A 57671-nucleotide genomic window follows, 5' to 3' on the forward strand; every position below is an offset into this window, starting at 1 on the left:
CTTTTTTGAAAAATTTTATAAGATTAGGCTTCATGTAAGCCAATTTATGCAGCGGATCAACAAGCATCCGTTGCAGACCATTGATCGTCTGCTTGTTCGGTTATGATATTAATTGCGGTCTATATAGCCACATATTTTCTTCATCGTACCCGTTAACTATTCCTCTTACTTTATGTCCTGGATAAAGATTATCTGGTCTTGTGCTATCTCTACATTTATTATAATCTGCCAAACCGATTACATCTTCCGTAATGCTAAAAATTACTCCCTGGGGATAAAATATTTCAATTGAGCCCTCAACTACCGATCCAACAGGAAAATTCTCTTTTGTTAACTTCCATTTATTAAATAATTCTTTACTATATTCATTCCATATATCGTAAAATTGCTCTTTGCTAACTTCTGCCGCTCCATGCTTAATAACTTCATTTGCAATTATTGGCGCATCAGATAAATAATAATGATATTTTGCGTCTTTTCGATTGGACGCTATGTAATTCTTTGGCAATAGCGCTATTTGTTTTTTCGCATAATCATCTTCGGTTTCTACATAAACAGTGCCACCAATATATTCATTATCATCCCATCTAAAATAGCGTTTCAATGCTTTAGACCTCCACTAATGTCCTTGAGTCAAAGACGAGTATCGTCCTTAAATGTATTTAGACTTCAGCATTCTATCGTCACTTCAATAATATCAAGCTTGCCTCCCCCTGGCATCTAGCCATTATAATAAAAACAGCGACAAGTCCTGGTCTAGAAAAGCCCCGGATTGCCGCTGTTTGGCTGCGTTACATTTGTTCCAGCATGTTCATCAGAATGGTTACGGCTTGCGCTCGTGTAGCTTGAACATCCGGATTGAACCTGTTGTCGCCTGTGCCTTTAATGACTCCACGCTGTCTCAGCGCCTCAGTAGCAGCCTTTGCCCATGCCGGAATGCTTGAGTCGTCTGCAAAACCGGTCGCTAAGTTCGATTCGGCGTCAGTAAGATGAAGCACTCCGGCGATCATCATCGCCATCTCTGCACGTGAGATCGGAGCATCCGGACGGAAGGATCCATCAGCATAGCCATGGACAATTCCCGCTTCTACCGCTTGGGAGACCGCGTTACGTGCCCATACCGGCACCTTCTCTTTATCCGTAAACGTCAAGTTTGTACCTTCAGATTGCAAATCCAGCGCATTCATAAGCATGACAGCGAACTCGGAGCGAGTGACCAGTCGGTTTGGCTTAAACGTGTTGTCCGGATAGCCGTTTACGATACTGGCCAGCACCGCCTGTCGAATGCTCTCTTCCGCCCAGTGCCCGGAGGTATCACTGAAATCGGCCGACGCGCCTGCTTCCTCGGGGACAGCGAGTACGGCAAATTTGGTGAAGTGGCCGACTTCTACGGAAATTTTATTGCCATCTACGATACCTCCAACCTTCATCCAAACCTTTTTTGCCTCGTCATAATAGAATACGGCTACGTTTTGTTTGTCCTTTACGATTGACACATCGAATGTAAAGGTTAATGTAATCGGGTTGATGAAATCCTTTGTGAAGTTTTTCAAAATCTCGTAGACGGGGCTCAGCAAAATCTCTTTGTCAGTAATCAGTTTACTCGTGTCCAGCACTTTCTCAACCGTTACCCGTAATGACTGGTCCGTCGCATTCGCTGGAATGGAGATTGTGATAGCACCTTCGAGACTCACCTGCCCAGGCTGGCCGACTACAAGCGTCAGTGATCCGTTTTCCGAAATGACCATCGGATTAGATGGTGCCGTGTACGTCGGTGGCGGGATCAGCGTCCATTTCGCATAAAGCGTCGTGTCCGCCGTTACCGTATCCGTTGCAAAGTCCCAGGCGGTGAGCCCACCTGCATCTTTGTACCAGCCCTCAAACGTGTATCCGACTCGGGTCGGCGCAGCGGGCTCGCTAACTTTCGCACCTGTGTTAAGGCCTGTCGCGGCGGGAACCGCGCTACCTCCCTGCGAATTGAACGCCACCGTGTACGTCGGCGGAGGCGGGATCAGCGCCCATTTCGCGTAAAGCGTCGTGTCCGCCGTCACCGTATCTATCGCAAAGTCCCAGGCGGTGAGCCCGCCCGCATCCTTATACCAGCCCTCGAACGCGTATCCCACACGCGTCGGCGCAGCCGGCTCGCTAACTTTCGCACCAGCGATCAAACCCGTCTCAGGAGTAACCGCGCTACCTCCCTGCGAATTGAACGCCACCGTGTACGTCGGCGGAGGCGGGATCAGCGCCCATTTCGCGTAAAGCGTCGTGTCCGCCGTCACCGTATCTATCGCAAAGTCCCAAGAGGTGAGCCCGCCCGCATCTTTGTACCAGCCCTCAAAAGTATATCCATCTCGTGTCGGCGCTGTCGGCTCGCTAACTTTCGCGCCTGCGCTCAAGCCCGTCTCAGGAGTAACCGCGCTACCTTCCTGCGAATTGAACGTCACCGTGTATGTCGGCGGCGGCGGAATCAGCGCCCATTTCGCATACAACGTCGTGTCTGCCGTCACTGTATCCGTCCCATAATCCCAAGCAGTAACGCCTCCCGCATCCTTATACCAGCCCTCAAACGTGTATCCATCTCGCGTTGGCGCAGCCGGTTCGCTAACTTTCGCACCAGCACTAAGGCCTGTCGCAGAAGTCACCGCGCTGCCTCCCTGCGAATCGAACGTCATCGTGTACGTCGGCGGAGGCGGGATTAACGTCCATTTCGCATACAACGTCGTGTCCACCGTCACCGTATCTATCGCAAAGTCCCAAGTGGTGAGCCCGCCCGCATCTTTGTACCAACCCTCAAACGTGTATCCATCTCGCGTTGGCGCAGCCGGTTCGCTAACTTTCGCACCAGCACTAAGGCCTGTCGCAGAAGCAACCGCGCTGCCTCCCTGCGAATCGAACGTCAACGTGTACGTCGGCGGAGGCGGAATCAGCACCCATTTCGCGTAAAGCGTCGTGTCCGCTGTCACCGTATCTATCGCAAAGTCCCAGGCGGTGAGCCCGCCCGCATCTCTGTACCAACCCTCAAACGTGTATCCATCTCGCGTTGGCGCAGCCGGTTCGCTAACTTTCGCACCAGCACTAAGGCCTGTCGCAGAAGCAACCGCGCTGCCTCCCTGCGAATCGAACGTCAACGTGTACGTCGGCGGAGGCGGGATTAACGTCCATTTCGCATACAACGTCGTGTCCACCGTCACCGTATCTATCGCAAAGTCCCAAGTGGTGAGCCCACCCGCTTCCTTGTACCAGCCTTCAAATGTGAACCCCACTCGCGTTGGCGCAGCCGGTTCGCTAGCTTTCTCACCAGCACTAAGGCCTGTCGCAGAAGCAACCGCGCTGCCTCCCTGCGAATCGAACGTCAACGTGTACGTCGGCGGAGGCGGGATTAACGTCCATTTCGCATACAACGTCGTGTCCACCGTCACCGTATCTATCGCAAAGTCCCAAGTGGTTAGCCCGCCCGCATCCTTATACCAGCCCTCGAACGTGTATCCCACACGCGTTGGCGCAACCGGCTCGCTAACTTTCGCACCAGCGCTCAGGCCTGTCGCAGAAGCAACCGCGCTGCCTCCCTGCGAATCGAACGTCACCTTGTACGTCGATAGCGGATTGGACTGATAGATACTGCCACTCTGTCCCGTAACGACATATCCACCGTCAGCGTCGGCCACGACGCCAAACAGCCAGTCAGAAGTCCCTAACTCCCTCATTGTCCAAGTCGTCCCGTCATTGGAAGCGAGCACGGTTCCGTTTCTTGCTACCGCCAGAAAGGTGCCGTTGTCGTAGGTTACGCCGTTAATAAAGTCGAAGAAGTTAGAAGTCTGCTCTGCCCAGGTTACGCCATCGCTTGAAGTGATAATCGTCCCAAAGCTGCCAACCGCGACATAACGCCCATTACCGTATGCAGCATCCATCAGCGTCGGAGAGGGACTTCCCCCGTACGAGCGATTCGTCCAGTTGATCCCATCCGTCGACATCAATATGGTTCCCGTACGTCCTACCGCAATAAAGGTATCTGTGCCGTTAAAAGAAATTCCATACAGGTCAACCGATGTATTCGAAGCTTGGGCTGTCCAAGTGTTTCCGTCCGGGGAAGTGAGAATCGTTCCGCTCAACCCGACCGCAACATAAAGCCCATTGCCGTAATCGACCGCCTGGAGACTATTCCCTGTGCCTGAGCTGCCTGCGCTCCAACTGATCCCATCGCTTGATGTCAGGGTTGCTCCATTGTAGCCGACAATAACGAATTTTCCATTTCCATAAGCAGTGCCGTATAACATGAAAGGCGTGGTCGTATTGTCGCTCGCCCAGAGCGCCCCGTCCAGAGACGACAGGATCGTTCCGGCTGCGCCGACCGCGATGAACCACCCGTTTCCGTACGCAACTTTGTTCAAGTCATTTATCGTGCCTGACATCCGGTTTGTCCAGTCGACGCCGTTTTCCGATAGCAATAAAGTACCGGCAGCGCCAAACGCCACATACTTGCCAAGTCCGTAGGCCGCGCTCTCCAACGTAGTGGTTACATGCGAGACGCGACCGGTCCAGTTAATGCCGTTACTGGAGGTGACAAGCGTCCCGTCTAGCCCAGTTGCCATGAACAAGCCGTTCGCAAAGGAAATTCCGTAAAAATGTTTCGACGTATTCGTATTTCGAAAAGTCCAATTGTTGCCGTCGACAGAGCTGAATAACGTTCCAGAGAAGCCAACAGCGACGAAAACGCCGCTGCCATAGCTGACTCCCGTCAGAAATCCGCCGATACCCGAAGGGTTTACAGACCAATCGATGCCATTGCTCGAAGCCACAACGGTGTCGGACGCTCCGACCGCCACCAGTTTGCCATTTCCAAAGCTCACGCCGTTGAGATGGTTGGACGTACCGGATGTTCGGCTCGTCCAGGTCGTCCCGTCCTCGGAAGTCAATATGTTGCCGTAGTTACCGACAGCAACGAACAGGCTGCCCGTGTAGACGATATCGTTTAGATGCTCTTCTGTAAGCTCGGATTCGAGATTCGTCCAGTTTTCCCCGTTGCTAGAGGTCAAGATCGTGCCATACTGCCCTACCGCAACATACAAGCCATCTCCAAAAGCGACACTATTGAGCATCACCGTGGCGTCCGACGCACGCCGGGTCCAGCTTTCTCCGTTATTAGAGGTTAAAATCGTGCCGCTAGCGCCTACCGCCACGAACTTCCCATCGTGAAATATGACATCGTTCATATCGCTCTTCGTAGGCAGTGGGCTACGTTGCGTCCAACTATCAGGTGCGGCCGCCGATCCCGTCGATGGAATTATGCCGGCCAGCAGAACGAGAGCAATCAGCATGCTTAGCATACGCCTCATTATCATCTTGGATGCTCCTAACCAATATAGTTTTAGGCTATCAATTTTTTAGTTTATCAGCCTAAGATAGAGCTTTTCTTAATAGAATCTTAAAGGAAATAGTCCCACACCTTCGCTATCTAAATATGAACGAACTAAAAAATGCTGCCGGAAAACCAGCAGCATCTGCATTCAGGATTATTCTGAAAAGCAACAACAGTTGTCCTCTAAGGAAGGCATTACTTTAGCATTTTTTGACCCATCCCTGTAGTATACGAAAGTTCACATAGGGCGGCCAGAACTTACTGAATGCCTTCGTACACATGAATGATTTGTTGAAAATCCCTCATGAAATGATTCCGATACTCGTTCGCTTGATCAACATGATCTATACCAAGTTGGGAAAGGGCGACCGCTCCGGGGATACCCAGGACAAACTCGAGTTTATGTTTATCCATATTTCGATTAAACTTCAGTTTCATAGGAAGGATCACGCCAACGCTTTTTGTTTCCTTACGAATCAAATCAACCGCAAGCCGGTTGGGGGTACAATCCAGTTCAGCAATCACGCGCAGCACTCTATCTTTTGGAGTCAGACACATATGGATTATTATTTAAGACCCTTGATACTGTCGACGCTGACACGCCTGCACGTTTTGCAACTTCGTTAATGTTTGCCACATTGGATTCTCCTATGTCTGTATTACGCCTAGTCTTTCATAATAGAACTAGCGTTCCTCGTGAAGAGTGCAACAAACATTGCGGCAAGAGCCCACTAAAACAAAAAAACCGCTTAGGATAGGCGGTCATCTAACGTGAGCAGCTCTTCGACTTCTCTGTCAAAGCCTGCACTAATATAAAATTGGATTAGATCCAAATTAGAGTAACGGTCCAACTCCTTTTTAAAGGCTTGGCCGTATCTTTGGCGAATCCGCCCCCCGATTTCATGGAGAAAAAGTCCGATCATCTTATCCTCGAAAAGCGTGTCACCGCTATTTTTTAGGCGCAATGCAGACGCCTCAGCCGTTGCCATGCCCAATCGAATATTTTTGACGAGCCCCATAAGCTCCGCTTGATCCTTGTGTTTAATGCTCACGTCCCTACTCCTCTGCCTTGCAAATTTTTGCGAATTTTCATTATAGACGATCATTGCTTAGTTGGCAAAGGAAGCAGTCGCCGACCGATTCTAGTAGCGGGAGACGAAGGTAAGGCCGAGGAGGCACAATGGCCAGCGGCTCCAGATTAACGGCATGTGAAAATCCATATGCTTAAAAAACATACGGATTTACTGCTTCAAAATCATTTTGAATCAAAGGTCCACGTTCTCTTAACATGCTCATAGTCTTGCCGGCTACCGTGATACTAGTTCTCCTATCGATTCTCGTTAACGCAATGATGCTTAATCGAAGTTAACCTAACCATTCTTTAAATTCATTAACTCTCCAGTCGTCTTTTTTAATTAGCTTTTCATCTGCCAAAACAACTTCGATGCATGTGTAATTAATTGCTTTCCTTCCAATTGAATATCTTCTTGAAAGTCGGTCAACACACCATCACACACAAAAGCTAGCGTAGCCGCTGAATACCATCCCACCCTGAACGCAAAACTATCCTCAGCACTTATGTAAGAGATAATTGAGATCCCCCCGGTAGTCTTCAATGACTGCAGGCAGTTATATTCCGTTCAAATGTTCGAATTCAAAAAAGGCAGCCCATGATGGGTTGCCTTTTCTGTTTAATTCTTTATTACCAGGTAATCCATCCGCTTGTTCGTTGATATTTACGTAGAAATTCGTATTTTTCATTGCGCAATAATGATTTCATTTGATTTCTATATCTTCGATAATCCTGTTTTCTTGCTGCTTTGTTTTCTTTGTGAAAATGTATAGTCTGCATACCTTTACGGAATTCTTTAAGCTTCTCTCTTCTTGGGTCTTTATGTTTTCTATTAATTCCCCAATCATTTTGTTGCAATCTTCATCCCCATTGTGTCGGGTTAAATTTGGCTGTATAGGCCATGACTTCGACACAACTAATAGAAGAAGACCTTGGGATTGAACATTTAATCGCCCCTGGTTTCATTTTTCCCGATAGCTCAACACCATTGGGTTAAAGAAGAAACGGATTAACGAACTTTTCTGTTTTAATAATTTCTTCGGGCTTTCCGTCAGTAGTTGCTACTTCGATAATTTCTCCAGCTATATTAGTCATATATTTTCTTTTCACTTTGTAGATCGAGCCTTCGTATTCTATATATTTTGTATGATCGAGAGCGACAGGAGATGTTACAGATATGGACTGTTTCTGATTGGGCAATTTTAAGTTGTAACCAATACTCACCCGAATACACCCCCAATTATACTGACATTTCTCCCTTAACAGATATCACTTATATGAATGAACTAAACTACCAGTTACTTCAATATAAACAATAGAAACGACAATCGATCGTCTGGCCGGCTACCATTGATGTTCATTCAATTTATATCGTCTCACAGTTAGTTAAATGACTAAAGGTTTCCGTTAGAGACTTCCAACAGCCAAAACTCAGTCATTTCAACAATCTTGCTAATATCTCTTGAGCGAAATTCTGACAATGGTGGATTCCAAAAAAGAGTATTCGCATCTACTAAAACAAGAATATACTCACCATTGGGATTAAACGCTGGACGCCAACTAAGATCCAATATTCGTTTCCTAAAAGAGTTTTTAAATTGAAAAATATCCTCATTAAAATCCCACTTGTACTTATAGTCATCATCGATAAATAAATCGGGGTTTGCTTCTGTAAACTGGTTAAATGATATTAGCCATCCCGAGGGTATCCTTAAAGGAACTAAAGGGGGACCGATATGAACACCTCTTTTCATTTAATTAACGTTCCCTATTAGATCAATCTATATAGCCATTCTTTGAACCATTCATTGGGGAGCTTTATTTTCGATTTATCGCCTTGACGTTGCTCCAATCTCGTTAAATAATTATCACTTGTCATACTTGACGATTGTTCCGTTTGCAACCCTCTCCTCCAGAAGGCGAAGAACATGGCTTGCTATCTCGTCTGTTGTATTTAATAATTTCTCTTCAGAAGCACGCTTAAAGAACGATGTCATCTCAAACTCATCTTCAGACTTACTTCTAGCAATTTGTTGCATAGAGGTTTCAACCATACCTGGGTCGATTGCGATTACCTCAACGGGGTTGTTACTTTGCTTCTGTTCCAACCCAATACATTCTGTCAACATATTTAAACCGGATTTTGCAGAACTATACGCTGCCATTCCTGCTACTGGATATTTTCCGGATCCAGATGTTATATTAACGACTTTCCTTCGCATTGGATATCCCATGGTTCTTCTGATGAAAGCTGAGATAATGATGGCCGGGGCGATCAAACCTACGGAAATATTTAACTCAATCTCTTCAGGTGTGCATTTATCAATTGGTCTTAGGGGTTCGACCAACGCTGCGTTGTTAATTAAGTAAACCGCGTCGAATGTGTTTGTAGCTGCAGCAGATAAGGAGCGATCAACTGCCTCTTCTATGTAAGAAAAATTAGCAAGATCAATCGTAATATGATTATATTCTCTATATTGTTCTAATAGATCGCAACTATTACGCGAAAAACCGAAAACGGTATGCCCCAAAGCGAGGAGACGAGTTGCCAATGCTAAACCAATCCCGCGAGACGTACCCGTAATAATATATAAGTTTCTAATACTATCACCCCAACCGAATCTATTGCATTCATTGTGCTATCCTGCGTATGTATAACCGATGGCTGGTCGTTGCTGAAAAATCGTTCTCTGTTACTTCAAGATCGTTTGTTTTTTAAAAGAACTATTCACTAACTAATCTACATTTTTGACAGCAATATTTCTTTAATCCACTCTCTTTATCCCATGTTTCTCCGCAAGAAGGGCAGACCTTTTTCTTTCGGGAATACTGACGATACAGATTATAATAAAAAGGTTTACCTGTTGCTTGTTCTAAAAGAGTGCAGATTTTTCTGCCCATAATAGATAGCTCCGAAGCAGGATTAGACATTTGTTTATATGCACCACGCTCATTAATACCTTCATAAAACAAGCGATCACAAGCATTAAATGCTTTTTGCCAAGAAAGGACTGAGAAATATTCGTCTTCCTCGTTGATCTTTGGAAGTTTATACAAGGGGATCGTTTTTTTGCAATCGCCACAAGAGACGGGGGATACGTGATGCCACATTTCCGTGTACAAAATGTATGATGAAGGACTTTGGCAAGTACATGATGGTTCAAAATCAGTGGATTTTCCCACGTTGATATTAGTTGGAACACTTGATGATAGTTGAATCAGATTATTAAGAAACTCATTTACATATCTATTATTAAATACGCTATTGAGGGAATTTATTTCAGGAGTCAACACATAATTAATGAATTTTCCGTCCTCAAAAACGGTGACATTTCCATGTGATAATATTTGTCCGTTTTTTTGAAGAGCAGCTATATACCAATTCTGTTCTTCTATAAACTTTTCATGTTCATCATTTTGTTGTTCTGTATTCGGAAAAGTTACTATTTTATAAAGAAACACCCAGTTCACCTCCAAAGCAAATTCATAGCTTATCATTTACACATGACATATCCGTTGCTTCCACTTTACAATCTTCCTGACATGTATTTTCCAGTCTCAATTTTCTTCTTGTTGCTTGAACAACCATAACCTTCTTGTCGAACGCCCTTTCTACAGCGTAGCACACAATTCCCGTATGCCCATCGTTAAACTGCTGCCCTTTATCTTAACAGCCTGCCCGATCTTGCCTGCAGACTATATAATCGAACAATTGGTTCCGATACTTTCTGCCGCTTCTGCTGCTTTCTCACAATTAGGCGAATCCTCAATTGCGACTCCATTTATAAGTTAATAAGCTAATCTAGTATTAATACCTAGCCTTTTGGCTTCAGTTAAATAATTCAAAAATTACTCTTGAAATGAAGTTTGTTAATTCTCAATTTGATAATCAGCCAAAAATATAACCGCCTTTGCAGGCGGTTATATACGCTGTTAATCCAATTAAGAACGCTTATTCATAACTAGCGTCATGCAAGTTATAAAGCAAACCCCACCAAGGCCTAATAGAATGCTTCCACTCCACTTAATTTGTTCTATAAACCCTTGCAACATAATATTGTACTGGCTTGTATCCATACTCCCCTGCATTTTCTCTCTCATATATTCGCTCACTTTTTCAGTGCCCCATAAAACAGAGTTATTTAATTGTATATAACCTACGATTATTACGACTACCGAAACAGCTAGTAAAAAATTCACAACGACTTTATTGGATACGTTCAACTTTAAAACACCATCCTCCATAAAATGGATTTTAACCCATGCATCAGTGTGTACGAGTTGAAGGTTAGAAAAGTTGCGCTAAACTGGCCCGCTACTTCAATGAACAAAAGCAACCTAACTCACGTCCATAAGGACGATTCAAACACTTACTTGCGGGAGCAAAAGCCGATATGCCATGGACTTGCATAAACGCACAGCAAAGCCGATGGCGCTCATCGCTGCCATCGGCTTTGCTTTCTGGTAAGTTTACTCGACGTCCTTCGTAAAAGTATTGCTGGCCAACTTTCGGAACAGGTCTCGAAAGACCGCGTTGCGATCCGCGAACTGCGCGACTTTAACGAAGTGTCGGTAGGGATCGGCCGACCAGCGAAAATCCTCGCTAATGTGGGGGCTCGGCGCAAGGGCGCTCGGAAGCCAGTTCTCGTTCACCAGCCACGCGATTGCCGCGATGTCCCAGATCACCCTGGAGTAACCGAAATGGTCCGTCGAGCAATTCAAGAACGTCTCGTACAGGTACTCGCCGATCTCCCCACAGGGCAGTACATAATCCCTAAGTTCAGATAACGTCGTGACGAGATGAGATGAAACGCCTGCAACGGGAAGCAGCACTAAAGGGACGCCGCTATCCATAAGGACACGCGAAGCGTGCAAGTCCTGGAAGAGATTGAACTCCTTCGTATCCGGCCAATGAAGCGCATGGCCGCCAAGCCAGACGACGACGATCTTGCTGGCGATGGACGGCTCCATCAAAATCGCGGACGCCACGTTCGTGATGGCTCCGATCGCGACGACGTAGAGCGGATCGTCGTCCGGCGAAGCCAGCGCCCGCTGGACCAAATCCTCCGAAGCTTCGCTGACGACCGGCGTACTCGCGTCAGGAAGATACGTTGTTGACCCGCGGTATACCGGAATACGTCCTTCCGTCCCCATTAGCTTCGATATTTTGAGCAGCTCTTGATAGCTTTTCTCCATTCCGTCAGCGGGACCTTCGGATAGTTCGTTATAGAAAGGAGCTGCGTAGAACGCTTCGACGTCCACAGCCTCAGGCGACAATAACGCATAGACGATCGCGAATTGGTCGTCGATCTCGTTGAACGTATCCGTATCCATCACGATACGTACGCGTCGTTTGGGATGCTGCAAGCGGCTTAACCGGAGCTCTTGGCTCAATTGTTCGTATTTCATCTGGATTTCTCTCCTTCTCCCTCTCTATTAACCCTTTAAGGAACCGACCATAATGCCGGTTACGAAGTATCGTTGCATGAACGGATAGACGAACAAAATCGGTATCGTGCTGATGATGATCGCCGCCATGCGAACCGTCGTCACGCTGAACGCCCGCCGGGCTTGCGGGGGTATGAATTGACTGTTCGCCGAGATCATATCGGATTCTTTGATCAGCTTCATCAGGTAGAGCTGAAGCGTCATCAGCTTCTCGTTATTCGTGAATAACATGGCATCGTAAAATTCGTTCCAATGCCAGACGCCGTTCCACATCGCGACAGTCGCCAGGACGGGCATGGAGAGCGGAAGCGCAAGCTTGGCAAACATGCCGAAATCGCCGGCTCCGTCAAGAGATGCCGATTCAAGCATCTCCTCCGGCAGCTCGCGGAAAAAACTCTGCATGATGATCATGTTGAATACGGAAAACATTGTCGGGATTACGAATACCCAGAACGTATTCAGCAAATGAAGAAATTTTAGAACGAGGAAATAGGGGATAAGCCCCCCGCCGAAAAACATCGTAAACAGGAAAATCCAGGAATAGACACTCCGGCCAACCAACTTTTTCCTGGACATCGCATAGGCGACCATCGCCGTAAACAGCACGGAAGCTACCGTTCCGATGACAGTCCGCAGGGTCGTGATCATGAAACCCGTATAAAGCCTTTCGTCCTCAAACACGATCTTATAGCTCGCCAGACTGAATTGGCGGGGGAAAAAATACACGCCGCCGCGCATATAGTCATTGCCATCGTTCAATGATCCGGCAAGCACGTATATCATCGGATAAACGGCAAGCATACAAAACAGACTCAAAAAAACGTAATTGAAAATGGAGAAAGCATCCCACTTCTTTATCCCGATCACGGTGAAACCTCCTTTGCTTTAAAAGATGCCTCGTCCCGTCACTTTTTTGCTGATCAGATGGCTTGTAACGAGAAGTACGAGCGCGATGACGGATTTGAATACCCCGACGGCGGTCGTATACGAATAGCGCATCTGCGTGAGACCCATCTTGAACACATACGTATCGATCACTTCGCTGCCGTCCAGGTTCATGTTGTTCTGAAACACCCAGATCTGATCAAAAGACGAATTCAGCAACCCGCTGATCGTGAGCAGCAAAAAGACGATGATCGTCCCGGTGATGGATGGGATGGTGATGTGGCGGATCTTATGGAAACGGCCGGCACCGTCAATCGTTGCGGCTTCGTAAAGCGAAGTATCGATGGTCGTAATCGCCGCCAAATAAATGATCGATCCCCAGCCCAGACCTTTCAATAGTGACGAGATGACGACGATCCCCCAGAACTTGTGCGGATCCCCCAAATAATCGATATTGTTTTGAATGAGCCCAAGCGCTTTAAGCGCCGGATTCAAGACGCCGCTGTCTTGCGAAAGCAGATTGAGCACGATGCCGCCGAATACGATCCAAGATAGAAAGTGCGGAAAATAACTGAGCGACTGCACGATCTTTTTGAATCGCGTGTGGAAAACTTCATTGATCAAAATTGCGAATATAATCGGCGCTGGAAAATTAATCAAGAGTTGGATTAAGTTCAGGAACAACGTGTTCCACAAAATATCCTTGAATTGATAATCGTTAAAGAAATTCAGGAAATTATCGAAGCCAACCCACGGCGAGGCAAAGATATCCTTCGTCAAATTGTAGGAGTAATCCATCTTCTTGAAAGCCATCGTAATGCCAGCCATTGGCAAGTAGGCAAAGATCACGATGAACACGACGCCACCGAGCACCATCATTTGCAATTGCCACTGCGATAGCATCCTCCGCGCGATGCCGGGTTTCGAGGCATTCATCTGCTATCATCCTTTCGGAGCGCACATGGAGCAGGCTGCCGCTCTTCGGCAGCCTGCCTTGCTTGCCATCCTTAGTCGTTCGTACTGTCGGTCGGATAACCGTTTTTCATGCCCAAAATTTCTTTCGTTTTTTGGTAGCCTTCATTTTGGAATTCGTACCACTTCTCCCAGCCCATCTTTTTCAGCTGGGCAAGCGATTCGTCGTAATTTTTCTTTAGATCCGCCTCGGACTTGGATGTAATCATGCGTACCAGTTGTTTGTTCCAATAGGTCGTAAATTCTAATTCCTTTTGCCTCATTTCGTTCCACCGCGAATCGCCGGAATCGATGCGATTGGTGTTCGCCATCAGATTAAAGCTGTACTTCTCGAGCGGTTTTTTCAGCTCCTGGACATACTTTTCTTCCGGATCTGTCTGCGGCGGAATCAGGTCCTTGACTGTCAGCCAGTTGGCCATCAGGTTAAAGCCCATCCCCCATTTAGGAGCCGCCTTTCCTGTTTTGTTGAGATCCAGATATTCCTGCGTCGGCGCAAACAGGCCGTCGGACGTCTTCGTATACGTCTCGCCTTCCCAACCGAATTGAATCATATACTGGCCTTCGTCGCTGTTCAGGAACTGCAGCATTTTCGTAATCCGGTCCGCGTACTTCGTATTTTTGCCGACCATCGTGAAGAGCCAGCCCATGCCGCGAATGTCTTGGAGCACGGGCTCTTCGCCTTCGTAGTTTTTCAAGACGAATGTCTCGTATTGCGCTTTATGATCCGCCTGGAACAACGTTCTCATCGGTCCGTTCGTGTTCGAGAAGTCCTGCGGTGCGGTCATCATGGAGAATACGCGGCCGCTTGCCACCTTCTCGTTAATTGCGTCGCGGGTATCCGTGAAATTGTCCTTCGAGATCAGTCCGCGATTGTTGGCCTCGTTCAGGAATTTCAGCGCTTCATAGTAATGCGGCTGGAAACGAACATCCACCCAATTCCCGTCTTTGTCCTCATACGACGTGTTGAAGTATTGAATCAGCCAGTTGATTGATTGACCTATGCCGTCGTATAGCTGCAGCGGGATCAGCGGCTTGCCGTCGTAGGTCTTCACTTCGTTTTTGACGCGCTCGAGTACGGACAGAAACTGCTCGGGCGAAGTGACGTCCGGACGGCCCAGTTGGTCGTAAATGTCTTTGCGCAGCGTGAATCCGCCGTTCGGCTCAAGCTTTTGCCCAGGCTTCAGCTGCTCACTCGAATAGGCGTAGTTCGGGAGCCCGTAATTTTTGCCGTCCGGCGCTTTGTACCAATTCCAGACGTCGTTGTAAATCTCGTCCCGAAAGGACGGCGCGTACTTCGGGATCAGATCGTCAAGCGGCTGCACTAGACCAGCCTGAATCAGCGGCTTCTGCGAGTTGTTCCACCCTTCAACGGTAACCAGGTCGGGCACGTCCGCCGAAGCAATCATCGAAGCAAGCTTCTGACCATCGTCCGTAGCCGGTGTCTGGAACTCGATATTCAAGCCGAATTTGTCGCGGATGAATTGTGAGAACTTGTCCGTGCCCCACTCCCCCGGATATTTCCACCACGAGAGGTTGACGTACCACTTGATCGTCACCGGATCCAGCTTGGCGTCTTCGCTAGAATTTTCGGACGTGCTGCCGGATGGAGATAAAGAAGTTGATCCGCTTGCCGAAGCGTTTGGCGAAGTATTCGCATTATTAGCGTTTTCGGCACAGGCGGATAGGGACACCAAGGCCAGTGCGGCACTTACGGTGAGGTTCAGCCATTTTTTCTTTTTCATTTTTTTTGACCTCCCGGATGAGATGCGATTAGCGGTTGCTTGTTGCTTGAACCCCAATGTTGGTGTACGATGAACTTGAATTGGATTTCAAAGGCGACTGACTTGTGCGGGCGCTCCTTCGATTCGCTACAATCGAGGGCGTCATTCATGCACACAGTGAGTTGCTTTTTTTACGGCTGTTTTTGCGGCCATCACTCCTTCCACGAACTCATTTTCTCAGAAAGCAACTCCAGCGTGCAAAATGATGTTGGAGTATGGGATGCATTCGCCCGTTCGAACGACCGCGACAGAATTCGAAGCCAATTTCTTTAACTCGGCATGTGCGATTCCTTCATGCGATGCATCGGGGAACAACGCCTTAACCTCGCCGATCAACGCGGCGCAATGGTCTTCGGATTCGAGGGCGAAGGTGATCTTCTCCACTTCAAGTTCGCGCGCCATTTCCGAGATCGTCTCGACGATGCCGGGACTTCCTTGGCGCAGCGCCAAGTCGATGCGAACCACGTTCCTCGGAATGGGATACCCGCTGTCGCAAACGACGATGAGATCCGTATGACCCATAGAAGCAACGACGCTGGACAAATCGCTGTTCAAAATACCCGTTTTTTTCACAGTATCGTCACCTCGTCTCTGTAGGGCATTCCATGCTGCGCTCCAAATCGGGTGACCGATAGCGCTGCGGCCCTGACCGCGAACGACGCACTATCTCCAATCGGCCACCCGTTTGCGATACCGTAGCCTAATGCGGCGTTCAATGCATCGCCTGCTCCTGTCGTGTCGACCACCTTCACGCTTGGCGCCTTGATCGTCCGAATGCCATCCTTATCGGCAGCCGCGATCCCCTTTTCTCCCCTGGTCACGACCAATGTATGGCCGTACCGGCGCTGCCAGCTGCTCATAGCTTGGAAAAGCATCTCTTCCGATTCGATATCCGTGCCGCTGAGCGCTTCGAACTCCGTCTCGTTTGGCGTCAGATAGTCCGCCAGGCGAAGCACATATTCTGGTAGAGGGCGGGCAGGTGCCGGATTGAGCACGATTTTCACCCCGGCCTCACGCGCGATCTCCATAGCCCGAATGACCGATTCCAGCGGAATCTCCAGCTGCACGAGCAGCAGACCCGATTGCCGGATCCGCTCGGCATGCTCATCGATCCAGTCCGGCGTGCAGCGCTCGTTCGCTCCAGGAACGACCACGATGCAATTGTCCTCTTGCGTGCGCAGGATCGATGCGACGCCGGTTGGAAAGTCTTCCATGAAGGCTGCACCCTCCATATCGATTGCTTCTTGCGCAAGAGAATCGGCGATTTCCCTTCCGAACCGATCGTTGCCTAACGCGCCGATCATGACCGTGGCCGCTCCCAGCCGTGCACAGCCGACCGCTTGATTCGCCCCTTTGCCGCCGGGCGCATACTGAATTCGTTCTCCTGCTATAGTCTCCCCTAATCGAGGCAGCCGATCTAATGACACGACCATATCCATGTTAAAACTTCCTACGACGGCAATGACCGGTTTCTTGCTCATATTCGTGCTCCTATCTCGTCCTTCTTGTCGTATCTCTTATCAACAACTTGACATCCAGCTCGTAGAGTTTGCGCTCAACCGGTTCTCCGCGAATCAGCCGGAGCAGCAGCTCCATCGCGAGTGCTCCGATCGAATAGATCGGCTGCGCAATCGTCGTTAGCGCGGGAACGCTCATATTCAGCGCAACGCCGTCGAATCCGATCACTTTTACTTGTTCCGGCACTTGGATCCCGAGCCTGTAGAGTGCCTGCAGCGCTCCGATCGCCATCAGATCGTTCCCGGCGAACACGCCATCCAGGTCCGGATGGCGCTCGATTAATTCGAGCATCGCCCGCTCTCCGCCCTCGATGTGGAAGTTTCCTTGCGCGATTAAACTCGGCACGAACCACGAGGCGCTGCTGCAGGCTTGCTCGTAACCCAAGCTGCGCTCATGCGCCGCCGTCACCTGCAGAGGACCTCGGATATGACCGATTTTCGTGCATCCCTCCTCCAGCAAATGTCTGACCGCCAAGGCTGCACCGTCCAGGTTGTTGGAAGCGATCGATATCAAGGAATCATTCGGGAGCGGATTATCGATCAATACGACCGGAATCTCGTTCATGAAGTCCAGAATCCGCTCAGGCTGGATCGTATACGAGGCGATGATAATTCCGTCCACCCGTTTACTTGCGAGCATCTCCAGATAACGCCGCTCCTTCTCCATGTTGCTGACTGTATTGCACAACATGACGTTAAAGCCGCTGGCGTTGGCGACATCCTCGATCGCTCTCGCGACCTCCGGAAAGAAAGGGTTCAAGATGTCAGGAATCATTAGTCCTACGGTGGATGACCCCTTGCCCGCCAAGCTCCTCGCGGTATGGTCCGGACGAAATTTCAAGGCTTTCATTGCAGCTAGGACGCTCTGCTCTGTTTTTTCGCCGACGTATCCCTTCCGGTTGATCACCCGCGACACGGTGGCAACCGACACGCCGGCCAGCTTGCTTACGTCTTTGATCGTTGCCAATGCCATTCAACCTTTTCGAGTTTGATGCGCATTCTCATACCGGTTACACAAATCGTTCTCCCTCTTGCTGGAAACGATTTCTCATGCGATGGCATTGAGATATTGCTTGCGAGCTGCTTTTAGCATATCATTTGATGTGAAACCGCTTTTATAACGTTTTGGCCAACCTATTATACGAAGTGGCTAATATATGAGGGGAGCTCGCGGGGGATGAAGTTCGAATTCCTATACAGATCGGTGAGAGCCAAGCAATTCTATATCGCGCATCATTCTCATAATTGCTACGAATTGGTTTACTATATTAACGGAGAAGGCCAAACGGAGATCGGGGAAAATACGTATCTATTCAGCTCCGGGGCGTACAGCCTTATTCGTCCGGGTACGATGCACGACGAGAGAAGGACCGAGGATACCGATGTCTTGTTCATCGGATTTACGTGCGATGACGACAGACTTATGCTCCCGGAAGGCATGTTTCAGGATAAAGAGGCCAAAATATGGACGATTCTATCATCCTTGGACGATGAGTTCACAGCTAAGCGTACGCATTATTCCCTTATGCTTGACCAAATGATCGGCCAGTTGGCTATTGAGCTATCCCGCCATATGCATGAAACGCTTTCCCTGCAAGTGAACGGTAAGAAGCTTCTTTCCTTTCGTCGGTTCCTTGACGAGCATTTCGGCCAGAAGCTGAACCTCAATGCGCTGGCAGTCGAATCCGGTTACAGCTATGATCGATTCCGCCACTTGTTCAAGGAGGAAACAGGGGTTTCCCCTCAGCAATATTTACTGTCCAAACGGGTGGAACGCGCGTCCGATCTCCTCGGCAATACCGACTTATCCGTATCGCAAGTCGCGATCCGCTCCGGGTTTTCCACAGATGCGCAATTTTGCAAGTTGTTCAAAAGAGAGACCGGTCTTACGCCCGGCAAGTTCCGGGAAGGTCAGCGCATCGGTATCGACGAACGAAATCAGACGGAACGGCTCGCACCTCCCCATCGCGTTCCGCGAAGTCCGAATAGCCGCCAGGCTTCGATGTTGTTGACATTGGGGGAGGCTATATTATGAACGATAGAAATAAAAACAGGGCACAGAAACTACATTCTGTGTCCTGTCTCTTATTTTCCATTGGAGAGGGTTGTGTTACTTCACCTTTAACCAAGAACGCCATAGGATGGCGTTGTCTGATAACGAATCTATCCCTGATTCACTATCCGCCGGAGGATGCGAGCCTGGAGTTCACCAACTGCTTATGATATGGTTCTCCGTGATGTATTTGATACTACTCCTGGTCAAAATACCCAGTCAAAAATTAATTTGATACTGACCGTACCACTTTGGGACAGTTAACACAAAGTTGTTATGATCATCCAATACTTTGTGGATCTTCATCAACATTGAATCTAATTCATCCGGTTTTACCTTCAAGCACCATACGACGGATGAGATCAGAGTCATGGCTAGATAGAGTGAATAAAGTTTCCAGAACTCATCGTCAGGTTCACGTTCACTATATCCCTGGATTTGACCGACTGAAAAAGGCACACTAACTTCTGCGCTAAAAATACCGACTTTCACTAATTCATGAATTGGATCTCCCCAGTCGTACCTGTTGAACATCAACTTCAGCCCGCTGGAGTATCTCTATCACAAAATCACTTTTAGCGTTCATGTATGCCTCACGGTCATTACTGAAGCGTTTGGCAAGTTCCAATTTTAATACACTATAACTTTTGGCGTCTTCGCAATGGCTTCTCAAATAGTCGCGAAAAAGGATATGTCGCTTATATTCTGCGCTGTCCACGTTACATACGTACAAGTGATTATTAAACCCAACTTACAGATTAAAGGTAGTTTTTTGAATTCATCCATTGTTTTGATTTCGTATGTTATTTTCATAAAGTCCCCAATCAAGCTTCCCGATAGCTTAGTGGTTTCCTAACCAGCTAAAGACCCTTTGTTAGTAGAATTTCCAAGGGTTCATTTTCAAGCAATAAGCAGCCTGAATCCCTATAGCCTAGTTTTCTATAAAAATGCTGAGCTTCTTCATTAGCTAAAGTGGATGTCATCACTAATTTGAACCCTTTATTTCTCATCTCTTCTTCCCAGTAGAGAACTGCTTTTTTCCCTACACCTTTATTGCGAAAAGGAATGTCAATCCAAATCATGTTCATAAACGGTGTATTATCCCAAAAGAAACTGTGACGCATCCATCCAATATGAAGTCCATCGCTTTTCAATATGAATATTTCTTTCTGTTTTATCTTCGGTAAAATTAAGTTTTCCAGGATATGATGATCTCGCTCTTTTATGTATTCATAATCAGAATCAGTTGCGACAGCAATATTCATAAATTGCTCCTTTACGCTTGAGTTAAACTATTTCCATCTTAATATGTACTAAAAATTGAGACTAATCTGTCCATTAGCTGAAAAACCTGCCGGATCTCGCCGGCAGGCTGTAAAGTAAAAGAATCAAGCAAGTGAATGGCCTAATAACCACGAATATAACTCAGGGTTTGCATATGTTTCCGTCCAAGAATCGTGTTCAGCATCGGGATAGACAGTTAATTTTACATTTCCGCCGCAAGCTTGCAGCGCATGAACCATTTTTTCTGACTCTTCAAGTTTTACGACTTCGTCCTTCGCTCCATGAAACGCCCAAACAGGCGTATTGACCAATGATTGTACTCGATTAAGATTGCCGCCACCGCAAATAGGCACTATAGCCGCAAATTTTTCTGGGTGTGACGACGCCAGTTCCCAAGTGCCATAGCCTCCCATACTCAATCCGGTTAGATAAACTCGCTTTTCGTCAACATTGAAGCTCGTCATTATTTCATCGAGTAATGCCAGCAGAGCATCTTTCTCGGCATTCCAGAATGAATCCTCAGAACACTGCGGCGAGACCGCGATAAACGGCAGACTCGGATTCAGGTCGGCGATCTTGGGAATTCCATGAACCTTTACTTTTTGAATATCATCACCACGTTCGCCTGCACCATGCAAAAATAAAACCAGCGGCCACTTCATTTTTTTATCCTGTTCATAGCCTTCCGGAAGATGCAGCAGATATTTTACCTGCACTGTTTTTACTATTTGTTTTTCTAACTGGTGTGCGGATTGACTCATACGTGTCACCTTCGTTTCTTATAATTTGAAGAGTGCGTTTAATGATCTGATTAGCTAAAACGCATTGAAATCCTGCATCCTAAATACAGGTTTAACCCCTCTTATGTTAACACATATTGGTAATTATTTACCCATAGCCGCAACGAAATAATGAGCCTAATCCGACAGTGCCCGCATGATGTTGGATTTCGCCTCTGCCGCAATCGCTTCATTCCCGTCATCGACCGCTTGCATTAAGATCAGCACGGGGATGTATACCGCGATCAGCCGCGCCAGCAGCTTCGTCTTCTCGTCCGCTCCTCCGTATGTTTCGAAAAACGCGCCGCGAGCATAAGGTGGTAAATAGCTGTAAGCAACGCTCAAATCGCAAGCCGGATGGCCTACGCTCAGATCGCCCCAATCAATGATGCCGGAAACAATCCCTTTCTCGTTCACAAGCATATTTTTGAAATGAAGATCGCCATGTAGCAGTACATTCATCGCCTCGACACGATCCGTTTGTAACCTGCTAATATACGCTTCGATCGCACCGGACTCCTCCGGCGTCAAGTGTTCAACCACTTTTGTTACAAAGCCCGTCAATTTCACTTTGCGCGATGCGATGTCCGTCAAGTTTCTATGATCTTGCTGAACTCCGCACTTCAGCGCCGCCTGCGCCGGAAACTCATGCAATCTCCGCAAAAATTTCGCCAGCGTCTCTGCCGATAAAGCCCGGCGTTCTTCCGTCAATCCGATTGGGAAATCTCCTGGCACGTAGGCATAGCCAAGAAAGGGTGCCGGGTATTCGTCACTTGCTTCGCCATAAAACAACGGTTTCGGATAGGGGATGGTCATATATGCCTCCAGCATCGGCAGCAGCTTCCCTTCCATACGAATCGAGCCAACTGCAATCGTTCTTCTTGGAAAACGGAACACGTACTCGTCACCGATGAGAAAAACCGTATTGTCCCAGCCCCAGCCCAATCGCTTCACTTGCTTCGATGACAGCTGAGGGAATTGTCTGCCGATCAGCGTTCGCGCCTGCTCTTCGTTAACCTCCCACTCCGCATCCCATACATTCGTTCCTCCCATGAATTGTCTGCCTCCTCCATCGGTTACAACGGCGAAACGTTCGGTTTAGCCGGTCTTTCCTTCATGTCCCGAACTCATCCTCCACTTGATTGCGCAGCGTTTCTATTCATTTGTGAATCTCCCAGTGGTTGAAAAGGTTGGCCGAACGCAAATGCAGTGACGTCCCGACAGTCGTAGGGGGATGGATGTGTTCACTCGCTTCTCAGCGTGATCCGGAGCATTAATATGGCGTTAGCCGAAGGAAGTTCTGGAAGCAGCCATTGTATTTAAGGCGTTCTCAAAATAGCTATATACTTCATCTGCAATCCCCAGAAACTCCTCAACAAGTACATTACTATCCAAGTAACAAGCATACAAATAATCAACTAAAGCGGTGTCAATGTCACAATAGTTTAATATGGCATTCTTCATCTCTATAATGTCATCTTGCCATACACCTGTATCTTCTAAAACCAAAGAGTATAATGCACGAATTAATCTCTTAGAGTAACCTTTAACATATCTAGTTTTCATTGTGTTATCACTAGCATTAGAAAGTGAACGATGTATACGATCTACTTCTTCCTTGGTCTCTGTATTTAGGTCTAAAATAAACGCTGGAGAAATAATTATCGGTGGTACTTTTTCACCCACGTCATGGCCATATATGCAAACACAAATTATCTTGACCCAAAAACCCCATTCATTTGGTTTACTTAATACATCGTCAATCGAGCAAATTATCGTATCAATCCTAGTTACTACTGGATATTCTTTCAAGAGCCTGTCTTTAATATTTGACAATCTTTCGTAATCAATATCTTTGGGATTTACACATACAATAGTAAAGTCTGCATCTGACTCAAAAGGTTTAGCAGTTCCTTTTGGAATAGAGCCACACATATAAATGCTATGAATCTTACCTTTGAACTCGGTAATTATATTAGCTATATACTTATCAACCAAATCCTTATATTCACTTTGTATTACAATTCTATTAATAACTTTTTCTAAAATCATATAGAGTCCTCCTAAACTAAGAACTTTTTTTCGGCTAACGTCTCTTTTGCGAACTTCGTAAATTCGTCATGACTTAAGTTGTTCGCGAAATCATTCAACTATCCTCCCAGTTACTTCAATGGAAACGACTAAGTATGAGTGATCCGTTAGGGCGTCCAAATTTTTCTTGAAAATATCCCAACCTTTTTTCCGATAGGCACACTATTTGATTGTAAGAAATTACAGAGGCAATTGCGGAGGCGACTGATGGATTCGATAGAGCGGAACGGAAAAGAAGCGGCCGATGCGATTCGAAGCTATGTCAAACCGATTTTCGGTTTTGCGTTGAACCGGGTTAAGCAACGGGCGGAGGCGGAGGATCTGGCCCAGGAGATTATGCTGCAGTTATTGAAATCCTTCTCAGGAAAGCGGGACATTCGGAGCCTGGAGGCCTATGTTTGGACGGTTGCCCGGTACACTTGGGTGAATTGGTTGAAAAAGCGTGCGCATACTCCCCAAGCGATCGAAATCAACGGCATGTCCGAACTGTCAGTCGACCCTACCCGGGAGCCGCTTGACCGGCTGCTGGTCACCGAAGCTTACCGCGAGCTGCGCCGGGAAGTCGCGTTTCTGTCCGACATCCATCGCCGAATCGTGGTCATGCATTACTATGACGAGCTTAAACACGGCGATATCGCGATTGCTCTGAACATTCCTGTCAACACGGTGAAGTGGCATCTGAGTGAGGCCAAAAAGGAGTTAAAGAAACGGATGAAACGTATGCGCGCAACAGGAACTTTGAGTGTCAATCCGGTCAGCATGGGGGAAATGGGCCATTCCGGTTCGGCCGGCAGCCTGGGTGAAACCAACGATTTTCTTGGACGCGCCTTGGCGCAAAATATCGTTTACGCGGCTTATCATAAGGCGCTTACCGTCCATCAAATCGCGGAGGAGCTCGGAATTCCGCCGTCTTTGCTGGAAGACGAAGTACGGCACCTGGCCGATTACAATTTTCTCGTCCAAACCTCTCCCGGCAAATATCAAAGCAATACCATCGTCTGGGACCTCTTCGAACTAGTCGTGGCCGGTCATCGATTCTGGCAGGAGTGCGCCGCCGAAGTGGCCGATGTTCATTTCGACGCGTTAATGGAAGTTCGCAGGCAAGTCGAGGATAGCGGAGTGTACGTTCCGGACGGCGACTACAACTTTCTGCTCTGGACCTTGCTGCCCAAGAACGTCGGGGAGCAGTCCTGGCTGGGCCTGCCGGCGGGCGACAACTTCGATGCGGTCGCGCCGATGCGAAAGGACGGAGGGCAGTATATCGCCTATGCGGCGTTGAGCCGGAGCCGCAATGCCGATCCGGGTTTTGATCTGAGTAAGTACGTCACCTTCGGTCCGTCGCTCCGCTACGTCGAAGACACTCCCTTATACTTGTGGCAATTCAATACGTACTGGAGCGACCGCCAGGTGGATTGGCGTTTCCTGGAATACCGGAATGTCGAGATTTGCCATGCGTTCCAACGAGGGGAACTGCCCGACAACGAAGAGAACAGCGAGCAATATTCGTTCCTACTGGAGAAGGGGTACATCCGCAAGACGGATGAGGGGTACAAGTTCAATGCGGTTTGGATCGGCTCTCCGCAAACGCTGGATCGATTGAACAAGGCAATGCCGGATTTGTCCGCCCTGTATGCGCCCGCTGTCGGCAAGCTCTACGATAAAATGCTCAAGCTGTTCCTGCAAAATCAGCCGAAGCATTTAGAGCCGCAAATTGCCTACATGGTGAGAGGCAATGCCGGCGGAGGCCGGTTGGTCGCTTATATTTTGAAGCATTTGACCGACAACGGAAAACTGAAAGCGCCGTTACCGCACCAGAGGAAGACGATTACAATCTGGATGGGGCCGGTCAAGTAATCGGTTCGATAAATATGAAGAATGGCCATACCCGGGTGGTGTTGGCCATTTTCACACAATACGCTGTCCGACAAAGTCATTAGAACATCCCAATTGCACCAAGGCCGAAGGACCACCAGGCAAATTACCTGACGATTCTCCCCGTAGCGATGCAGTAGCTATCCAATCCATAAAACAGTGTCATCTGTTATAAATGCGAAAGGTAACTGTATAAGAAGCCAATCAATCCTGTTGAGCATATATTCCGTTTCATTTTTCAGTAGTTTAGATTGAGCCCATATTCTCAACTTTTCGAGCTCCTGAAGTGTTAATTCCAACTGTTCTTTTCTTAATTCTGTTCCATTACGAATACAAGAAATCCCTAACTGCTCAATGGCAGATTGCCAATAATTCATGAAGAATCTTTCATTAGATACCGGGATTTCAAAACCTAGTTCAAATGAATCATCCTCTTGATTAATTCTAAACACACTTACAGACATTATGAGCCTCCAGCTATATATGCTTTCCATAAAATATTCAAAGACTTTTTGAGCAATTCCTTTCCCTTGATGTTCTGGCAATATAAAAATTGGACTAATTCCACCAATAGCAACCTCAAGATGATGAATTATGAAATAATCTGTAAAAGATTTATTGATTTGAGCGATGATTCTTTCTACGCTTTCATTAGCGGGGCTTGTTTCAAAATCCTGATATTTTTCCAACAAGGGCATAAACGCTTTTACCTTCATTTCATGAATAGTCACTGCATCTTTTAAATCTGCTTTATATAATAAAACCTCCATTAAATATATACCTCCAACATTAAGGATTAATATAGCCTGATGATAAGTGAAGGTAACGATTCATCCGAATCTGATCAGGCATAATGTTCAATGCAAGACTGTTCGAGGATAATCCTTAATATCAAAGAATTAGTTTATATACATGCTCATCGTGAAAAGCCTTTTCAATTTCTCCTGTAGGAATAAATCCTATTTTCTCGTACGCTTTAATTGCATTCATGTTATCATGAATGACTGTGAGATAAATTTCTTTGCATTTATATTGAAGGTTCATATCATCAATAATGAGTTTCAAGCTAGCAGTTGCGTAACCTTTCCCTTGGAATTGATGACCGAGCATAACGCTTATTAATTGAAAACGTTCCGTTTCAGAATTATATCCATGACAAGCAAAACCAATCAGTGTCTCAGAATCATAAATTGCACGTGGAGTGAATTTGTAAACTTGACAAACAGCCAAGAAGAAAGCGTTCGACCCTACCCATCTTTCATAAATTTGCATTCTTTGTTCTTGCTCAATACCAGACTTTAGTTCAATAATCTGATCAAAATTACTAGAAGTTACGCTTTCCAAATGGACATTCATAATATCCCCTCATTCTCAACTTACATAATTTTGCTTAGCATCGTATTGGGGGCTTCCTGTCATTTAGCTTAATAAAAAGGAGCAGCTGCCACGGCGACAACTTTGGTTGGGCTTGGGCGAATCTACTGAAAATTTAGCCGCTCAGGGGTCTACATCGATAATCCCTTCTACCACAATTCTGACCTAATCATAATTCAACATATTGGAAGTATCCTACCCGAGAGAGCATAATGATATTCGTTTCTGCCTGATAGCCAAATGGCTCAATGCGTGAATTTTATGATAGCCACATTCAAAGTTCTTGAATTTATATGTTTACTTCAACCCAGTTAAACATAACGTATCCCATTTGTAATATGACAATGACTAAATAACTGATGTTTATAGTTAAATTAATTTTCTGTCTTTTTGATATGTTCTTATATTCATCTTTATTTATTCTTCCGTTATCGAAATTATCCCTGATACCTTTGCGGTACTTCATTAATATTCGAAATTCAATTATCCCCATTACACTCCATAACAACGTAAAAATTAACATTAGTGCATTGGAGAGAGAGAGCAACATGCCTATTCCTACATCTGATATTCTTACAACTTTTAAACTTAGATGGACCACTATTGTTATTATGAATAAACCTAATCCTATCAAACTTAATATTGGCTTATAATTGTCGTTTATAACCTTCACGCCCTCCAGTCAATTTCAGCTTGACAACAAATCTGCGAGATTCAAATATTTTTCACATCTGAAATAATTCACGCAATGATTGAACTACCCTTTAACACTTAATTAAAACGGCAATATGATTGCAGGATCGTTCTTCGAGGGAGCTCAAGGGCCTATTACTTTATCACTCAATAAATATCTAAACTGAATTAATTCTTTACCTCTACTTATTCATCTCTCTAGATAGCAACTTCTACTGTTGTTTAGATTTCCATAACCTACTCCTTAATGATCTGATGAGTTCCATCCAAGTAACGGCCAAGCTTCTACATCGTTGTCATCGCCGGAGCGAACGTATCGTCGATGCCCATCAGCCCATCGCCGTATATGATTCGAAAGGTATGGCTTTTTTCCGATGCATCCCGTACTTCGAACTGAAAGTTGCCTTTGTAAACCAATTCAGTCTGGTTCATATGATCGAAGTGGGTTGCGTAATTCGTGATCAGCTCCTTGGCACTCGCTGTCGTCAACCCGATATCGTCCACGACGGAAAAACGCGCCAGCTGCTCTGCATCCCCTGCCTGGATTAGACGAATGTATTCTCCGGCCAACGCTTCCGCATAGGGCAAATAACGAATATAGGACCAATCCAGCCACGGATCGTCTGAACCGTTCGGGAAACTTACGTACAGCCTATCGTTAATCGTTACCGGTCCGCCGCTGCCCTTGGTGCCGGAAACGATATATGTCTCTTGTCGATCACCGGACTCATCTAGCGCCGCTTGAATCGTTCCGGGATCCATCTCCACGCTGAGCATCTTCAGGAACTGTTCCATAACCGATTCGTCGACGTGTATATAATCATTTTCGTAATCAGGACTCGTGCTGCGCATGATATCGGTTAACTTTTTGCTGTCCTGTGATCTGACGGCTTCGAGAAACTGTTGAAGCAAGTGAACCCCCCTGCCTGTGGAAGTCGGAACATCAGACGCGGGTTGAGGAACAGATCCGGATTGAGGCACAGACTCTGCCTGAGTCGGACCAGGGGACTTAGCTATACCATTATTGAGATTTATTGCACCATCCGAAATATTACAGCCAGTGACCAGCGACAGGAAAATGACTAGGCATGCAGCGATATGAAATGGTCTCAACTTGCTCTTCCCCCTTAGGATCGGCCAGACGATCGCGCGGTAGCGGAGATGAACGACGATGCTTCCGAAGCGGCGCTCACCGAGCAGCTCCATATCTCCTTCGATCCAATACTGTAAGATTCGTCGACTGTAAATAAAAACCTCTTTATGCTGGCGGTTGGCACTAATTAACGGACCGCGTACCGGAATAAAAAAATGCTTACCATTTGAAAACCCATGGTAAGCATTTTATTATCCATTTTGAGATTATTAGGAGGATCTAACCGAATAGTATCCAATTCAACACGACGACAGCCGGCAGCAGCACATACAGCGCCTTCGTCATCATGCCGTTCTTGCGGAACGGCACAGCGGATAGCATGAGGAGGCCGCAGACGGCGAAGACCGCCGCTAACGCTGCCTCGCGTCCCGGAAAGTCTCCTGCCAGCATAAACGGGCTCAGCAGCAGCAGCCAACTGGCCGCAATCGTCGTCGGTACGCCAGTGTAGTAAGCATGACGCCCGTCCTCTTCCAAGCCGCTGACGTTGAAGTAGGCCAGCCTCCATAGTCCAGCTACGAGGTACAGAACGAGTGCCGCTATGCCTAGCGGAGACGTCACGCCGAGCGCGTAACCGGCGAAAGCCGGCAGCACGCAGAAGCTGATTGCATCTGCCAGACTGTCGAGCTCCTGCCCGAAGGTGGATGATTGCTTGAGCTTGCGGGCGACGATCCCGTCCGCATAATCGCCCAATATCGCCGCGCCATAAAGTGTAAACGCCAGCGCATATTGCCCTTTTACAAAAAACACCATGGCCAGCAGTCCGCTAACGGATACGCCGGTCGTTATGGCATTCGCGAGGTTCCAGTATCGCAGCGCCGGAAACCATTTTCCCATCCCTGTTTTCCCTCCACGTCGCTTCACGGCAGCAGCCCCCATAGCAGCGCGAAGAGCGGTGCGCCGAACAGAATATTGTCGTATCGGTCGAGAATGCCGCCATGCCCGGGCAGCATCCTGCCGAAATCCTTAATGCCGAGCCTGCGCTTGAGCGCCGAAAACAGTAAATCCCCCATATTGCCCAGCAGCAAAATAAAGCAGACGATGAGCAGTTGTTTGCCGATCGAAACGCCCTCTAACGCCGGGATCCACCCGTTCAGCATGAGGACGCCTGCGATGACGCCGGCTGCGCCTCCGATATAGCCTTCGAGAGATTTGCCCGGACTGATATGGGGAAAAAGCTTGGTGCGTCCGAACTTCTTGCCTGCGAGCAGCCCAAAAGCATCGTTCATCTGCAGCAGCAAGAGGTAGGTAATGATCGCCGCCGCTCCGTCCCTGGACAAGAGAGCCAGGCAGCCTGCTCCGGGTGCAAGCACGAAGACGGCAAACAACGCGCCGAATGCCGGACTCCGCACCTGTCGAGCCGGAGCCCAAAACGTGTATCCGGCAAGCGCAAGCCCAATCGGCAGCGCATAAATGCCGATTCGCTCCGCCTCGAGGAAAATCGTTGCTGAAGCAGCCGCTACAAGGACAAAGAGCGGTATCCCTGCACGCAGCTGCATCCCGCCGACGCCCCGGTAATGTCGCGTCAGCTCCAATAATCCGGCAAGCAGCACCAGCGCAGCGTACAGGCGAAAGACCGGATAGCCGGCCCAGAGGGCGAGGCAGGTCGCATTTTGCAGCGCGATCAGCGTCAATCCGCGAACGACGACCTCGCGCTTGCCTCCGAGCCACGCCGTTACGGTGAAGAAGCCGATCATGACCAGCGTGACAACGTAAAAAGTGAGCAGCAATTTAAACGCCTCCGGTCACAACTGGAACGGCCGCGGCCTATAATCGAATGCCTGCGCCGGAACGGGAAGACCGTAGCTCCTCAGCTGCTGCGCTCTCGTGACGACAGCCGCGCCCTCCAGCAAATTGCAGGCAATCTGGACAACCGTGCGGTTGTGCGGCTGTTCGAGAAACGAGCCTGCGGCCCAGGCATTAAACGAGCCCATCGCGGGTCCGCACCAGATCTGGTAATCGAGCTTGCGCTCCTGCGTGCCGTCGATCGCCCACCGGCTTGCCTTGCCCAGATACCAGCGGAAAATCAACGCCATTTTGTGCTTCGGATCGCGTTCGGCCCGCTCGAGCTGTCCGGGCTCCCGCTTCTCGAAGAAACGGGCCGTGTCCGCCCAGATCGAATCGAGCGATGCCAGGAACACTTCCTTCTCCAGCTTCAGCCGCACGCTCTCCGGGATATCCTCGATCCGGTTATAACTGCGGTACAGGTCGAGCAGGTGAAAGCCGCGGGCGCTGAATAAGGTGCCGCGTTTAAGCACCTGCACCTTGACCCCCTGCTCGAACATGTCGGCGGCCGGCGCCATGACGACATCGGCCAGTCCCGCCGTTGCCAACATGGCGCGGCCCTCGTCGGACAATCCCGACTCCACCGCCGATTGGTTGACGGAGCCGGTCATGACGTAGGCCGCGCCGAGCGCAAAAGCGGCGGCCACGGCAGCCGGCGTGCCGAGCCCGCCGGAAGCGCCGATGCGAATCGGGGTCGCATAGTTGTATGTCTGCTGCAAATCGTCGCGCAAGCGCATGATCGCGGGGAACAGTGCCGTCAGCGGACGGTTGTCGGTATGTCCGCCGGAATCCGCTTCGACCGTAATGTCCTCGGCCAGCGGCACATAAGCGGCAAGCCGCGCTTCTTCGGCAGTCAGCAGACCACGGCCGACGAGATCCGCAAGCATTTTGTCCGGCGCCGGCGACATGAACGGGCCGGCGACCTCGGGGCGCGAGATTTTCGCAAAGAGATGGTTCCGGCGACGAATCGTACCGGATGCGTCAAGCGTTAATCCGCTGCAAGCGTAGCGGACGATGCTCGGCGTAAGTCCCATGAACGCGGAGGCCGACACCCTCCTTACGCCGCGGCGGAGATACAGATCGACGATGCGCTCCTCCATGGCCGGTTCGTTAGGCGTATGGATCAGATTGATGCCCCAAGGCAGCCCTTGCGGATCGAGCTCGGCCTGGATGACGTCAAGGTTAGCCTGGACGCGCTCTGGCGGAAGGCCCGCCGCGCCGAAAAAGCCAAGCATGCCGGCTCGCGCCATGGCGATGACCATGCGCGCGGTCGCGATGCCGTTCGCCATCTCGCCGGCGATGTAGGCGAAGCGCACGCCGTGCGCCTGCGCGAACGCGCCGCCGCCCAGCCACTCGGGATAGAGCGCGGGCAGCATCGCGGCGAGCGGATAATTCGCCGCCTCCGCGCCGCTTGCGGGAGCGACGCTCCCGCCCAGGCCCAAGCCTAAAGCGCCGTTTTCGCCATAACGGACGATATACGCCGGCTCGCGCACGCGAGCGGCCAGCTGGGCCAGCTCCTCTCCTGCAAAAGCCGGCCCCGTATCGCCCGGCATCCATCTAAGCGTTGTCTGCATTTGCATGCGTGTTTTTCCTCCGTTTCGTCACTTGCACCTTCGGTCCCGATTGTCCGTACAGCCAGCCGGCAAACGCCGCGAGCCACTGTCCTGCAGGATCGTCCTTGACACGAAGCTTCCCTGCCGACACGCCTTGCAGCAACGCCGCGCCCTCGGCGCTGCACGACGCCAGGCGCGCAAGAGACGCCAGCAGCACGGCTTGCTCGTAAGGCACGCGGGCCTCCTCCGTCAGAACCCGTATCTGCTCGGCCAATGCCGGATTGCCGCCGCTTGCGGCCAGCCCGTCTTCCTGCTGCGCAGACCTGCGCCCCGTTCCGTTCAGCGCCTCGAGAATCACCTGCTTGCGCGCCGGCAAGGGCAGCGCCCGCAGCTCATCCGGGAAGATCGGACGTCCGATATAATAATGCTGCCTGCCGTATCCGACAGGAAACTCCAGCCGCGACTCGGATTCCTCCGCCGGCAAGCCGCCCCTGAACCGGACGGGCACGATCGGAATATTGCCCTGCAGCGCAAGATCCGTCCAGATGCCGCTCACGACCGTAACCTCTTTATCCTCGGTCCGCGCGCGCGTCCCCTCGACATGCACGAGGATCGATTCTTTTCCGGCCTGCATGCGGACGGCAAGGTCCTTTAACGTCTGCAGCATCGCCCCTTGGTCCTCGCGGTCGACATGAACGATCGGAATTGTGAACCGCGCATTCGGGTTGGCTTCCATATGCGCGAGCATCCGGCCGATCCACGAATCGCGATGCTCCTTCTTGGCGATCGCCGCCACGGGGCTTTGCGTCAGCCCTTCCGCCAGGCAAGCGAACAGCAGCGACTCCACGGCGGTCTGATGATTCGCGAGATACAATACCGGTCCCTGGCTCGCTAGCGCGAACCGCACGGGATCTTCAACGACGAACCCGCCGACGAAGCTTGCGATTAACGCCCGGTAAATGTCTTCGCCAAGCCAGACATCGCTGCCGAGCTTTTGCCTCCAGTAACCCATGGCCCCCTCGATATCCCGGATGGGGGCTTGCGAGGCGACGCGGATCTCCCCGTCCTCTTCCTCTAGCGCGATGGGATGGCGCTCGTACGGATATACCGAGCTGAAGGCGGAGCTTGCCTTTTCATCCACGGTTACGGTCGAAGGATGAACGCCGGCGATCAGTCCCACATGGTCCTTGATCGCCGCCAGCCGCGTCAGCTCCTTATAGCTCGCCGAAGCGTCAATGCCATATACCGCCGCCACCGTGCCCGCGAGCCAGTCCGATCCCCGCACCTCGGCCTCGGTCAGCTTGGTGACGCCCCCCTCGCTTCGGGACAGCGCCACGCCTTCTACATAAACGCGGTTCTGTAAAAAGGCTTGCCGGCTCCGGCCGTCGCCGCGGCCGATCCGCCCCTTGGGCATCAGCACCTCGACAAGCCGCAGCGATGCCCATAGCCGTTCGCCCCGATAGAGGCGGATCCGGAAAGCCGGGAAGCGCGCGTCTCCTTCGAAGCCGTCGAAGCGAATGTCGCAGCGGACTTCGCCGGCGTCCGGCGTATCTCCGTAGAACCGGCAAGCCGTCATCCGGTACGGATAAGCGACCAGATCGTCCGCAACCCCGGGCGCCCATAAAGTCAGCTCATCATGCGGAATCGCGTGCGTCGCGCCGTCGAGCAGGAGCGGATTGAGGCATCCGGTCGGAACGGATGCGGCTCCCGTCCGATTCCCCTCCGCCGAAAGGATGGCAGCAGCCCCATTCTTGCCAAGCACGATCGTGCTAGCGATCTGAAAAGCAGGCCCGTGGAAGACTCGCCCGGCGTCGTATAGATCGGCGACAGACTCCTGCTCCTGCAGCGGCTCGAACGGCCGGGAATCCGCTTCGTCTACAGCCGGGTACCGGTCTGCCAGCTCGAACCGGCCCGACGCGATTTCCTCGAACCGGGACAACCGCGAATCCGGCGCGTCCCGCCAGGCGTAAAGCCTCACGTCATAGAAGGCGCTATTTCCACGCAGGTCGCGGTTCTCCGCCAGACGAACCTCCGTTTGCAGCAGGCGGGGCCGGTCGACGACGAGCCACCGCTTGAACTGCACGTCCGCCGCGCCTGCCAGGATCCGGTTCGGCTCGCGATTGCGCGCGGCATTCGCCATCGTATCCAGAATAAAGGTCGAAGGCATCGCCGGCGCGGTATACGTCGGGCAATGATCCCGTATCCACGGCTGCGTCTCGGGGTCGAACAACGATTGTTCGACGACAACCTCCGGCTCGCCGTCCGTCTTCTCCGGCCCCGTGCCGGTACCGCCATCGTCCACCAGCCGCATGCCCATGAGCGGAACATAGTATATTTGCAGACCGTCGACCCAGAGCGACGCTTCGGCCGTCACGTAGACGCCACGCTCGTCGCGGCCCGTCTCCAGCACGTCGAGATCCACGACGATTTTGTCCTTCTGCGGCGTCACTTGGCCCCTGTATTTCCACACGATCTCCATGCCCGTGCCGAGCGGCTCAAAGCGCGGCTGCTTCAAGCCGAGATCCATGCCCTCCTGGAGCATGTGGAACTGCAGCAGCTGAACCATCGCTTCGACGCCAAGGGAGCCCGGCTGCACCGGGTCCTGGTAGAAATGCGCCTTGAAAAACCAGTCGTCCGCATCGACTTTTTTCTCCGCTCTCGACCTGCCCAAACCATGCTTGCCGCCTTGACGCCAATGACCGGTCACGCGATCGATCATCAGCAGCTTGCCGCTCGCCAGCCTCACCCGGTTACTCGTAGGACCGGCTTGGAACAAGGTATCGTTGTTGCGCAAATCCGCTTCGAAGTCGCACGGCTCCAGCATGCGCGCAAGTTCGGCTTCCCCGGCGCCGAGACCGACCTGATTGGACAAGTCTTCGAGCGTGAAGTGTCCGAATACGGTCGACATCGTGAATACCGGCGCGTCGGGCGCGTCCGCGAGGAAGCAATCCACCTGGAACGATTCGATATACGTATGGCCCATTCGCGACAGGCTCGTCAGGCTCACCCGGGTGCGCAGCGTGCCGGCGCCCGGGAGCACCTCCCGATGCTGCGTCGCTTTGCCGTCCAGATTGCGGAAGTAGGCGTCCCGCTCCGGCGATTCGGGAATGCCGAGATAGGACACGAGCCAGCCGCAAGGCTGCAGCGCCGCCTCCAGCAGCACGCAGAACGGCATCGTGCGCGAACCGTTTTCGGCAAAATACCACGCGTCCGGCGGGATGTCGTATTCGGCCGTGATGACCGTGCCGGTCTTCGGCACGCCAAGCTGTCCGCCGGCTTCCGTCACCCGCGTCATAAAATGATAGGGCGGTCCCGGAAGTCGGGGCACATGCTTGCCCTTGTCGTAAACGGCGTACCGGCTGCCGAACGCATGCGACGGCTTGCCGAAGGCGCAAGCGAGCAGCGAATAGTAATCGAACGTGACGCCGCCGGACGAGGCTGCCCGCGGATCGCCGGAAGCGCCCTCCGTCAGATGACGAAGCTCGGTATGCAGCGGAAAGTCGGGTACCAGGCGCACCGCAAGCCGGCTGCAGTGGAACGCCTTGCGTCCGTCTACCGTCAGCAGCACGTCGGCAATGACCGTCGGCTCCGGTCCGTCCATGACTTCTTGGACGAACACCTCGTATACGAGGCTGCGGGATTCGGGCGTGACCTGGCCGCGGCAGATCATTTTGTACGGCAGCTCGGGAACCGGCTCGAAGCGCCAGCCGTCCTTGCGCAGCGTGTAGCCGAGGCCTGCCAGGTAGAAGGACATCGCCTGCACGCAGCCTTCCAGCATGAGCGTGCCCGGCATGGCCGGATCGTTCTTGAAGTGTCCGGCGAAAAACCACTCGTCCCCGCTTAAGGCCGTCTCCGCGCGGAGATAGCCGCGGCCGAGCGGTCCGCCGCCTTGCTCGAGGACCGTCACTTCATCGAGCAGCAGCATGCGGCCGCTCTGGATCGAAGGGGAGCAGGTGTGCGTCTGCGCAAACGCGAAGCCTTCGCCAAAGCATCCGTACAAGTCGCCGGCAGCGAAGGCGCGCACCTCATCCGGCGTATAGCGTGTTTTGGCGTTCAGGACATGCGGCGCGTCAAGTCGCGCGTTCGCCTCGATCTCGACCTTCGCCGGATCCCAGATGACCCCTGCCGACTCGCGCAATTCCTCTTTCGTGAAAAAGCCGGCTTGTCCCTGACGCATCGTCATCCGTCGGCGTCCTTGGCCGTCCGTGCAGTCGTAATTGAAGAAAAAGAGCCGGATGTCTCCGTGCTTGGCATGCGAATCGACGCGAATGTCGTAGCTCAGCGTTTCGCCCGGCGCGGGCAGCGAGCCGTGGAACGTCAATTCGCAGCCGAGCAGCCGGTAAGCGCGTTCTCCCCTGTTCAGCCGGTCGATACCGAGCCACGAGATGAGCAGCAGGTCCGCCTGCCCCGATTCGATCATAATGCCGAACGGCATGCGGCCTTTGTGCAGGTACCAGGAGTCGTTTAAGACGTCGGTTTCCGTTCTGATGGAGCCTCGGCCCATCGAGAGCGGCTCCCCTTCAAGCGCGACGACCCGGTCTGCCAGCAGCAGCGGCGGCTCCGGCATGCGCACCTGCACCGCATAGCCGTCTTGCCCTGCGAAGGCGGGGCCGAACACGTCGGAAATGCGCCCCGATGCCAAAACTTCGAGCTGCCCGCGGGTGAATCGGATCGGCTGCGTCCCTGCTGCGCGTACTGCCGGGAGGTCCGATGCTGTAGAGTGCGATGCCGCAAGGTGCGATGCCGGCTCTGGAATCGCGGATGCTGCGGTCAGATGCGCAGGCGCTGCGGGTGGCCGAACCTGTATGGCAAACACAGGCGCAGATGTAGCGGCTGGGGACGCAGGCGCAGCTGGTATGTGCCCCGGTGCGATATGCGCGGGCAGCGATCTGCCGTTCGCCAGCAGCTGCATGAGCTGAAGCTGGATGCCGCTCTGCAGCTGGACGTACTGGCGATGCGCGGACGCCATTCTGGCGTATTCCCCGGCAGGCGCGGAAAACGTCGGCACTGCTGCCGACTGTCCGGCAGGCGCTGCAAGCACGGTCTCCGGCACCGGTCTCGGCGCGGTCTCATGGATTGTTTTCAAAGGCTTAACCTCTTCCCGTCCGATTGGATGTCCGGCATCCGTCATTCTTGTTGGCATGTTCGGCAGGACAACCGGCGGCAGATGCGCCGGGAACGTCATGGCTGCGTCTTTACCGTCCTTGGTTTGCGCCGAGCCCAATTCGGCCAATCGCGACTGCAAACGATCAATTTTCACATCGATACCGGATACGAATAGACGGGCAGCGGTCTTCGTCGCCTGCTCCAGCGAATCAACGCCGGGCTGATCCAGTCCGATGCACAGATGCTCGCGGCCAGCCAGAATTTGACCGATCCAGTCCGAGCACAGACTGCGGGGACCGTGCTCGACGAATATACGTACGCCGTCCTCCCAAGCCTGAAGGATCGTTCTTGGAAAATCGACGAGACCGGATGCCATTTCCAGCAGCGCATCGGCCACCCGGTCGGCGTCCGGCTCGTAGTGCTTCGCCGACGCGCCCGAATAGAAGCGCACGCCTGGCACCGGCCGCGTCGGGCGGCGGTGAATCTCCCGCCAGCGCGGCGCGATCGCCGCCAGCTCCGGGCAATGCACGACCATATCGTAGCCGAGCGGATAGGCAGGCGCCGGTCTCAGCTTGTCCAGCACGCGCCTGCAGGCGGCAGGCTCGCCGCCAATAATGCAGTCTCCCGGCGCGTTGCGCATCGTAAGACGGACGCGCGCTTCCGACGCGATCGCTCCGCGGATGGCCTCAGGCGATGCTTTTACGCGCCAGTTCTCCCACTTCGGATGAGGTTCCCCCCACGCTTCCTGCAAGACGCGGTAGGTTCCGGCGAGCTCGCGGCTATAGATTCCGTCCTTCTGCAAGTCGCGGAACAAACCGTCGAGATTGTCCCAGGCGCCCATCGCCGCCAGCGCGTTGGTCTCGCCCGAGGACAGCCCGATCGCGGCCTGCGGTCTGAGGCCGAGCCACCGCTGCGTGAACGCCGCATGAACTTGCGTCAAATAGGAAGCCCCGCCAAGCATTGCGAGCGCGTCGGGCGCCCGGTCGGTCTGCTCCGCATAGATCCAGCCGGCAGCCTCGGCCGCCGTACGGAACCGGTCGCGGATCGCAACGCCTAATTCCGGTATCGCCGCGAGCAGTCCGCTCCCCATACCCGCGTAAGCCGACGCTGCGCCCGAGAATACGAAAGCAAGCTCGCCGCCGGCAGGCGCGTCCGAATAATGGATGCCCGGCCCTTCACGGAATGGCCCTGATCCGGGAGCCGCTATAAGCCGCTCAAGCTCAAGCGCAGCCGCCTCTTTTGCCGCCGACAGCGCCGCCTCTCCATGTGCGACGATCGCCAGACGAACGGCGCCTTGCGTAGATTCTGTTCCGCCCCGAAGCGATTGCAGCAGCGCGCGGCGATCATGGGCTGCATAGGTATGCAGCGTCGGCACCCGGGAACCGCGCAGCGCGAACGGCGCGCCGTCACCTTCCGCGAGCATGACGGAGCCCGAGGCGCCGCCGAGCGCACTGACGTCTATCCGGGCGGTACGCGCCTCTTCTCCCCGCAGCCATGGGCGCAGACCGCGGCCGCTGCCGTACGGCAGCAGTCCATGGTGCAGGGCGAGCGCGCCTGCCGCCACATGCAGCAGCCCGGAGGCCGCATGCGAATGGCCGAAGCGCGATGCCAGATGCACCGCATCCCGTTCATCCGCGCCAAGCAAAAGCCCAGGCTTAGCGTCGCCGCCGCCAGATGCAGGCAGCACCGCATAGACCGTATTGCCATCGCGCCGGGCATCATGGAGCCGCTTGACAGCCAGCACGACCGAAGCGTCGCCCGGCTTTTGTTTTCCGCTCTCGAGCATGGCCTCCGCTGCTGCCTGATGCACGCTCTCGCAGCTGAGATCGACCGCCCCGATCAGGGCGGCGTCCAGTTCGCCGCTTCTTAGCGCGCGGGAAGCCAGCTCGAGCGCCGTAATCCCCGACAGCTCTTCGCTGGACACGGTGAAGCCCGGACCGGATATTTTAAGGTGCTTGTTGAGCCGGTTGGCCGGCACATTCGGCAGCAGCCCGACGACCGTAGAAGATTCCAGCGGCCCGTAGAACGCATTTTGCAGGGAGGCGACGTCAGCATCCGACGCCTGAAGCCCGGACAGCGCCGCATGCTTGCCGGCCCATTCCCCGACTCTCACCCGCGCGATATGCCGGGCGATCTCCGCATCGCACTGCATGCCGACGTATACGCCGACGCGGTCGCCGGTCAGTCCGCCCACTTCCGCCGCGGCATCGGCCGCCGTCCGCAGCAGCATCACCTGCTGGGGCAGCGCCTGCTTCAGGTCGACAGGCGGTACAGAAATGTCCTGCATGGTGAGCGCGATCCCGCCAGAGCGGAACGTCTCCAATCCCTTTTTCCCGCGATCGCTAGCGTCAGGCCCGAATAAGGCCGCAGCCCATTCCCGGGTTGTCCTGCTGCTGCCGGCGCTAACGCCGATGCCGACGATGGCCAGGTCCGCATCCATGCGGCTTGCCGCTTCCGTTTCACGGTCAAGTTTCGTTGCCGCCGAGCTGCCTCCAGGCTCATAACGTTCCACGATCAAGTGCGCATTGTTGCCGCCGAAACCAAAGCCGCTCAGCGCCGCCCGCCGCGGCGCCTCCGGGTGCCAAGTCTCTCCCGGCTGCGGCAGCCGGAAGGGCGTACCCTCCAGCAGCTTAACCGGTCCGTCCGTATGTAAGTGCAGGGTGGCAGGATAGACGCCCTCCTCCATCGCGCGAAGCAGCTTCATCAAGCCCGCCATGCCCGCCGCCGTCACCGGATGTCCGATATTGCCTTTAATCGAACCGATCGGAACCCCGCTGCGCCCGGCGAATACTTCGCTCATGCTTTGAACCTCAACCGCGTCGCCAAGCGGCGTGCCGGTCGCATGGCATTCGATCAGCGATACGTCCTGCGGACGAAGGCCCGACATGGCGTATGCCTGCCGCATCGCGCGAATTTGACCGTCCCGGGCGGGCGCGAGCATGCCGCCTTGTCCGCCGTCGTTCGACAGGCCGATGCCCCGGATGACGCCGAGAATACGGTCGCCTGCTTGCTCGGCATCGGCCAATCGCTTCAGGGCGACGAAGCCGCTGCCTTCGGAGGGTACGAGGCCGTCCGCCTCCGGATGAAAGGGCCTGCTCCGCCCGCTCCGGCTGATCGCCTTCAGCGCACGGAAGCCCGTGTGCAAAAACAGTGCATCCGTTCCGTTCACGGCTCCGGCAAGCATCAGGTCCGCGCTGCCGTCATGCAGCCTGTCGCAGGCGAGCTTGATCGCATAGAGCGATGAAGCGCAGGCGGCATCCAGGCAGAATGCGCCGGCGCCCAGACCGAACGCCTTCGCGAGAAAATGCGCGGGATAACCGGACATGAACCGGTTTACCGCGTCCGGCGGCTCGCCGACCTCCCTGGCAAAAAGCTCGCGCGGCGCATCCCCCTGCTGCGACTGCAGCCAGACATGCTCCGCATAACGCGACATCGATTCCGTCGGCAGCGAGAGATTGCCGATGACCGCGCCGGTCCGTTTATGCTTATCGGGGCCGGCCTTCGGATCGGGCAGCGCTTGCGCTGCGGCATGCAGCATCCAGCGAACCATCCGGTCCATCGCGCCGATCTGCGCCGCGTCGACCTGCAGGCCAAGCTGCTCCCATTCCGCCTGGAAGCCTCTGATGTATCCGCCGCGGGTCGACCACTCGGTCCCGTCCGAGCCTCGCCGGGAGGCTGCGCGGGACAGACGCCATTCGCCTTCTTCAGGCTCTGTCAGCGTCTCCCTCCGCTCAGCGACGATGCGCCATAGTTCCTCCGGGTTCGCCGCACCGGGGAACACGCATCCCTGCCCGACGATCGCAATCGGCTCGAATCTCATGCTGCCATCTTCCTCTCACTCATGTGCTTGCTTCTGGCTTGCCACGATATGCATTTCAACGTCCCAAAGCTCGGCGATCGCTTCGCCTTGTTCGTTCAGCCAAGCTACTTGCGTAACGGTCTTGTATCTCCCCCGCCGCTCGCTCCGGATCCGGCAGACGACAGGTTGATTACGGGGCATGCGCCGGTAAGCCGTATACGACCCGATTTTAGTAGGAAGCGTCGGTTCCCCGAACATTCGGATGCCCCATAGCCGCGCGAGCTGCAAGCCGCCATCGATCATCGCCGGGTCGATGCCGCCGTCCCGATTCGACCACGCCGTAGCCGCGTCATGCTCGAATTTGGCTTCCGCGCCTTCGCTGCCTGCCAGCGTCAGCTCGCGAATGATCTGGAAGGCCGGGCCGTGAAAAAGCTTGCTGCCATCGTAGGCGTCGGATCGCTGCCAGTTCCAAGCTTCAATTCCTGCTTGGGGAAGCGGCTGCGCTATCGGGAGAATCTCTTCGCGCTCCATGCCCATTTCGACGTCTGCCGTATAATGAATGCGGCCGTCCTCTCCCCTGAGCTCGAAGCTCAGCCAGGCTTGCGCAATGCCGTCGGTCCGGTCGTTGCACGTCATGGTCAGCCGCTTGCGCTGGCCGTCCCGTTCCTCGACGACGATCCCTTTCTTCACCGTCAAGTTCGAACACCGTTTGACGTCAAGGTGCGGATACGCGGCCCTCGCGGCGCGCACGAACCAGTCCATGGCCATCGCGGCCGGGACGACGGCGCTGCCGCCGATGCGATGGTCATGCAGCCATGGCGCGAGCGACGGCTCCGGCAGGAACAGTTCCGCGGTCCATGTTTTTTCCGACGCGCCTTCGATCAAGGTCGGCCTGTCCCCGGCGCTGCCCCCGATGACGATCTCCACAAGCCCGCTTGCATCCGCCGTCTCGGCCACGAATGCAGCGGTTCCTTCTTCCATCGGAATGAGGTTGACGCCGCGCTGTTCAAAATGCTTCTTGAGCAGCGGACTGACCATTCCGCCGTCCCATGGCCCCCAGTTGATCGATTTCACGATGCAGCCTGGGCCGCGCCGGACCGCTTCCGCCTGGGCGCACTTGTTCAACACTTCGTTTGCCATGGCGTAGTCCGCTTGCCCGGCATTGCCGCTTCTCGCGGATACCGAAGAGAACAGGCAGATGAGCGTGAGGGGATCCTCCTCCGTGACGGACAGCAGCGTCCGCAGGCCGCCTACTTTCGTATCGAATACATAGTCGAATTGCTCGACCGTCTTGTCCGCGATCGCTTTGTCGGCGAGCACGCCTGCGCCGTGCACGATGCCGGTGATCGGCCCCCACCTCGCGCGGATCGGCTGCAGCGCTTCCCGCAGCGCTTCCGCATTTTGTACGTCGACCGGCACATAGACGACTTCGGAGCCCAGCTCCCTGAGCGTCTGCAGATTGCCGGCAATCTCGCGATTCATCAAAATGCGCTGCACGCGCCGGCCGAGCTCCGCCAAGCTAATGGCGGCGCCTTCCGCTTTTGCCTGTTCGAGCAGCGCGCGCTTCATCCCCGCATCGTCGGCAATTCCTCTGCACGCGGCAGGCTCTTCTTCGAGCGGCGTTCTGCCGAGCAAAATGAGGCGCGGACGCTCAGCACGTGCCAATGCCGCGATCGCTGCAGCCGTAACGCCTCTCGCCCCGCCGGAAACGAGCAGCACGGCACGATCTTCCGCACCGCCGTCGCCTTCGTTTACAGGCGCGACCATCGCCGGATCCAGCTCCAGCACCGGCGTCATTCTGCCTCCGCCGCGCTGCAGGCCGACTTCGACTTCAGGTGCGCCAGCGGCTAGCTCCTGGAAAATGCGCTCGGCCGCCGTCTCCGCCGTGAGCCCTGTCCGGTCCAGATCGATCGCTTTGACGGCTGCCTGCGGCCATTCGCGTGCAGCCGTCTTGACGAGCCCCGTCAAGCCGGCCGTCCACATGCTGCGTGAAGCCGGCGCATCCGCGAGGCCGAACGAGCCCCCGGTGTCCTGCACCGTAACGAAGACGCCGCCCTGCTTGGCCATTTTCGCGGCAACCGTCTTGGCTGCCTCGAAAGCGCCGCGGTTGACCGAGAGCGCCTCTTCGTCCGTCCTTATCGTCTTCAGCGCATCCAGCCATACGACCGCATCGGCTTCCGCGGATATCGCCGTTACCGCCCGCGCCGACGCACCGGCCTCTTGCATGCGCTTGGCAAGCGCCAAGGCAATCCCGTTTCCGTCATCCATGATCTCAACGGCCGCGCCGTCCCATAGGCCGGGCACCGCCAATCCTGCTGCCGGCGCAGGGGCGGCCTTCACCCCGTAGCGCACGACCGCGGACCGATTGCGATCATGGATAATTACTTTTTTCCTGCAGACTCCCCGCCCTTGCCGAGCGCGCGGTTCATATAGTCGACGATCTCGCCAAGCGTATTGAGCGCCGCCAATTCGCCCGGTTGCACGTCAGGCAGCGCCGGCAACTGTTCCTGCACGGCGGACAAAATCTCGACGCGCTTGATCGAGTCGATGCCGAGTCCGGCTTCAAGCTCGATATCGAAGTCCAGCATTTCGACCGGATAGCCCGTCTTCTCCGCTACTACCTCGAGCATGACCGAGCGCACGTCGCTTGCCTCAGCTTGCGGAGCAGCCGCAGCCGCAGCCGCTACTGGAGCGGCCGGAGCCGGAATCGGAGCTGGAGCTGCCGGAGCTGGCGGCATGTAAGCTGGCGGTGCAGCCACGACTGGCGCCGGTGGCATGTAAGCTGGCGGCGCAGACACTACCGGCGCCGGTGGCATGTAAGCTGGCGGCGCAGACACTACCGGCGCTGGCGGCACGTAAGCTGGCGGGGCAGACACTACCGGCGCTGGCGGCACGTAAGCTGGCGGTACTGCCACGACCGGCGCTGGCGGCACGTAAGCTGGCGGGGCAGACACTACCGGCGCCGGCGGCGCGTAGGCTGGAGCCGCCTGTACAGGCACGTACGGGCTGGCAGCCGGTACGGCTGCCCACGCTGGAGCAGGCGCGGGAACCGCGGCCGCTGCAGCCGCTTCAGGCATTGCCGCGAAAGCGCCGAACCCGCCGGCAGCCAAGGCGCTCAGTCCGGCCAGCGATACTTCGACCGTGCGCAAGAAAGCGACATGCCCGTCAGCCATCGCGCGTTGATAGGCGGCATGCGCCTCGACCGTCTGGCGCTGCATCTCCGTGATCGCGCCAAGCAGCACGGATTGGATATTGGTCGGGTAAGTAGACATTGTATTTTCCTCCTGAGTATCGTAAATGGGAGCTATTGTCGTATGAGAAACAGCGGGCTGCCAGTAGGCTTCCGCGCCGACTTCAAAGGCGCGACCGGCCGCAGCCTCTTGCTGCCCGGCTGCGTAGGCGAATATCGGGCTCGGAGCCTCCTGCTCCGGATGCCCGATAGCCGTCACTGGCTCAGTCGCCGGCAACACCTCGGCGGCGACCGGCGCAGCGGCAGGCAAGCTTGCCTCGTTCGGCTTCGGGAGCGCCGGCGTACCGCCTTCGGGCGGATAAGGCCTGCCGCTATTGACCCCGCTGATCGGGATCGTGAAGGCCGGCTTGGGACGGCTGCGCGGATCTTCCTCCGGCTTGTAATCGTCCCAGAACGGCGCGAGATCGAGCGGAACGCCCGCGGCCGCAAGCCGCCCCAGCGCGTGCCACAACGCGTTGACGCCGTGCTGCCCTTTACGATCGGTCGCAACGGCTACAAAATCCTTGTCCGCAAGGCATTGCTCGACGAGTCCGGAAAGAACGGCGCTCGGCCCGACCTCAATGAACGTACGGACGCCTCGATCATAGAGCGCCTCCACCGTCTCCGCGAACAGAACCGGCTGCGCGATTTGTTCGGCCAGCCGATCCCGCAGGCCGTCCGGCGATGAAGGAAACGGCTTGCCGTCCGCATTGGACAAGACGACAGCCCCTCCCTCTCCCAGCGGAGCGTTCGCCAAAAACGCGCGGAATTCGGGGACGGATGAAGCGACGAGCGGCGAATGGAACGCCGTGGACACCGGAAGCCGCTTGAAAGGAATGCCGTCCGCGGACAGCTTCTCCTCCAGGCGGCCCACTTCCCCCGCCTCCCCGGAGACGACGACCTGGCTCGGACTGTTATGGTTCGCGCAGTCGACGGCTGCGCCGCTTTTCGCAATCTGCTCGCGGACCCGCTCGATCGGGGCGAACACCGCGCTCATCGCGCCGCTTCCGGCAGATGCCGCCGCGGCCGCCGCCATGAGCTCGCCGCGTTTTCTCGCCGCCTGCAGCATGTCCTTCTCTTCGAGAATTCCCGCTGCGTACAAGGCGGGGAGCTCGCCGAAGCTGTGGCCCGCAACGTACGATGCCTGCACGCCAGCCTTCCGCAGCACTTGCAGGAGCGACAGGCTCATGGCGCCGATCGCCGGCTGCGACCACTGCGTTGCCTGCAGCCGGCCGCGCTGCGCTTCGAGCTCTTCTTTGGCGAAAACGGGCCGCGGATAGACGGTCTCTTGCAGGCTGCCGCTTGCATCCGTCTCCAGATCGGCCGCCCTGTCCCACACGCCCCGGGCTTCGTCGAACGCCAGCAGCAGCTCGGCTCCCATGTTCAAATACTGGCTGCCTTGGCCGGGAAACAGCATCGCAACTTCGCCAGGATTCGCGTCATAGGCGTAATAGATTCCGCCGTTGTCATCGATCCGCCGCTCCGGATGGCCGCGAAGCGCCGCGATCGTCTTCTCGAGCTTCATGCGGAGTCCGTCCAGGTCGGCGGTGACGAGCGCCAGCCTTGCCGGCAGCTTTGCATCGTAATTCGTTTGCGTCCGACGAGCCAAATAAGCGAATAGTCCGTCATCGTCAGTCAGGCCGGCCAGCAGGTCTTCGCACTGCGCGAGCAGCGATGACGGATCGTTAGCGCTAAAAAGGAACAGCTCGGACGGCATGCTCCGCAGCTTCCAAGCTTGGCGGCCCGGACCGTTATATTCCTCCAGGGTCACGTGAAAGTTGCTTCCCCCGAAGCCGAAGGCGCTGACCGACGCCCGTCTCGGATGCGACGACCCTCTGATCCAGGGCCGGACTTTGGTATTCAAATAAAACGGACTGCCCGCGATATCCAGGTTCGGATTGGGCCGCTCGACCTTGATCGTAGGCGGCAGCACCTTGTGCCGGAGCGCCATGACGGCCTTGAACAAACCTGCGGCGCCTGCCGTTCCTTTCGTATGGCCGATCTGCGATTTGACGGAACCGAGCGCGCACCATTGCCGGTCTTCTCTCGCGCCGTCGTCGAATACCGAGGCCAGTCCTGCGAACTCCGCCGCATCGCCGGCCTTCGTCCCGGTCCCGTGCGCTTCCATGAGCTCTACGGTAGCCGGCGAATAGCCCGCCATTTCATAGGCGCGGCGAAGCGCTTTGGCCTGCCCTTTGGAGACGGGCGCGTATACGCTTTTGGACTTGCCGTCGGAAGAGGTGCCGAAGCCCCTCAGCACGGCATAGATTTGGTTGCCGTCCCGCTCGGCGTCCTCCAGACGCCGCAGGGCGAACATGCACAGTCCCTCGCCGAGCATCGTGCCGTCGGCCTGATCCGAGAACGGGCGGCAATCGCCCGTCGGCGAGAGCGCGGGCGTCTGGCTGAAGCACATGAACATGAAAATATCGTTCAGCGTATCGACCCCGCCCGTAATGACGAGATCGGACTTTCCGGCCAACAGCTCCATCGCCCCCATCGAGATCGAGGTAAGGGAGCTGGCGCAGGCCGCATCCACGATGCAGTTCGTGCCGCCGAGGTTAAAGTGGTTGGCGATTCTGCCCGCGATGACATTCCCGAGCAGGCCCGGGAAGGAGCTTTCCTTCCATGGCACATATTCGGAAGCGATGCGGTCGCTGATCGCCTGCACCTGATCCTCCGGCACGCCGCTTTCCCGCAGCGCCTTGACCCAGACCGGCCGCTGAATGCGGCTGCCGAGCTCCACGGTGAGCTCCGAGGCGGAGGCCGTACCGAGAATAACGCTGATGCGATCCTTGTCGATCGCGTTGAACTGGCCGGCGGCTGCGTCCTCCAGCACGCTTTTGGCCACCATCAGACCGAGCAGCTGGCTCGTGTCGGTAGCGGAAATGTTGCTGGGCGGCATAGCGAATTCCTTGGGATCGAATTGAACCTGCGGAAGGAAGGCGCCGCGCTTGGCATAGGTTTTGTCCGGCGTCATGGGGGTAGGATCGTAATAGTCCTCGATGAGCCAGTGGGTAGGCGGTATATCGGTCATGAGATCCCGGCCCGCCATGATGTCGTTCCAGAATCCCTTGTTGTCGGTCGATCCGGGCAGCAGCGCGCTAACGCCGACGATCGCGATCGCGCCGGATCCTTTTCTATCGTTCACTGGCAATCCTCCTTAATCACGTTCGCGCAAGCATGTAATCACCAGTTCATCGCTGGTCAGTAAAATAGGCTCTTCGGGGAATAGAGCCCCCTCCTCCGCGCAGACCGCCATAACCGCGCCGTCCAGGCCGCACAGCCGCATCGGGCGGGGCATTGAAGCCAGCGAGCCGGGATACGCAGGATACGCATGCGCGGAGCGGCCTCGCACGACCACGTAAAAATCGCGCAGCGGCAGCGACAGGCCAAGCCCTTCCGCTTTCATGTAGCTTTCTTTGCAGGTCCACAGCGCATAGAAGCCGCGAAGCCGCTCCGTCTCAGGCAAACCGAACAGCAGCTCTTGCTCCCGATCGGCAAAATAACGGCTTGCAATCGCGTTCATATCGATCGGAAGAAGCTGCTCGACATCGATGCCGGCCGGCCGGTCATGAACGACGCACACGACCCAATTGCCGCTATGCGACAAGTTAAAATGAAAATCCGGCGCTTCCTTTATGTACGGCTTGCCATATTCGTTCCTGGCAAATACGGCGCCGCTCAGCTGCCTTCCTAACCGGCTGCGGAGCAAATCCCGGATCAGCGACTCTGCCAGCAGCTTCCGGTCGCGGTCCGCTTGCAGCCGGTAACGGCCGAGCAGCATTCTCGTTTCTTGCGGCAGTACCGACGCGAGACGATCAACGATCTCGGGCGACAGCGGACCGGTTATTCGCACCGCGAAGATGTCGGTCATGGCCACGCTCCCTCGGCATATCAAAATAAAGTTTAGTAGTCAGGGGATAAAACATGGTTATACATTTTTCTATTATAAGGGAATAAATCTCCACCGTGAACGAGAACTTGTCGAAAGGATAAGATAATTGTCACTTTGCGTGAGAAAAACTACGCAAAAAGTCGTAATTATCCCTTCATCCCCTTTAGTTCCTGAAGCGTAATCATGCTTCGTTAGCGCCCAAACAGCCGCCGCTATGAAACGGAAAAGCCGCTCCTCCTCCCCGTCCAGGGAAGAGAAGCGGCTTTTCGCCGGCAATACCGGTGGTACTATTGGCTTACCACTTATAAGACTTGCAGCCTTTAGCCTTCAAGGCCATCTCGGCGGTACTCGGCTTGAAGAGATCGAGAATATTTTTGCCTCTGCCGATTTTATCCGGATTGGCTTTCACCCCCGACTTATACAGCGGGTCGGTCAGGTCCGCTCTAAACGGACCAAAGTCCAGCTTGCCGATGGGCGAGAGTTCTAAGCAACCGCCTTCCCACCGGTCCTTTAGCTTAAGTCCTGTCGTCAGAGATAGCGGACCTTTGACGATTTTAATGGTCCCCTCAAGCGACAACCCGTCGCCGGTGAGCCCTTCTCTTGGAGCGATATCCATGCTGTTCCCGATGCCAAAGCCTGCCTCCAGACAAGAGGAAAAGCCTTCATCCGTAACGCAGACGCGACCTCCTCCGCCAATTCCATCGTAAGCGGTAGCTCCGATGCAAAACGTTCCGCACGGATCGCGGTACTGCACGGGATTATTGTTAACATAAGCATACAGATTCGCCTGGCCGCTCTCGAACAGGATCGGATCGCGCGCCGTCCACCTGCCCGACAGGGTATCCAGGTCCCGCGCGCCGAACCTGACCAGTCCCGTTCCCCGGTCCTCCAGTCCGCCCGCATACCCGATCGCCAGCGCGAATCCCGGATTCGAATCCGACAGCAAAGCTCCGTAGCTGTCATACTTCAGCTGCTTGACGACCTTCCCCTGACCGTCCAGCACCTGCTGCGGCGTCCCTACGCCGTCCGTGATCACGTAATAACGGACGTTGCCCCGCTCCAGTCCGAGCAGCAGGCCGTCCTGGTCATACAGGTAATTCGTCAGCTCCCCGGTTTCGTTCACCGTGCTCGTCACCAGCTGCAGCGATGTCGGGTCTCCGTACAAATACTGAGTAAAATGCCCGGCTCCATCCTCGCGGTACGTTTGTCTTCCCAGCGCGTCGTACGCATAGTTGTAGGTTACGCCGCTTACCGTCGCAGTCAGCAGCTCCCCGCGGGCGCCGTACTTGAACGTATCCGCGCCGCGCTGACTAAGATATCCGTCTTCGTCGAAGCTGTAAGCCGTTCCACCCACAGCCGTCAGTTCATCATGCGGCCCGTAGCTGCTCGTCATCCGCTCCGACCCCGTTACCTCGCGGGCAATCCGGTTTTTGTTCGCATCGTACCCGTACGCTTCCACCGTTACGCCTCCCGGACCGCTGCGCTGCGCATTCGTCAGCTGCCCGTCAAGATCGAAGGTATACACGGTCGTCTCCATTCCCTCCGGCGTAGTCACCGTCAAGCTCGTGACATTTCCGCTGAGGTCGTATACAGGCCGGGTGCGGTAAACTTCCCGCCCGCCCAGCGTATAGATCCGTTCCTTCTGACGGCCCAGCTCGTCGTAGGTCTGCGTCACCTGCAGCTTGCCGTCATTCATCCCCGCTACGCTTCCGTTCGGACCGCTTCGGTCGAATGTGAACGGTCCGTACTTGACCAGCCGGCCCACGGCATCCCAGCCTAGATCGGTCGTTACGTTAGCAGTTTGCGACACGCCATAGACCATTCTGGTGACAGAGGTCCGGATTCTGGTCAGATTGGCCAATACGTCGTACGAATAATCGTACACGCCTTTGGCTTTGCCCGTGATCGTCTGCTTGCTCACCACATCGCCGACATACGCGTACTCGTTGATTTGCGGCAGCGATCCGGGGGTCAGACCGACGCTTTCCAGCTTCTTGGCCCGGTCCGTATTGTCGGAATATTCAAATGTGCGGCGGATATCCGCATCGTTCATGCCGGTGATCCGCTTGCCGCCTGCCGCATCGTAGACATAGTCGATCTGACGGCCGCTGCGCAGCGTCGACCGCTCCAATGTGCCCCCGTCCCCATACGTCAGACTGATCAAGTCGGGTACTTCTGCGGACGCAAATCCCGCAAACTGGCCCAGCTCATTGTAGCTCTGCCCGTAAGACGCTCCGTCCGGCATCGTCAGACCGGTCAGCTGCCCCAGCTCGTCATACGAACTGCCGTATACTTTGCCGCCCGGCGTCGTGGAGGAGATCAACCGGTCGGCTTCGTCATAAGCGAACGACCTTGTCCGGCCGGCTGCATCCTTCAAAGACGTCAGCCGGTTCCGCTCGTCATACGCGTACTTGGCCAGTTGTTCCCCCTGCGTTGCCTGGGAGAGCCGTCCCTTCTCGTCGTACGCATATACAATCGGAGCAAGCTGCTGTCCCGGCCATTCCACCTGTACGACCCGGCCGTCTTCGTCGTAAGAGAAAACCTGCTGTAACCCGTCCGGTCCCGTCTCGGTCAATTGCCGTGCCGCCGCTTCGTACTGCGCCACGGTTACGGACGTCCCCGTTTTGTTCGTATGCGTCAGTGATTTCAGGCTACCGTCCTCATTCCACTCCACCGTGCGGGATTCGTTAAAGGTCGCCTTCTTCCCGCCAGGCTGCGTCAACGTCGCTTCCTTCATGACCGGCACATCCATATCCCAGCGCGGATCGCCCGTCATCGTCTTCGTCATGACGCTCCCGTCGGGAAGCTCGATGCGCTCGCTGCCCGGCCGCACCGTGGCTACCAGTCGTGCGCCGTCCGGATCGGTGGTCGTGCGCTGCACGCCGCCTTCGATCCGTTTGGTCTCGTATACGGTCGAGCGGCCATCCGCATCGGTGAAGGTGACGGCCGTCCCGTCGGCCATATCCGTGCGGCTCAGCGTCTGCACGCCTCCGGCCCCGTTCTCGGCACGGATCAGCAATCCGTCTTCGTCGTATGCATAACGGCTGGTCTGCTCCAGCGGATTGACGAAGGTTTGCAGCAGTCCTCCGGCATCGTACGTCATCCGGTACGTATCGCCGGACGGACTGGCGACCGCGATCAGACGGCCCTGCTCATCCGTCGTCAGCCCCGTCCGCTGTCCGCCCGCTCCGATAATCGCCACCGGCTTGCCCGCGCCGTCGCGCTCGATCGACATCTCGTTGCCGCTCCGGTCGGTAATCCGAACAAGACGGCCTTCCTCGTCATAATCCAGTTTGGTCAATACAGCCTCTGTCAAGGCGTCCGTCGTCTCGGCATGCAATCGGTCTCCTGCCTTGAATTGGTAGACAACCTGGCCGCCTTCGTCGGGCGCCTCAAGCAGGCGCCGGGATTCGCTTACCAGAAAATCGTGAGACTTATTTTGATTGTCCATCGTCGTAACGATATATCCGCCGTCAGCGGTAACGGCCATCAGATTGAACTTCTGCGTCGCCTGTTCCATGACCCACGACGGCGTCTCAAGCTTCTCCAGAAGTCCGTCTTGCGCAACACGGTAAATATCATTGCCTCCGGCCCTGAAATAGAGCCGGTCACGCGCGTCCAGGAAAAGCCTGCTAAGTCCGCCGACATAGTAATCCGAAAGGAAGAAAAACTGGGCTTCCGTCGCTTTCATGCCATGAGCGGCCGGCCTGCTCCCAGACTCATCGAGCAGCACGCCCGCCACCCGGGACAAGGTGCCGTCCGGACTCAGCTTGCGCACCCGTGTGTAGGTGCGATAGTCGCCGAACAGCGTAGCCGCATTCGTATCGGTCATATACAAAGAGCCGTCGCTTCCGGTCCGGATCTGCTCCACCGCGCCGATCCCCCCCTTATCGCCGGGACCGCTGTCCTTGCCTTTGGCCATATAGTCCCCAAGCGTCTGGAGAATGCCGTCCGGACCGATCTTGTACAGGGTGGTCCGAATCGGAACCAGATTTTGGTCGCCGGGGCGAGTCGGGTAAGATGTAAAGTAGACAGCGCCGTCCGTACTTGCAGCCAGCTCGAAGAGGCCTGGCAGCGCTACGTTCTGGGCATCCTCTCCATCCGGCAGCGAGGTTGTAGGGCCTCTTCTGCCCGTGCCTGCAATAACGTCCCAGTCGGTCTGCCCCTTCGATTTGCGAAGCAGCTGGTTTTTGTCGCTATCGTAGCTATAGATCGTCCCTTGTGCGTCAACCGCGATTCTGCTCCCGTTGGATAGCGGAACATCCGCCACTTTGACGACTTTTCCTTTCGGATCGAGACCTACGATCACCCTGCTCCGCTTGGAGAAATCGACTGCGGAATAATAGATCCATCCGTCCATGCCGGTTGTCATCGTACTGAAGTCGATGGTATATCCTTCGAACGAGAAGTCCACTTCGCCTCGCAGCGATCTTGTTTTGGTCTGCGTCGTGCCGTCTCCCAGCAGCAGTCTTTTGATTTCTTCATCGTAGATATGATGCGGGTCAAGGCTCCAGCCTGCAACGCCGGCGTCCGCATACGGGTTGCGCGGGCTCTCAAGCGCTCCGTGCCATTCCTGGCCTACACTGACTTCAGAGGTTTCCCTCATCCCCGTGAATACGGCGGACGGGGCAGCCGAAATACGGCCGAAGCTGCGCTCGAATTCGCCCGATGACGGATAATACTGGGCCTTATACACATAATCGACGCGGACTGTGTAAGGATGAGAGCCTGTCAGCTCGCGGCCGTAAGCGTCCTTGCCGTCCCACTCGAACGTAAACGTCTTGTTCTGGGTCGGAGCGAAGCTTGCCCGGTATAGTTTGCCGCCGATCTGGATGCTCAAGTTCATCCTCCGCAGCGAATCCGGCAGCGGCTTGCCGTCGCTCACCGGAATCTCCAGCGTCGACTTCGCCTTATAGCCTTCCTCCCGCTCGCTCGTATAGTTCAGCATATACGGCGTACCTGCGATCGGAATCTGCTGCCCCAGCGTCTGGTTCTGGCAGCCGATGATCGAGCCTTTCTTCTTGCACGGATCGTCTTCCTTCTTCCGTTTCTCCCTTGGCTCTTGATCCGGCGGCGACTCGGCGTCTCCCGGAGGTCCGTACGGCCAGTTGTGGTCGTACGGCGTGAAGTGCGTGATCGGCACCCGCCACAGCGTCTTCCCCGGTACGTACAGCTCCGCCAGCTTCCGCTGCTCCTCCTCCGTCACGCCCAGCTTCGCCAGCTGCTCCGCGCTGTCCGCAGCGCCGTCTCCGTCCGCGTCGATCGCGGCCAGGCCGCTGGTCACCGCGACGATCTCGATCACCTTGCCGTTCGGCGACGCGATCCATCGCCCTTTCTCCCGGTCATAGTACGCATTGGGCACCGCTGACCCGACCGGGAAGCCGATGAAGTTATCCAGGTAGTGGTACACCTCCCGGTCGAAGGTCACCTCCGTCGCTCCCGCCTGCACCGCTTCGTCCGCCGACAGCTCCACCGCATACGTATACGCCACGTACGGCGGCAGCTCGCCCGGCATCGCCTTCGGTCCTTCGGCCCCGGCCGTATACTCCGTCGAGCGGAAGCCGATGCTCGGAAGCGGCTGCTCCGTCCCGTCCGGCAGCTTCATCGTCGCCGTCGTCCCCGCCGGGAACATCACCGTCGACTGGCGGGTTCCGTCCTCATCCGTTACAGGCGTTCCCTGCGCAGCCTGGATTTCCGTGCTGTCCTCCAGTTGCACCTGCGTCACCTTGCTGTCGTACGCCGTCAGCACCACATCCTCCAGATGCTCGTAATCCCCCGGCGTCGCCTGCTTTTTCCGTTGCACGGTCATATACCCGTCCTTCTCGTATTGCAGCGTCCAAATCCCGTCTCCGTTCACCGCCAGATCGAACATCCCGTCCGCCCGGCTCAGCGTCTGCCCCCACTCCGGATGATCCAGCACCGTGATGCGCACGCCGCCGACCGGCGCCTGGGCCGTGTCCAGCACGCGCCCTCTCAGCACGCCTGCACGCTCCGCCTCGATCGCGCCCGGCTGCACGCCCGTCTGGATCGGATTGGCCCCCGTGTACAGGAAATCCGTCATCTCCTGGAAGCTCGCTTGGCCCGAGGCCGGCAGCTCCGACGCTACGCTGCCCGGATCGGGCGGCAGATTGCCTCCGCCACCGCCGGTCGGCGTCGCTTGCACCGCGCCGGACTTCGCAGACTCGTTGCCGCTCTCGTCATAGGCCGCGACGGCCAGCTCATAGGCGATGCCGCCCGTCAGACCGGTCGCCGTGTAAGAAGCGGTTTTTCCGGCCTCCTGCGCCGCTTCCCACGAGCTTGCCCCTGCCGCCCGGACGTACACCCGGTAGCCGGCCAGATCGGTCTCTGTATTCGCCGTCCAGTTCAGCGCGACCCGGCCTTCTCCCACGACGGCCACCAGCCCGGCAGGCACGGCCGGCGGCGTCGTGTCCGGCTGCTCTTCGCTGAGCGGCGTCGCGCTGACGATCGCCGACATGTGAGATATATTGCCGGACGTGTCGTACGCCGCAATAGCAAACTCATACGTCCGGTCAGACCAGACGTCGAGCACCGTATACGTCGTCTGCAGGCCGACGTCAACGCCTCCGCTCCAGGTCTGCTTCCCCGCTTCGCGGCTGTAGATTCGATAGCTGTCCAGATCCTCTTCCGTGTTCGCCGTCCAGCTCAGCTGAATTTTCCGAACGCCCGGCTCCGCCTTCAGGCCGCTTGGCACGGCCGGGGGTTCCCGGTCAGGCGTCTCTTCGCCGCGCGGCGTCTCGCGCTTCAACACGGACTTGGCCGACTCGTTGCCGCTCGCATCGTAGGCGCTCACGGCAAAATCGTACGTCGTGCCGTTCGTCAGTCCGGTAATCGTATGTCCGCTCTCGCGTCCGGGCTTGTCGAATTGACTCCAGACCTCTCCGTCGGACAAGCGCCAGTAAATTCGGTAGCCGGCCTGGTCGTCCTCCGAGCTCGGATCCCAGGTCAGCATGACCTTCCCGTCCCCGGATTCTGTTCTCAGCCCGCCCGGTACCGCGGGCGGCGTCACGTCCGGCGGCGGTCCGTCCGCTTTTGGCGTCGCCCGTACGATTTCCGACTTCGCGGACGCATTGCCGCTCTTGTCGTAGGCCGCTACCGTGAACTCGTAGGCCCTACCGTTGGTCAGCCCGTTCGCCGCATACGACGCGGACAAACCCGCATCGGCCTCGATACTCCACGCCTCTGTGCCTTCTTCGCGTCCGTAGATCCGGTAGCCCGCCAAGTCGCTCTCTGCGTTCGCCGTCCAGGCCAGCGCGATCAGCCCGTCTCCTGGCTCCGCCCTCAATCCGCCCGGCACAGCCGGCGGCGTCCGGTCCGGCGTCTGCGAGCCTCCGTCTCCCGTGCCGCCTCCGCCGGAGCCAGGCACCCTTCCGTCCAAGCGGAGCGCGCCCAGATCCAGTTTGGCCCCGGCCTTGGGGGCCGTGTATGTCCCGGGCGCCTCCGTACGGACGCATTTGCAGCTCTCGGACTTCGCCGCCTCGCCGTCCAGCAAGTCCAGCGCCATCTTCGCCCGCTCCGTCTGCAGCAGCTCCGGCTCGGCCGTCCCTGCCTTCGCAGCCGCCGCACGGATGCTCTCATCCGCGATGTACGACAGCCGGTATGTGCGCTCCGGCTCGACATACGCGGTGAAGGAACCGTCGGCTTTCGTTATCGCATAATAAGTCGGATTCGTCGTAAACGCCAGAACGACGCCGCCCGCCGGCTTGCCGTCGTCTCCCGTCAGCTTGCCCTCCAGCACGGCTGCCTGGCTTGCGGTCAAATCATAGGCCGTCGTTGTACCGAGGGTCCAATCCACGCTCCGGTAGCCGACGACGCCGTCGCCCGTCGCATAGATATCGTACGCCCCGCTCTTCCACTCCCCGGGCAAGGTATAGCCGCCTTGAGCGTCCGTCCGCCCTGCAGCGAGCTGTGCCCGCTTGCCCTTCGCGTGAACGCGAACGAGCGCATGGGCCAGCGGCTGCCCATCCGCCGACTTGACCGCAACGGTCAGCGAAGCCGCCCTCTCAGGACCTTTCATCAGCTGCCATGTGCGATGGAGCGCTACCGCCGCTTCCGCGCGGGTCAGACTCTTCTCGCCGTGGAACGCGCCATCCTCATAGCCTTGCAGAATGCCGGCCTCGTGAAGAGCCGAGACAGACGGAGCCGCCCAGACCGGAATCCGGCCGCTGTCGGTGAATTCAGCCGCTCGTTCCGCCTTCCGGCCGGTCAGCCGTCCCAGCATGACAGCCGTCTCTTGGCGGTTCAAGAGCGCCTGCGGACGGAATGCGCCAGCCGCATCCCCCTCCACCAGTCCCAGCTGAGCCGCCTTTTTCACTTCCTCCGCATACCATTCATCCTTGACATCCGTGAAGACCGCTTCCCGCGTTTGAACGTTTCCAACCTGCGGCAGCTTGGCCGCCAGCCGGTTCAGCATCGCAGTGAACTCCGCCCGGGTTACGGCCCGGCCGGGCTTGAAGGTTCCGTCTTCATAGCCGCTCAGAACACCCTCGTCCGCAAGCTCCGTAACTTCTTCCAAAGCCCACGCGGGCAATGTGTCTTTCCATCCCGCAGCACCGCTGCTGACGCTTTCCCCGTTCGCCGGTAAAGGCTCAGGGTCCGCAGCTCCCGCCGGAACCAGCGGCTGTACGGCAAGCACTGCTGCCAAGAGCAGCGGCATACTCCGTTTGATCAGCTTTCTGAACATCATTTTTTCGCCTCCTAATCCCCATTGTTTGCCATATTATAGCGATCGCCCAAGCCCGCGCGTAAGTATCGATTCGGCTAGTTGCGTCACTAAAAATGTCACCGGATTTTGTCACTCCCCATGACAACTAGCGTCATAACTGCCTGCAGCTGTCCCAGCCTCCGCGCTTAAAATGCAAAAAGCCTCGATCGTTGGCGATCGAGGCCGGTTGTGCCCAAGACTGGGATTTTCGCTTGCGGGTCATCTATTCTCCTGTATGCTTAATCTCAAAATACCGTGCCTGATACCGATTAGACAGATGCACGGTCAGCGCGCCGCAGGAAGATTCGTAGTAAAATCTCGCATTCGCATCGTTGCTCGGATACAACTGCCGCACCTCCACCTGCTTGCCTGCGAAATAGCGGCCCAGCGGCAACTCCTGATCGCTTTCCGGGCTGTCCAGCCGCCACACCGACAACAGCATCCGGCTTCCGTCCGGTGAAACCAAGCCGACGCTTGCCCATCGTCCATCGTCGCCATAAGCATTCATGCCGATTGGCCAGTAAGGATGCGCGGTGCCTGTAAAGGAGCGCTCCTGCTTGTACAAGGCGACGGCTTCTTGAATAAGCGCGCGATTGCGGTCGTCGGCCCGATCGTGGTGGCCAGACAAATACAGATTGCCGCTCATGCCGTTCACCATATTGAATATCGTCTGTTCGCCGTCGGCCATGGACTGCAGATAAGCCTCATCGCTCAGGATGCTTGGTTCGCGCCCGATATGGGGAAACGTCAACGGATACGGGTAAGCCCAGATGCCCGCTTGCTCAGGTAATATAGAAGCGAGCGAGCCGACGGCGATGGACGGATATTTCCGGTAATCCTCCTGGTCGCTCGTGCTTTGCAGGTGGAATCGGGAAAGTGCCCCGTAGTCCTGCCGCATCGCGCCCGAGCCGCAGTTTTCCAAAATGAGCTTCGGATACCTGGCGCGAACTTCGTCGATAAATCCGTAGAAAGCGCGCGTATGTTCGAGCAAGCCGTGCGCGGCGGAGCCGTCGGCTGTATCCGCGCCGTTCCCCAAGTCCGCGTTGTAATCGTTCTTGATGTAGCCGAAGCCCATTTCGTACAAGCGATCGATAACCCCGAGCAAATACGCGGCCACCTCCGGATTGCGGAAATCGAGAAAGTAGCGGGCGCCCCCGCCGACCCGGGCGCCGTTCCGGCATAAAAACCAGGCGTCCGGCTTTTTGCTCAGCGCGGCGCCCTCCCCGCAAACTTCCATCTCCAGCCAAATGCCGGG

The 57671-nt window shown here is 54.9% G+C and carries 36 protein-coding genes and 2 pseudogenes (1 of these 38 running past the window's edge); 3 read left to right on the forward strand and 35 right to left on the reverse strand.

Translation table 11 applies throughout. From position 1 onward, the window contains the following. Positions 1–100: 100 nt before the first annotated feature. The 17 genes and pseudogenes from ACFOTD_RS14380 to ACFOTD_RS14460 form a co-directional block, all read right to left on the reverse strand. Positions 101–604 (reverse strand): hypothetical protein, encoded by a 504-nt coding sequence (locus tag ACFOTD_RS14380; RefSeq protein WP_378119847.1) that lies wholly within the window; start codon positions 602–604, stop codon positions 101–103. Positions 605–791: 187 nt separating this feature from the next. Then, the gene (locus ACFOTD_RS14385; RefSeq protein WP_378119849.1) at positions 792–5315 is read right to left on the reverse strand and encodes an InlB B-repeat-containing protein; all 4524 of its coding nucleotides are present in this window, start codon (positions 5313–5315) and stop codon (positions 792–794) included. 479 nt (positions 5316–5794) lie between these two features. Further along, positions 5795–5993, reverse strand: a pseudogene (locus ACFOTD_RS14390) (LacI family DNA-binding transcriptional regulator); the annotation flags it as partial. Between the two features lie 112 nt (positions 5994–6105). Then, a complete protein-coding gene (locus tag ACFOTD_RS14395) occupies positions 6106–6408 on the reverse strand; it encodes a hypothetical protein (RefSeq protein WP_378119851.1) in 303 nt (100 codons plus the stop codon). A 650-nt stretch (positions 6409–7058) separates the two neighbouring features. After that, positions 7059–7286: a hypothetical protein gene (locus ACFOTD_RS14400; RefSeq protein WP_378119853.1), complete on the reverse strand. Its 228-nt coding sequence runs from the start codon at positions 7284–7286 to the stop codon at positions 7059–7061. Between the two features lie 135 nt (positions 7287–7421). Beyond that, complete coding sequence (locus ACFOTD_RS14405) at positions 7422–7652, reverse strand: hypothetical protein (RefSeq protein ID WP_378119855.1); 231 nt, start codon at positions 7650–7652, stop codon at positions 7422–7424. A 170-nt stretch (positions 7653–7822) separates the two neighbouring features. Then, the gene (locus tag ACFOTD_RS14410; protein WP_378119857.1) at positions 7823–8182 is read right to left on the reverse strand and encodes a hypothetical protein; all 360 of its coding nucleotides are present in this window, start codon (positions 8180–8182) and stop codon (positions 7823–7825) included. A gap of 114 nt (positions 8183–8296) precedes the next feature. Continuing rightward, positions 8297–9031 carry an SDR family NAD(P)-dependent oxidoreductase gene (locus tag ACFOTD_RS14415; RefSeq protein ID WP_378120083.1) on the reverse strand — a complete coding sequence of 245 codons (735 nt, stop codon included), beginning with the start codon at positions 9029–9031 and terminating at the stop codon, positions 8297–8299. Between the two features lie 121 nt (positions 9032–9152). Further along, complete coding sequence (locus tag ACFOTD_RS14420; protein WP_378119859.1) at positions 9153–9890, reverse strand: DUF2310 family Zn-ribbon-containing protein; 738 nt, start codon at positions 9888–9890, stop codon at positions 9153–9155. 480 nt (positions 9891–10370) lie between these two features. After that, positions 10371–10652: a hypothetical protein gene (locus ACFOTD_RS14425; protein WP_378119861.1), complete on the reverse strand. Its 282-nt coding sequence runs from the start codon at positions 10650–10652 to the stop codon at positions 10371–10373. A 246-nt stretch (positions 10653–10898) separates the two neighbouring features. Then, a complete protein-coding gene (locus ACFOTD_RS14430; RefSeq protein WP_378119863.1) occupies positions 10899–11837 on the reverse strand; it encodes a nucleoside hydrolase in 939 nt (312 codons plus the stop codon). 27 nt (positions 11838–11864) lie between these two features. Continuing rightward, positions 11865–12743, reverse strand: coding sequence for a carbohydrate ABC transporter permease (locus ACFOTD_RS14435; RefSeq protein ID WP_378119865.1), 879 nt, complete (start codon positions 12741–12743; stop codon positions 11865–11867). Between the two features lie 18 nt (positions 12744–12761). Then, on the reverse strand, positions 12762–13697 hold the full coding sequence (locus ACFOTD_RS14440) for an ABC transporter permease (RefSeq protein WP_378119867.1): 936 nt from the start codon (positions 13695–13697) through the stop codon (positions 12762–12764). Between the two features lie 71 nt (positions 13698–13768). Further along, positions 13769–15475: an extracellular solute-binding protein gene (locus ACFOTD_RS14445; RefSeq protein ID WP_378119869.1), complete on the reverse strand. Its 1707-nt coding sequence runs from the start codon at positions 15473–15475 to the stop codon at positions 13769–13771. Between the two features lie 216 nt (positions 15476–15691). Then, complete coding sequence (gene rbsD, locus ACFOTD_RS14450; protein WP_378119870.1) at positions 15692–16087, reverse strand: D-ribose pyranase; 396 nt, start codon at positions 16085–16087, stop codon at positions 15692–15694. Beyond that, complete coding sequence (gene rbsK / locus ACFOTD_RS14455) at positions 16084–16995, reverse strand: ribokinase (RefSeq protein WP_378119872.1); 912 nt, start codon at positions 16993–16995, stop codon at positions 16084–16086. The genes rbsD and rbsK overlap by 4 nt, the downstream gene beginning before the upstream one ends. A 10-nt stretch (positions 16996–17005) precedes the next feature. Beyond that, positions 17006–18004, reverse strand: coding sequence for a LacI family DNA-binding transcriptional regulator (locus ACFOTD_RS14460; protein ID WP_483862634.1), 999 nt, complete (start codon positions 18002–18004; stop codon positions 17006–17008). A gap of 204 nt (positions 18005–18208) precedes the next feature. On the opposite strand from ACFOTD_RS14460, the pseudogene ACFOTD_RS14465 reads away from it, so the two are divergent. Together ACFOTD_RS14465 and ACFOTD_RS14470 are read left to right on the forward strand one after the other, a co-directional pair. Further along, positions 18209–18385: pseudogene (locus ACFOTD_RS14465) on the forward strand (AraC family ligand binding domain-containing protein); the annotation flags it as partial. Positions 18386–18418: 33 nt separating this feature from the next. After that, positions 18419–19066, forward strand: coding sequence for a helix-turn-helix domain-containing protein (locus tag ACFOTD_RS14470; RefSeq protein ID WP_378120085.1), 648 nt, complete (start codon positions 18419–18421; stop codon positions 19064–19066). Between the two features lie 237 nt (positions 19067–19303). Here the strand turns inward: ACFOTD_RS14470 and ACFOTD_RS14475 are convergent, their stop codons facing one another. From ACFOTD_RS14475 to ACFOTD_RS14500, 6 genes are all read right to left on the reverse strand, one after another. Continuing rightward, positions 19304–19618: a hypothetical protein gene (locus tag ACFOTD_RS14475; protein WP_378120096.1), complete on the reverse strand. Its 315-nt coding sequence runs from the start codon at positions 19616–19618 to the stop codon at positions 19304–19306. Then, a complete protein-coding gene (locus tag ACFOTD_RS14480) occupies positions 19581–19817 on the reverse strand; it encodes a GrpB family protein (protein ID WP_378119876.1) in 237 nt (78 codons plus the stop codon). Before ACFOTD_RS14480 ends, ACFOTD_RS14475 begins: the two co-directional genes overlap by 38 nt. Before the next feature lie 127 nt (positions 19818–19944). Continuing rightward, complete coding sequence (locus ACFOTD_RS14485; RefSeq protein ID WP_378119878.1) at positions 19945–20349, reverse strand: GNAT family N-acetyltransferase; 405 nt, start codon at positions 20347–20349, stop codon at positions 19945–19947. Positions 20350–20472: 123 nt separating this feature from the next. Beyond that, positions 20473–21129, reverse strand: a complete 657-nt coding sequence (locus tag ACFOTD_RS14490; RefSeq protein ID WP_378119880.1) for a carboxylesterase family protein — start codon at positions 21127–21129, stop codon at positions 20473–20475. 156 nt (positions 21130–21285) lie between these two features. Beyond that, entirely contained in the window at positions 21286–22200 is a 915-nt protein-coding gene (locus ACFOTD_RS14495) for a phosphotransferase (RefSeq protein ID WP_378119881.1), read from the reverse strand. Between the two features lie 231 nt (positions 22201–22431). Next, positions 22432–23199 (reverse strand): nucleotidyltransferase domain-containing protein, encoded by a 768-nt coding sequence (locus ACFOTD_RS14500; RefSeq protein ID WP_378119883.1) that lies wholly within the window; start codon positions 23197–23199, stop codon positions 22432–22434. 246 nt (positions 23200–23445) lie between these two features. On the opposite strand from ACFOTD_RS14500, the gene ACFOTD_RS14505 reads away from it, so the two are divergent. Continuing rightward, complete coding sequence (locus tag ACFOTD_RS14505; protein WP_378119885.1) at positions 23446–25092, forward strand: RNA polymerase sigma factor; 1647 nt, start codon at positions 23446–23448, stop codon at positions 25090–25092. A gap of 158 nt (positions 25093–25250) precedes the next feature. Here the strand turns inward: ACFOTD_RS14505 and ACFOTD_RS14510 are convergent, their stop codons facing one another. The 12 genes from ACFOTD_RS14510 to ACFOTD_RS14565 all read right to left on the reverse strand — a co-directional run. Next, a complete protein-coding gene (locus ACFOTD_RS14510; protein ID WP_378119887.1) occupies positions 25251–25880 on the reverse strand; it encodes a GNAT family N-acetyltransferase in 630 nt (209 codons plus the stop codon). Between the two features lie 121 nt (positions 25881–26001). Beyond that, on the reverse strand, positions 26002–26466 hold the full coding sequence (locus ACFOTD_RS14515; protein ID WP_378119889.1) for a GNAT family N-acetyltransferase: 465 nt from the start codon (positions 26464–26466) through the stop codon (positions 26002–26004). A gap of 996 nt (positions 26467–27462) precedes the next feature. Next, entirely contained in the window at positions 27463–28089 is a 627-nt protein-coding gene (locus ACFOTD_RS14520) for a hypothetical protein (protein WP_378119891.1), read from the reverse strand. A 460-nt stretch (positions 28090–28549) separates the two neighbouring features. Further along, positions 28550–29164, reverse strand: coding sequence for a CDP-alcohol phosphatidyltransferase family protein (locus ACFOTD_RS14525; protein WP_378119893.1), 615 nt, complete (start codon positions 29162–29164; stop codon positions 28550–28552). Positions 29165–29187: 23 nt separating this feature from the next. Then, positions 29188–30057, reverse strand: coding sequence for a phosphatidate cytidylyltransferase (locus tag ACFOTD_RS14530; protein ID WP_378119895.1), 870 nt, complete (start codon positions 30055–30057; stop codon positions 29188–29190). A 15-nt stretch (positions 30058–30072) separates the two neighbouring features. Further along, positions 30073–31692 carry a PfaD family polyunsaturated fatty acid/polyketide biosynthesis protein gene (locus ACFOTD_RS14535; protein WP_378119896.1) on the reverse strand — a complete coding sequence of 540 codons (1620 nt, stop codon included), beginning with the start codon at positions 31690–31692 and terminating at the stop codon, positions 30073–30075. Beyond that, positions 31670–40591, reverse strand: coding sequence for a beta-ketoacyl synthase N-terminal-like domain-containing protein (locus ACFOTD_RS14540; RefSeq protein ID WP_378119898.1), 8922 nt, complete (start codon positions 40589–40591; stop codon positions 31670–31672). Before ACFOTD_RS14540 ends, ACFOTD_RS14535 begins: the two co-directional genes overlap by 23 nt. Positions 40592–40606: 15 nt before the next feature. After that, positions 40607–42874, reverse strand: coding sequence for an SDR family oxidoreductase (locus ACFOTD_RS14545; protein WP_378119900.1), 2268 nt, complete (start codon positions 42872–42874; stop codon positions 40607–40609). 77 nt (positions 42875–42951) lie between these two features. Continuing rightward, complete coding sequence (locus ACFOTD_RS14550; protein WP_378119902.1) at positions 42952–46947, reverse strand: beta-ketoacyl synthase N-terminal-like domain-containing protein; 3996 nt, start codon at positions 46945–46947, stop codon at positions 42952–42954. Between the two features lie 12 nt (positions 46948–46959). Further along, positions 46960–47673 carry a 4'-phosphopantetheinyl transferase family protein gene (locus tag ACFOTD_RS14555; protein ID WP_378119904.1) on the reverse strand — a complete coding sequence of 238 codons (714 nt, stop codon included), beginning with the start codon at positions 47671–47673 and terminating at the stop codon, positions 46960–46962. 316 nt (positions 47674–47989) lie between these two features. Then, a complete protein-coding gene (locus tag ACFOTD_RS14560) occupies positions 47990–56398 on the reverse strand; it encodes an S-layer homology domain-containing protein (protein WP_378119906.1) in 8409 nt (2802 codons plus the stop codon). Between the two features lie 241 nt (positions 56399–56639). Continuing rightward, positions 56640–57671, reverse strand: the 3' portion of a protein-coding gene (locus ACFOTD_RS14565) for a glycoside hydrolase family 36 protein (protein ID WP_378119908.1). 1140 nt of this gene lie beyond the right edge of the window; 1032 of the gene's 2172 nt are visible here — the last part of the coding sequence; the start codon falls outside the window, past its right edge; its stop codon occupies positions 56640–56642.

The sequence above is a fragment of the Cohnella sp. GCM10012308 genome (assembly GCF_042649185.1).
GTDB lineage: Bacteria > Bacillota > Bacilli > Paenibacillales > Paenibacillaceae > Cohnella.

What these genes read in the sequence shown, in the direction of transcription:
- ACFOTD_RS14445 (WP_378119869.1), bottom strand. Translation starts at nt 15,475, where the DNA reads ATGAAAAAGAAAAAATGGCTGAACCTCACCGTAAGTGCCGCACTGGCC.
- ACFOTD_RS14540 (WP_378119898.1), bottom strand. Translation starts at nt 40,591, where the DNA reads ATGAGATTCGAGCCGATTGCGATCGTCGGGCAGGGATGCGTGTTCCCC.
- ACFOTD_RS14385 (WP_378119849.1), bottom strand. Translation starts at nt 5,315, where the DNA reads ATGCTGATTGCTCTCGTTCTGCTGGCCGGCATAATTCCATCGACGGGA.
- ACFOTD_RS14475 (WP_378120096.1), bottom strand. Translation starts at nt 19,618, where the DNA reads ATGTTCAACAGGTACGACTGGGGAGATCCAATTCATGAATTAGTGAAA.
- ACFOTD_RS14485 (WP_378119878.1), bottom strand. Translation starts at nt 20,349, where the DNA reads ATGAATATTGCTGTCGCAACTGATTCTGATTATGAATACATAAAAGAG.
- ACFOTD_RS14555 (WP_378119904.1), bottom strand. Translation starts at nt 47,673, where the DNA reads ATGACCGACATCTTCGCGGTGCGAATAACCGGTCCGCTGTCGCCCGAG.
- ACFOTD_RS14510 (WP_378119887.1), bottom strand. Translation starts at nt 25,880, where the DNA reads ATGGAGGTTTTATTATATAAAGCAGATTTAAAAGATGCAGTGACTATT.
- rbsK (WP_378119872.1), bottom strand. Translation starts at nt 16,995, where the DNA reads ATGAGCAAGAAACCGGTCATTGCCGTCGTAGGAAGTTTTAACATGGAT.
- ACFOTD_RS14495 (WP_378119881.1), bottom strand. Translation starts at nt 22,200, where the DNA reads ATGGGAGGAACGAATGTATGGGATGCGGAGTGGGAGGTTAACGAAGAG.
- ACFOTD_RS14535 (WP_378119896.1), bottom strand. Translation starts at nt 31,692, where the DNA reads ATGCAAATGCAGACAACGCTTAGATGGATGCCGGGCGATACGGGGCCG.
- ACFOTD_RS14430 (WP_378119863.1), bottom strand. Translation starts at nt 11,837, where the DNA reads ATGAAATACGAACAATTGAGCCAAGAGCTCCGGTTAAGCCGCTTGCAG.
- ACFOTD_RS14460 (WP_483862634.1), bottom strand. Translation starts at nt 18,004, where the DNA reads ATGGCATTGGCAACGATCAAAGACGTAAGCAAGCTGGCCGGCGTGTCG.
- ACFOTD_RS14490 (WP_378119880.1), bottom strand. Translation starts at nt 21,129, where the DNA reads ATGAGTCAATCCGCACACCAGTTAGAAAAACAAATAGTAAAAACAGTG.
- ACFOTD_RS14440 (WP_378119867.1), bottom strand. Translation starts at nt 13,697, where the DNA reads ATGAATGCCTCGAAACCCGGCATCGCGCGGAGGATGCTATCGCAGTGG.
- ACFOTD_RS14525 (WP_378119893.1), bottom strand. Translation starts at nt 29,164, where the DNA reads ATGGGAAAATGGTTTCCGGCGCTGCGATACTGGAACCTCGCGAATGCC.
- ACFOTD_RS14505 (WP_378119885.1), top strand. Translation starts at nt 23,446, where the DNA reads ATGGATTCGATAGAGCGGAACGGAAAAGAAGCGGCCGATGCGATTCGA.
- ACFOTD_RS14410 (WP_378119857.1), bottom strand. Translation starts at nt 8,182, where the DNA reads ATGAAAAGAGGTGTTCATATCGGTCCCCCTTTAGTTCCTTTAAGGATA.
- ACFOTD_RS14500 (WP_378119883.1), bottom strand. Translation starts at nt 23,199, where the DNA reads ATGATTTTAGAAAAAGTTATTAATAGAATTGTAATACAAAGTGAATAT.
- ACFOTD_RS14560 (WP_378119906.1), bottom strand. Translation starts at nt 56,398, where the DNA reads ATGATGTTCAGAAAGCTGATCAAACGGAGTATGCCGCTGCTCTTGGCA.
- ACFOTD_RS14515 (WP_378119889.1), bottom strand. Translation starts at nt 26,466, where the DNA reads ATGAATGTCCATTTGGAAAGCGTAACTTCTAGTAATTTTGATCAGATT.